Here is a 57671-nt window from a genome sequence, read left to right on the forward strand (position 1 = left end):
TGCACATCAAGAATATGGTTTGCCCACGTTGTGTGTCGGCAGTCCGCAGTCTGCTCGAACAAGCCGGCTACCGGCCCGCCCAGGTAACGCTGGGGGAAGCCGTGCTGGCCAAAGAAACGCCTGCCGATCCAAAGGAAGTTGCCCCTCTGCTCCGGGAAGCCGGTTTTGATGTGCTCATGGACCGGGCTGAACAGCTCACCGAACAAATCAAAGGTGCCTTGGGCGAATACCTCGACCACCTGCGCACGGCTCGGATGCCGCTTACTACCTCGGCCTTTCTCTCGGAGCGGTTTGCCGCGACCTACTCGCACCTGAGCAAGGTGTTTTCGCGCACGGCCAACCTTACCATTGAGAAATACCTGATTCGCATGAAGATTGAGCGCGTGAAAGAGCTGCTCAGCTACGGCGAAATGACGCTCAGTGAAATTGCCGACCTGATGCGCTATAGCAGCGGCCAGCACCTGAGCAACCAGTTCCGCCAGGTAACCGGGCGCTCCGTGAGCGAGTTCCGCCGCGACCTGATGCCCAAGCGCCTGTCGATGGACCAGCTGGTATAGGCACGTTCAAACTAGTCTGCCTAAAAGCGGCGGAGTTGGTAGGTACCCTACCGGCTCCGCCGCTTTTCTGTTTGCTAGTCCTTATCAGACTCCCCACGAGCCTCTGTTTCCATAGCAGCTTCTTCCTAAGCAAATGGAAGAATAGCCAACCGGCTGGGTTGTACCTTTGCGGCACCTTTACCACTTGTCCGTGGTTGTTGCTCCCGTGTCTGTTTCCTCGCCCCGCATTCTGCTCATCACGCCGCCGCTCACGCAGCTGAACACCCCGTACCCGGCCACGGCCTACCTGAAAGGGTTTCTGGGGGGGCACGGCTACCACGTGCGGCAGGCCGACCTGGGCTTGGAGCTGGTGCTGAAGGTTTTTTCGGCGGCGGGGCTGCGCCGGGTTTTCTTGGCTATTGAGCAGGGCCCGTTTGACCTTAGCGACAATGCCCGCCGGATGATGCGCCTCAAGCAAAGCTACCTGAGCACGATTGAGCCGGTCATCCGGTTTCTGCAAAACAAGGACAACACCCTCGCACCCCGCATCTGCCATTCGCGGTTCTTGCCCGAAGCCAGCCGGTTTGATAACGTGGCTGACCTGGAAACGGCTTTCGGTACCATGGGCCTCACCGATCAGGCTCGGCACCTGGCTACGCTTTACCTGGAGGATTTGGGCGACCTGCTCAAGGAAACGGTAGGGCCGCAGTTTGGCTTCTCCCGCTACGCCGAAAAGCTGGGCATGTCGGCCACCTCCTTTGATGCTCTGCACGAGGCCCTGCAAGCCGCGCCCAACCTGCTGGACCAGATGCTGCTGGAACTGGTGGATGAGCTGGTAGCCGATTTCCGGCCGGATATCGTGGGTTTCACGGTGCCTTTCCCCGGCAACCTGTACGGGGCGCTGCGCTTGGCCGGCCGGATCAAAGAAATTAGCCCGCAGACCTACACCTCTATGGGCGGCGGCTACCCCAACACGGAGCTGCGCACCATGCGGGAACCCCGCTTTTTCGATTACATCGATTTTCTGACCTTGGATGACGGGGAAGGTCCCTGGCTGCGCCTGCTGGAATATATCAGCCGCGAAAAGACAGATGAGGTTGTCGCACCTCTGGCGTTCCAGCGTACCCTGCTGCGCAATACTGCTGGCGCGGTGCAGTACATCGACTTTCCGCACGCCGCTATTCCGCATACCGAGGTAGGCACTCCCGATTATTCCGACCTGCCGCTAAGCGAATACCTTTCCGTGATTGAGGTGCTGAACCCTATGCACCGCCTCTGGAGCGACGGACGCTGGAATAAGCTTACTGTGGCGCACGGCTGCTACTGGAAGCGTTGCTCGTTCTGCGACGTTACCCTCGACTATATCTCCCGCTACGAAACAGCCCCCAGTGCCTTGCTGGCCGACCGGATTGAGCAGATTGTAACCCAAACCGGCCAGACGGGCTTCCATTTTGTAGATGAAGCAGCTCCCCCCCTGGCTTTGCGTGATCTGGCTATTGAGCTGCTGAAGCGCCGCACGGCTATTACCTGGTGGGGAAACATCCGCTTTGAAAAGACCTTTACCCCAGACTTGTGCCGCCTGCTGGCCGCCTCGGGCTGCATAGCCGTGAGCGGGGGCCTGGAAGTAGCCTCCGACCGGCTATTGGCGCTGATGGAGAAAGGCGTGACCATAGCCCAGGTAGCCCGCGTAACGGAAGGCTTCACCCAAGCCGGCATTATGGTGCACGCCTACCTGATGTATGGCTTCCCTACCCAAACAGCTCAGGAAACGGTTGACTCACTGGAAGTTGTACGTCAGCTTTTTGCCGCTGGTATCGTGCAAAGTGGGTATTGGCACCGGTTTGCCATGACGGCCCACTCCCCCGTGGGCAAACAACCTGACAAGTATAAAGTAGTCCCCGTTGGTCCGGAGCCCGGCACCTTTGCCTGGAACGACCTGTGGCATGATGACCCCACCGGCGCCAACCACGAGCAGTTTGGCCCTGGCCTGGCCAAAGCCTTATACAACTACCTGCACGGGGTAGCCCTGCAGGAGCCGCTCAGCTTCTGGTTTGACTTTAAAGTCCCTCGCACCACGGTTCCGCGTCAGCTTATTCAGCAGGCCATTCAGGAACCCGCCAAGCCCGATGCTGCGCGCCCCAATGGCCGCCTGTTCTGGCTGGGCAACTGCCCGGAGCTAGCGCTGCGCAAAGGGAAGAAAGGCGAGCAGGCCGTCCTCACCTTCTACGAGCAGGCCGAAGACTTTGAAGTAGCTGTACCCGCTGCTGTGGGCAGCTGGCTGCACGGGCTACTGCGCGGCCTGACCACCGACTACGATACCAAGGTACTGCTGAAGGATGCGGCCCTTACCTACCCCACCGGCATTCAGCCCTGGGAACAGTTCCTGCAGTCGGCGGGGTGGCAGCTGCTGCGCAGCAAAGGGCTGCTGGTGCTGTAGCTAGTTTAGCTGTTTCAGCCACCGCTCCAAGCCCTCCCAAAAACCGGGAGTAGGGCGCGGCCACTGCCACTGCCCATCGGCGGCAGTGTTCCCGGGCACCAGGAAATTGGGTTTGGCCTGGGCAAATACGCGTACCTGCATACCCCGACGGCCGCCAAGGGCCCGCCGAAGCCGCTGGCTGCTTTCACGCACGTTCAGCGCCGTGTCCCGCCCGGCGTATAAGCCGAATACCGGAATGCGCAGCCGAGCAAGCTGCCGGAAGGGGGCCAGCATTGTTTCCTCGGTAAGGGCGGCTTGTTCTACCACCAGAAAGGCCGCCTTCCCCTGGCTGGCTCCCACGGCTGCTTCGGCCGCGGTACTGCCCACGGTCCATACGCCCAGGCGAGTGGTATCCGCTTCGGGCCGGCCCCGGAGCCAGCGCAAGGCCACCACCGTCTGCCGCGCTACCACCGAATCCGTGCCTGCTGCTGCAGGCGCCAGCAAAAGCGTAGCCCACCCAGCCTTGCCTAAGCGCATTACCCGGTCGAGGTTGGGCGAGGTAGTCGGGGCCCAGCTTACCACTACCGGATGAGTGGCTAATGTATCGACGGGCAGATACAGCGTGGCCACACCCAGCCCGGGGAGGCGCACCGCTTGCTCCCGAAAAGGCCGCGGGGCTGCTTCGCCCCGCCGCACCCACACAAATTCGCCCCGGATGCTGTCCAGCTGCAACACCCCGCGCAGAAAGTCGCCTTCCCGGAGGGCACTGATGGATAGCGTACCCGGAAAACCTCCGATCTGGCTGATTTGCAGCTGCGGGGCCTGGTAGCGCACCGTGCCCATAGGTATTGTCGTGACGGGCGTGCCGGGCACCATAAGTTCCGCCTGGAGCTCACCCGCCCTGGTTCGGCGCAGTTCCAGGCCCACACGCACCCCGGTACCGGGTAGGCCTACCGCGCCTTCGTAATGGCCAGTGGGCGGCAACGTCTTTTCCTCAGCCGACTGTCCGGCAGAGCCACAGGCCGTCAGTGCCCCCAGCATCCCCAGTAACAGGGTTTGCTTGAGTTGGCTTCCAGAGTTAGAGGAAAACAAACCGGCGGCAGAAAATAACTTCGACATCGAGGGCAAAGGTAGCGCTGCGCGGGCGGGCACGCTCATAGACCTTTGCGCAGTATCAGGTCCTGCTGCACGTCGGTACCCAACACAAAGGCATGTTGCCCGATGGTCTTAAACCCGAAACGACGGTAAAACTCCAGAGCCCGCAGGTTCTTTTCCCATACGCCCAGCACCACCGCCCGGCAGCCGTTGAGCTTTGCTTCCTCAATGGCGCGGCGCATCAGCGAAGCCCCTAACCCGGTGCCTATCCAGTCTTCCTGCACATAAAGACGCTCGATTTCCAGCTGGCTATGGGTAGTTTTTTCGGGTTGCAGCCCCAGGGTAGCATTGAGCTTGAGCTTGGCGTAGCCTACCGGGGTTTCCTGAAAGTAAGCCACCAGAAAGATGGTCTCCGGCTGTTGTAGCTCGGCCCACTGAATTTTAGGGCTAAAGTTTTCCGCTACGTACTGCGCCATGTCTTCCGCCTTATTGTCGGCGGCAAAAGCCTCTATAAAGGTTTGCTGGCCCAGCGCAGCCAAGTGCGTTGCGGTGGCCATAGTGCGTTTGGCTACCTGAATTCGGAGGGGTGAGGACATGCGAAGTGCTTCAGGAAATAGAATGGTCGCCGGGCTCGTCGGAAATTCGGGCATCCTGGCGCATCCGGCGGCCAAATCGGGTGATTAGGACGAAGGCGGCCAACAACGCCACTGTAGTGACCAGCTTCGTGGTGGGCAGCGCCGCGGGTTGTTGATCGGGCAGCAGGCCTGCCCCCGGGATATAGCCGCTAATATACAGCAGCAGGGCCGCGCGCATCAGCATAAGCCCGATGCCTATCCACCCACTGATCAGCAGTACAAGACCAAAAACTCGACGCCCTGCCGGACTAGCCATAGCGAAAGGATTAGGAAAAACCTGCATGAAAAGCCCGCCGGCCTATTCACGCCAAATATACTCGGCCAAGAATACGCGCAGCCGTTGCAAATTGATTTGCCCTCTGTATTTTTGTCCGACCCGCGGGAGTAGCTCAGTTGGTAGAGCATCAGCTTCCCAAGCTGAGGGTCGCGAGTTCGAGCCTCGTTTCCCGCTCATTTAGAAATCCGCCACTTAGACGCAATTCTGAGTGGCGGATTTGTTTTTAGCCAATACCTCCGATTATACCCCGCTGCTTTCTATCTTACTTACCAAACCTATTTTTCGCTGTTATTAAGGTTTTTATGAGCAAATTCTACGCTTTTATTGCACTCTATATACTCTCCCTAGGAGCCTACGGACAGAAGCCGACCACAGCTTCAACGGGCGAGTGCGGAACCCCAGACCCTACGCCGGCCCAACGCGCCTGGCTGCTGCAGGAAGTCATTCCCTTGGAGCAAAAGCTGGCCGCCCGCAGTCCGCAGGCCGATGCGGTAAGCTACGTTCCGCTCAGCATCCACATTGTGCGAAAAACGGATGGTACCGGGGGCGCCAGTGAGGCCGCCATTTACGCTTCCATTGCTGGCACCAACCAGCTGTTTGCCGGTGCCAACATTCAGTTTTTTGTCTGCGGCAGCATTCAGTACGTCGACAACTCGGCCCTGTATGCCGTAAACTCCTACGCCGTAGAAAGTGAGCTGTGCCTGCTCAACGACGAGCCTAAGGCCATCAACGTGTACTACGCAGGCTCCGTCAGCTCGGGTGGCAGCCCCGTTTGCGGCTATGCGTATCTGTCGGGCAACCGGGTACTGATGGGCTGCAACAATGCGCACGTGTTGGCGCACGAGCTGGGCCACTCTTTTGGCTTGCCGCACCCGCACCAGAACAGCACGAGCGACGTGCTGGCAGACCGGGAGCTGGTGCGTCGTACCAACTGCACTACGAAGGGCGACCAGATCTGCGATACGCCCGCCGACCCTTTCGGCCGGGAGGGTGCTACCAAGCAGGACTGCCTGTACACGGGCACCATCACCGATGCCAATAATGACCTGTTTACGCCCTTACTAGTGAATACCATGAGCTACTGGAGCTGCGGTGATGCTTTTACGCCCGGCCAGTATGCCCGCATTCAAGCCGTTCGGCAACTAAGCCACGCGGGCCGAAACTGCAGCTTGCCGGCCCCCGCCGCGCCTACCCAGCTGGCGGCCAGCCTAGTGCCCTATGGGGGCGGTATTTCGCTGCGCTGGACCGATAAAGCCTCCGACGAGCTAGGCTATTTTATTGAGCGCGCCGTTGGGACGGGAGCCGCTTTTACCACCGTTGGGGCCGTTACGGCCAACACCACCAGCTACACTGATGCCTCCCCACCGGCCGCCACGACCATCCGCTACCGGGTAAAGCCCATCAACGCCGCCGGCGCCTTTAGCAATGAGGTGAGCATTCTGCCTGATATTACTTATTGTGCCGCGAACTTTACGGTGTATAACTGCCCACCCGATGGCCTCCCGATTTACCTGGACGATGTGCAGGTGCTCAAGGGCAGCAGCCCCATACTCAGCAACCTGTCTTCCGGCTGCGGCACCTATTCCTCCTTTATTTCTCAGACGGGCCAAGTGCAGCCGGGTGCCACATACACGCTCAAAACGCGCCTGCCTACTTTGGCCAACGGCTCCATCTACCCCCAGCTCGTGTATGCCTGGGTTGACTACAACCATAACGGCAGCTTTGCGGACGCCGGGGAGCAGCTGTATCAGGGAGCAGCCCAGTACAACCAGGCCACGGCCAGCTTCACTGTGCCGGCCTCAGCCCACCTGGGCTGGACGCGCCTGCGCGTCCGCTCACAGAGCAATTTTTATCCGGCATTGGCCGATGCCTGCGCCACGGGCGTGTATGGAGAAACCGAGGAATACACCCTGCTCATTGGCAGCGGCATAACGGCAACCCAACCGGCAAGCTTACCGCAGTTCACCCTTTTCCCCAATCCGGCTTCCGCTGATCTGCCTCCCCTGCTTACGCTGCCCACCGGCAGCGCCGTGGCGGAGCTGGGAATCTTTAACCTGCTTGGCCAAGCCGTCGTACCGAGCCGCCCGGTGCGGGCCAATGCCCCCACCGAGTTGCCCACCCGGGGGCTACCCGCCGGGCTGTACGTGGTGCGCGTGCATACTGCAGCAGGCGACTACCAGCAGCGGCTGGTCCTGTATTAGTCCTGCATAGCGGCGGCCGCGCCCTGCCAGGTATTACCTCCTGGCCGTACTGGCTCGTCAAAAAGCGGCTTTATCCCGGGCACTCAACATAGCCCCAGGCTGCAAAGCCAAGCCAGACCTATACCGCATCCAGCGCCTGCTGGAAAGCCGAGAAAAACAAGCCTACGTGGTAGCCATCGGCCAGGCCGTGGTGTACGTTCACAGCCACGGGCATAAGCAAGGCCTCGCCCGCGCGGCGGTAGCGGCCCACCGATATCTTGGGTACGCTGTCGGGGTGGGCGAAGGCGCGGGCGTGAGTAAGGCCGGTGAAGCGCAGCCAGGGAATGGCCGAAAAATGAATGACATCGAGGCGGCTGGCATTGGCGTTCAGCCGCAGGCCAGTACTCTGCTCCACGGCGTCTATTTCTGCCTGTAAGCTCAGCCCGAACTCGGTGAGGGGCTGCGCAAACGGCACGAAGGCAAAGCTAAAGGTATGGTCGGGGCGCGCCAGCGTCGGGGAGGCGTGGATCTGGTCGTAGCAATACACCTCCCCGTCCTCAATGCGGTAGCGAAGGGCTTCTACGGAGTTTACGGCCTGCAGCGCGGCGTGCAGATACACCTGGAAGAAGGGAACCCCTAACTCCTTGGCCCGGGCAAAGGCGTGGGCTACGTTCACATCGGCCACTAAGCCGAAAAACGGTTCTTCGAAGGCCGAGAAAAACGCGAAATGCTCCCGGCGGTTCCACGTAGTGAGGTCTACTAGCTGTTTCATGCGGCGGCAAGTTCGGTAACTTTGCCCGCTCTCTTTCTGCTTCTCCGATGGCCAGACCCCAGCTCATTGCCTTTGATGCCGACGATACCCTGTGGCCCAACCAGCCGCACTTCGATTACGTGGAGGCCCGCCTGTATGCCCTGCTCACCCACTACGGCGGCCCCGACGAGCTTAGCAGCCGCTTCTTTGAAGTGCAGCGCCAGAACATGGAGCTGTTTGGCTACGGGGCCAAGTCGTTTATGCTGTCCATGATCGAGACGGTTATTCAGCTGACCAATGGCGCCGTGACTGGCACCGAAATCCAGCAGGTGCTGGACTACGGCAAGCGCCTCCTCGACTTTCCCATTGAGCTGCTGCCGGACGTGATGGAAACGCTGCTGGCCGTAAAGCAGCAGGGGTTGCCGCTGCTGCTACTCACCAAAGGCGACCTGTTCGACCAGGAAAGCAAGCTGGCCCGCTCAGGCCTCGGCGACCTGTTCGACCACGTAGAAATTGTGAGCGAGAAAAACGAAGCTACCTACCAGCGCATCATGCGGCGCTACCAAGTGCCACCCGAGGCGTTTGTCATGATTGGCAACTCTCTGAAGTCGGACGTGCTGCCGGTGGCGCGCCTGGGTGCCCGCGCCGTATATGTCCCCTACCATACCACTTGGGTGATGGAGCGCGTAACGGAGGCCGAGCTGGCCGGGGTATCGTTTCACGAGGTGGCCTCGCTGGCGGAGGTGCCCACGTGGCTGCGGGAGTTGCGCTAAGGCCGCTGGGCCTGACTTAAGGGCGGCCCCTGCCAGTAGCGCAACGCTTCGGGCAGGCGCTGCCGGGCCTGCCGGACGCGGCGGCCGTGGGTTGGGTGCGAGTTTTCGAGGGCGAAAGAATAGCCTGGCTCCAGCCGCCCGATCCGCTCCCACAGTTCGGCCTGCGCCGCGGGCGGGTAAGCCGCCAGCGCCATCAGAATCATACCAATACGGTCGGCTTCTCCCTCCTGCTTGCGGCTGTGGGCAAACGAGCCCAGCTGCTGCAAGCCGTTGTAGCTATCCAGCAGTCGGGTGGTGTCGCCGGGGGCACGGGTGCTGCTCTGGGCCACATCCACGGCCGCCACGGCCACCATTCCTACCATATTCACCATCAGCTTGCTGTAACTTTCCGCCGTATGGCCGGCCAGCACGTGGCCCATTTCGTGCCCTAGCACCGAAGCCAACAGGGTATCGGAGGGGCACACCCTGAGCATGCCCGTGGTGACAAAGATTTTCCCGCCCGGAAAAGCACTGGCGTTGATGGAAGAGTCTTCTACTACCAGAAACACCCAGTTAACTCCCTGCAGACTGTTGCTTTGGCCCTTCTGCCGCAGGTAGCCCTCGGTGGCAACTGCCAGCCGCCGCCCCACCCGTTGCACCCGCCCCGCCTGGCTGGTATCAGCGGGCTGGGCCAGGGAGTCTTTGATGGCTTGGTATGCTTCTTCGACGGACTGGTTGAGGGCTACGCGGTTTACCAGGTTCCACTGAGTACGCCCCGTGAAGGGCACCGTGACACAACCCGTTAACAGCAGAAGACAGGCCACGCGCAGCATGACCACGATAAAGTTGCGCGGCATATACTAAACGGTTTTGCTAAACAATAGGATAGTAGCCCGCAAAATACAGCGCTTTGAGGAAAGGCTATCCGTAGCTTCCCGAGAGAAAGCCAATGCGCAGACACCCGCTTTTACAAAACATTACGGTCCCCAGGTAAGCTACTCTATCCGCGCCCAGGATGCTCGGCACTGAAAGCGGGAAGAAACCAAGGAGATATTGCCCCCGCTCAGTCTCGGGCCTCAGCTGAACTGCGGGCGAGCAATGTGAATGCCAAGCTGCTGCCCTAGCTCCAGTAAGCGGGGCGTATCCTTACGAAATACCAGTAGCACCTGTAGCTCGTCGCTGTACGAATCTCCAAATTCCAGCAGCTCGTAGCCCCCGGGCTGCGGGCCGCGTTGCGGCAGCTCAGCATCCAGCAGCTGCAGGTACTCACGCAGGTACCGGTAATGTGGGGGTGCTGCGGGCAGGGGCTCCCGGAATTGCTCACTTATCTGCTCATACAGCTCATCGGCCTTGTCGGAGCGGCACAGCTCCTGCTCGAGCACTTCTGACAGGGCTACTTCCGTCATCGACGCGCCACAGTCGAGCAGCCAGCTATGTTCTTCCTCGTTCAGGTATTGTTCGAAGTAGGCATCGGGGTCCTGAGCCGCCAGCACTACAGCTTCCGTTGCTGCCACCAGTTCCTCCGGGGTCAGCGTACCGGTGGTTAACAGCGTCAGTAACTCGGCAGCATCAGCGGCAAGCGTAGTCATCGTCATAGGGGTCTGCTTTTACCTTATCAGGAGTTTTTGGCAAAGTAACGCAAAGCTCAACAGCAAAAAACCGCCTGGCTTCCGTGTGCTACGGAAGCCAGGCGGCTACGTCCTTCCGGTGAAAACAATCTGCTTAGTCGCGCTTGGTTTTGAGCACCTGCTTCAGGGCAGCCAGCTCATCGCGGAGCTTGGCGGCAGTGAGGAAGTCGAGGTCCTTTGCGGCGGCTTCCATCTGCTTTTCAGTTTGCTTGATAAGCTTTTCCAGATCGGGGCGCGCCATTACGGATATCACCGGCTCGGCGGCTATGGCCAGAGCCACATCGGCGTCGGGTCCGGCGTAGCCTTGGGCTTCCACAATGCGGTAATCCGACAGAGACGTTTGCTCCATAATAGCTTCGCGCGACTTGCGCACCGTGCGCGGCGTGATGCCGTGCTCCTCGTTGTAAGCCAGCTGAGTGGCGCGACGACGGTTGGTTTCATCAATGGCGCGCTGCATGGAGCCCGTAATGCGGTCGGCGTACATAATCACCTTGCCCCGGTCGTTGCGGGCGGCGCGGCCCATGGTCTGAATCAGGCTGCGCTGGTCACGCAGGAAGCCTTCTTTGTCGGCATCCAGAATGGCCACGAGACTTACTTCCGGTAGGTCGAGACCTTCGCGCAACAGGTTTACGCCGATGAGCACGTCTATTTCGCCCAGCCGCAGCTGGCGCAGGATTTCTACCCGGTCCAGGGTTTTCACGTCGGAATGCACGTAGCTGCTCTTGATGCCCAGGCGCTCCATGTACTTCTGCAGTTCCTCGGCCATGCGCTTGGTGAGCGTGGTCACCAGCACCCGGTCGCCCATCTTCACGCGGTTATCTACCTCGTCCAGCAGGTCATCAATCTGGTTGCCGCTGGGACGCAGGTCAATTTCGGGGTCGAGCAGGCCGGTGGGCCGGATGATTTGCTCCACTACCACCCCATTGGCCTGAGTGAGCTCATAATCGGCGGGCGTAGCCGACACATACACGGCCTGGCGCACCATGCCCTCAAACTCGTTGAAGGTGAGCGGACGGTTGTCCATGGCGCTGGGCAGGCGGAAGCCGTACTCCACCAGGGCCGTTTTGCGGCTCCGGTCGCCGCCCCACATGGCCCGGATCTGGGGCATCGTGGCGTGGCTTTCGTCTACCACCAGCAAGTAGTCATCGGGGAAGTAGTCGAGCAGGCAGAAGGGGCGGCTGCCAGGCTGGCGGCCGTCGAAGTAGCGCGAGTAGTTCTCGATGCCCGAGCAGTAGCCCAACTCCCGAATCATTTCCAGGTCGAACTCGGTGCGCTCCATGATGCGCTTGGCTTCCTGGTCGCGGCCCTCCTTTTCGAAGTAGGCGTGCTGCTGCACCATGTCGAACTGAATTTCCTTGATGGCCTGGTTGAGGCTGTCCTTGCCCGTTACGAACAACTGGGCCGGGTACAAAGTCATCGATTTCTCGTCGCTGAGCTTCTTGCCGCTGGTGGGGTCAATCTTATGGATAGCCTCAATTTCGTCGCCGTAGAAGAAGATGCGGTAGGCGTGGTCGGCATAGGCGGGGAACACGTCCACCGTGTCGCCCTTCACCCGGAAGGTCCCGCGCGTAAATTCCACTTCGGTGCGCGAGTACAGAATCTGCACGAAGGAATAAAGCAGGTTGTTGCGCGAGTAGCGCAGGCCAGGCGCCAGGTAAATCACGTTTTTGCCGAACTCCTCGGGGTTGCCGATGCCGTAGATGCACGACACCGAGGCCACCACAATCACGTCGCGGCGGCCGCTCAGCAGCGTGGACGTGGTGTGCAGCCGCAGCTTCTCGATTTCCTGGTTGATGGCCAGATCCTTCTCGATGAAGACATCAGTGCTGGCAATGTAGGCCTCGGGCTGGTAATAGTCGTAGTAACTGATGTAGTACTCGACGGCGTTGTTGGGGAAGAACTGCTTGAACTCGCCGTAGAGCTGGGCCGCCAGGGTTTTGTTGTGGCAGAGCACCAGGGCCGGCTTGCCGGTTTGGGCAATGACGTTGGCCATGGTGAACGTCTTGCCCGTGCCCGTGGCCCCCAGCAACACCTGCGCCGGCTCGCCGTTGTTCACGCCCTCCACAAGTTGGGCAATGGCGCGGGGCTGGTCGCCGGTGGGCTTGAATTCCGAAGTCAGTTGGTATTGCATAGAATGAGGGAGAAGCTTGCCAAACTGGGTTTAGCCATCGTTGTATTCTTCAAGGCAGGTGAGCCAGCCTTTGATAACTACGTTAGCTAAATAGAGGTTTCCTTCGGAAATAAAAAACCCTGGCCACTTGCGCAGCCAGGGCGAGGTCTCACGGGACTTGTAGAGCCGGGAGAGAATACTACAGAGAAACTTGGTTTAGTGCGCTGCCAGCACCGGGGCCGACTTGCTGCCGAATTCCACGCTGGCTTCCAGGCCCAGGGAGTAGGGCCGCGACTGCTGCCAATACGATTGGGCAGGATCGACGTTCAGCGTGTTCAGCCCAGCTTCAGCCGCGGGGCCAAAAGCCACGGCCCAGGAAGCTCCCGCCGGGCGGTAGTTCAGCCCCGCGCCGCTGCGCAAAGACGTTAGCACTTTGCGGTAGGGCGAGTCACCTGACTGCAGGCTGTAGGCCTTCTGCGCCACCAGCATATTGTCATCGGCGGAGAAGCGCGTACCGAAGAGCACGTTGACGGCAGCTCCCATTCGCGCATAGAACGACCAGCCGTTTTTAACATTATTGCCGTACTGTACCAGCACGGGTATGCCAGCGCTGCGGTAGCGGTAGCGCGTTTTCTGCGGCTCATTCAGTACCGTCAGGTCCGTCGCCATTTGAGTACGTACGCGGTCAGTAGAAGCAAAGCCCCCGGTGAAAGTCGTAGGCACGGAAGGTTCCAGTGCGGCGTAGGACGTCTGGGAGCTTGCCCGGTACTCCGCCGCTTCGGCCCCGGCCGAGATACTGAAGCGGTTGGAGATACGGCGCCGGGCGAGCAGCATAATGCGCTGCCCCAGGCCAGCCTGCAGGTTTTCGCGGTATTCCCGCGCGCCGGCTTCGTACATCTGGGCATTTACCATGGCGGTAGAAGCAATCCGAACGGTACCAGTGGGCAGGCTGCCGCGGGAGAAGTTCATGTTCGGATTGAAGGCCGATACCGCGTGGCCGCCGCCAAACATCCAGCCTCTGGTTGCCACCTGCTTTTTCTCGTCTTCCTGGGCCAATGCATCAGCCCAAGCCAACGAGTTAGCCAGGTACATAGGCTGCAGCGAAGCTGGTAAAGCTGCTTGCGTAGTGGACAGCGTGGTTTCCCGGGGAGCTAACGCGATAATGGTAGCAAACTGCTCGGCAGCAGCAGTAGCCTGCTGGCTGCCCGGGGCAACGGCCTGCATTGCCTTGGTCACCTCAACCTGTCCGGCAGCAGTAGCACCCATTTCGGCAGAGGCTACCGTCTGGCCCTGACTTGCCACGACTGCTGACGCTAGGGTAGCAGTTGGGAGTTGGGCGCTTTGCGTAGTGCTGGTCTGGTCGCCGGCCAAGGCCCGGCCAGTAGCCAGCGTGGTTTCGCGTTCTGGAGTAGTGGCAGCCACAGGTAGGGCACTAGCGCCTAGGCCTGCTGGCACGGGTGAGCCAACAGGCTCAGCTATACCACCGCGGAAAGCTTGATTTCGGTTGGATACTTCGCCTTTGCTGGCTATCGTCGCGGCGCCCGAAACGGGGGTGGGAGCCGTAAATGCGGCATTGAGTGCCGGCTTGCTTACCGTTGCGGCACGCGCGGCCTTTTGCCCGCCACGAGTAGGTTGAGCAATACTGGTCGCCACGTCGGCGCCTGGGCTTACCGCAGCAGGTGCAACAGCCGCCGCTTCCGAAGTTGCTTTGCTTGTCAGGCGCGGTGAGCTGCCGGAAGCGCCAGCCGTGGCAGCGGCTACGTCAGCCTCGTGGGTGCCGGTAAGATGAATGGTAAACCAAGCACCCATGGCCAGGGCAAACAGCAGGCAGGCCGCCGCTGCCCAACGGTGCAGTTGCAGGCGCTGGCGGTAGGTTTCGTTTTGCTGAACCAGCAGGTCGTGGTCAATCTGCTCCCACAGGCTGGCCCGGGGCGCTATTTCGGCTTCCTCGAACTTCTGTCGAAACAACTGCTCCAGGTTGCCGGTCTGAGTATTCTGTGGCTTATCGGCTGAAGGTTCCATTGTGACGATGGGCGTCGAGGCGTTCCAGTTTGTTTTTGAGAATCACCCGGGCACGGGCATATTGTGATTTGCTGGTTCCTTCGGATATCTGCATCAGCTCCCCAATTTCTTTGTGGCTGTAACCCTCGATGGCAAACAAGTTGAATACCATCCGGTAGCGGGGCGCCAGGTCCTGAATCATGGTGAGGAGTTCTTCGTAACCGTAGTTAGCGAGGGTGAATTCCTCATCCGCCAGATTCTCAGGGTATTCTCCTTCGCTCACGGCTACCAGCGGGGCATTGCGCCGGTGTTGCCGCAGGGCGGCATTCACCATAATACGGCGAATCCAGAATTCCAGTGGACATTCGCGCCGAAAACTGGGCAAGTTTCGGAACACCGTTACGAATCCTTCCTGTAATACGTCTTCGGCCTCGAAAGTGGTTTGGGCATAGCGCATGCACACGGCCATCATCCGGCCAGAGAAACGCTCGTACAATTGTTTCTGCGCCAGCCGGCTGCCCGCCAAGCAGGCATCGAGCAGGGCCGATTCGTCTAACGTAGCAGGAGTAGCAATAGGGCGCACGGGAGCGGTACGGGTAACCGTTTCACGGGAATAACTAGAATCAGCAAGCAGACCGCGCAGGCCCGCCGCTCCGAAGTTGGCTGACAGAGCACTCATACGGCACCCCGACCACCCCGATCGGCTCCCAAAGTTACGGCGGAAACCCTGGTTGGCTGCTCCGCGAAAGTAGATAGATGAGGCATAAACGCTGCTGGCTTCGAAGAACCCTATTTGCCCGGCTGGCGGCCGGCATATAAGGTAGAGGCAGAAGCATCGACGGAGGTTGCATCCGGACGCTTACCGCCGTCAAACAACCACTTATTTACTTAATTAACAATAATTTATAAACCCACCCTATTTACTAATTGCAATAAAGCTGATTAGCAGCAGCCAGTAGTCGAATTCTAGCTTAAAGCATATTACTGGCGCGCAGCATGGCCGTCACGGTGTCGCGGTAGGTGTCGCCGATGGGCAGCAGGCGGCCGGCAATCTGCACCTTACCCCGCTCGATGTGCTCAATCCGGTTCAGGGCCACCAGAAACGACTTGTGGATGCGGGCAAACCGCTCGGGCGGCAGCACCTCCTCCACCCGCCGAAACGACTGCAGCGTCAGGACCTTGCCCGTGGTGGTGTAAATCATCAGGTACTCCTTCATGCCCTCGATGTAGAGGATGTCGTCGAAGGCCACGCGCTGCAGGCGGTGGTCGTTTTTCACGAACATGGCATCGGGGGCAGCCGCAGCCGCCTCGGCCAGGGCGGGAGCGGCCGGCACCGAGGTAGCCAGCTGCTGGCGCACCTTCTGCACGGCCTGCACAAACCGCTCAAAGGCAATGGGCTTGAGCAGGTAATCGGCCGCGTTCAGGTCGTAGCTGCGCACCGCGTATTGGTCGTAAGCGGTAGTAAACACGATGCGGGGTCCGGGCTGGGGCAGCAACTGGGCCAGCTGCAGCCCCGTGAGGCGGGGCATGTGGATGTCCAGAAAAACCACATCCACGGGGTTGTCCTGCAAAAACGCCAGGCCTGCCAGGGCATCATCAAACTGCCCTTTCAGCTCCAGGCCCGGCACCTGCGCGCAGTAGTCAGCCAGCAGCTCAAGGGCCAGAGGTTCATCGTCCAGAATAGCGCAGGTCATGGGAGTAAGTGATGAGGTGACAAGTGAAACGTGCCAGGGCTTGACCAGCGGCAATATGGCGGACAATAACGCGAAAACAAGCTATTTGCTTTGGTGGCGCGGGCCTACATAGCCGCTGGGGGGGGCAACAGCCGGGAGGCTGGCTTGTATTCGTTAGCGGGCAGACGCACCCGCTGCACGGGCTTTGGCGGCCACACGGCGCGGCCTTAAGGCAGCAGCACCATGGTGACGAGATGCTGGCCGGGCGTGGTTTGCACATCCAGGGCGTAGCGGCTGGGGTAGAGCAGCTCCAGGCGCCGGCGCAGGTTTACCAGTCCCACGCCCCCGGGCTGCCGCGGCAACTCTCTTTCGGCATCGGCAGGGGCTACGTGGTTGAGCACTGAAAAGCGCAACAACCCATCGGGGGCCAGGTGCAGGGTGATGTGCACGGCCACGGGGCGGGCGGCCAGGTCGCCGTGCTTGAAGGCGTTTTCGACCAGGGGCAACAGCAGCAGCGGGGCAATGGGATGGGCGCAGTCGGGTCCGGCACCTTCCACCTCGAAGCGGATAGCCTCGGGCGCCGACGCTGGCAGGCGCAGGCGCTGCAAGTCCAGAAAGCTGTGCAGGTGAGCCAGCTCCAGGCTCAGGGGCACGGTATCGGTACTGCTTTCGTAGAGCAGGTAACGCATGATTTCGGCCAAGCGCAGCACTGCCTCGGGGGCTTTATCAGACTTCCGGCTGGTGAGGGAATAGATGTTGTTGAGGGTATTGAAAAGAAAGTGCGGGTTGATCTGGGTTTTGAGCATGGCCAGCTCCGTGAGCAGCTGCTGGCGCTCCAGCTCCCGGCGGTTGCGCAGCCCGCTGAGGTAGTCGCCCGTAATCCGCAGGCCGGAGCTGAAGAAGATGGTGCTCAGCCCCATAAGAGTATACGGAATAATCATCGTCAGCTTTTGCGCGCTGGTTTGGGCGTCCTGGGCGCCGCCGCCCACCAGGCTGGAAGCGCCAAAGCGCAGGGGCACGTAGGCGGCCAGCAGCAAAAGCACCCCACCCAGATAAGGCCAGAGTCGGCCCCGCCCCACGGTACCCGGCACCAGCACCATCCAGTTGAAGTAAAATATACTCGCCGATAGCACATTGGTGAGCAGGGCCCGCAGCACCAGCTGGTTTTGGGGCATGCGGTATTTGGCCGCAGCGTTGAGGTTGTTGTAGATAGCCAGTCCATCGAGTAGCAACAGGGCACCCCAAAACAGGAAGTGCACCCATTTGGGCACGGCAGCTTCCTCGGAGCGGGGCCACCACTCCAGGCGGGAAAAGGCGCGCAGCCGGGCGCGGCGGCTTGGCGAAGCGGGGGCCGAGGGCGACCCCAGAAGAGAAGAAGCAACGGTTTGCACTCCGGAAGATAGGAAGGCGCCTGGTTTTGCCGGGACCATCTTCAACCAACGCCCCGCCCGGCCTCAACCAACGGCGCACTTTCCGCCCTCAACCTGCTTGGCCAGCTGCAAAGGTCCCTTGGCGGGCCGTTTTCCGGGTTCAGGCCACAAAAAACGCCATTGCCGGGAAAGGTAGGGGGCTTGGTTGAATACCCGGAGCAGGGCCGCCCGCAGCTGCTACGTTTGCTGCCATCTACTCTGCTTTTCTGCGCTATGAACTCAACTGCTCCGCTCCTGGTCGAAACCCGCGACCTGTCTTTCCACTTCGGCAAGCGTCCTATCCTGCACAACCTGCCGCTGCAGGTGCCGGCCGGCGGCATCTACGGCTTTCTGGGGCCCAACGGGGCCGGCAAAAGCACCACTATGCGGCTGCTGCTGGGGCTACTGCAACCCACCGCCGGCTCGGTTTACCTGTTTGGGTATGAGCTCCGCCGGAACCGGGTGGCCCTGCTCAGCCGCGTGGGGGCCCTCATCGAAAACCCTTCGCTCTACGACCACCTCACGGGCTTCGAAAACGTGGAAGCCACCCGCCGCCTGCGCGGGGTGCCGGCCCCCCGCACGGCCGAGGTGCTGGAAATCGTAGGCCTGACGGATGCGGCCCGCCGCCCGGCCCGCGAGTATTCCCTGGGCATGCGCCAGCGCCTGGGTCTGGCCACTGCCCTGCTCTCCGACCCTGCCCTGCTGCTGCTGGATGAGCCCACCAACGGCCTCGACCCCAATGGCATCATCGACATGCGGGAGCTGCTGCGGCGCCTGCGCGACGACCACGGCAAAACCATTATTGTATCGAGCCACCTCATCAGTGAGATAGAGAAAGTAGCTACCCACGTGGGCGTGATTCAGCAGGGGCGCATGGTATTTCAGGGCAGCCTGCCCGACCTGCAGCGCCTCCAAACCGGCCGAGCCCGCCTGGTGCTCGAAACTGACAGCGCCGACACTTGCCGCAACCTGCTGCCCCGCTTGCTGGGCGCGGCCCAGATAGTAGGCCAGGGTACGCTGTGGCTGCCCATGCTCACTCCCGCCCAAACGGCCGAGGTAGCCGCCGCCGTGGTAGGCGCCGGGCAGCCGCTTTACGGGCTGCGCCTGGAGCAGCCCTCTCTCGAAGAAACCTTCCTACACCTCACCGAAACCGCTCTTTCCTAATGGCTACGCTCTCTGCTCCCGTCTCTTTGCTGGCATTGCCCACGGCCCCTTCGCCCCTCACCCAGCTGCGCCGCAGCCTGCAGGCCGACGTGCTGAAGCTGCGGCGCACGGCGGCCCTGCGGCTCACCTTGTTCAGTGGGGCGCTGCCCGTACTGCTGGTGTTTTCTATCTACTTTTTCAAGGGGCACGCCATCATCAAGCCGGGCACCGACCCATGGCCGAGCTTTTTGATGCGCTCCTGGCAAACGGCCGGCACCCTGCTCTTGCCCCTGTTTGTGGTGCTACTCACCAGCCTACTCGTGCACGTCGAAACCAAAGCCACAGCCTGGAAACACCTGTATGCGCAGCCAGTAGGCCGCGGGGCGGTATTTGTTTCCAAGCTGCTGGTACTGCTGGCGTTGAACGCAGTGGCGCTGCTGCTCTTTGCCGGCTTGCTGCTGGGGGCCGGCGCGCTCCTGATGCTGGTACGGCACAAGCTAGGCTTCCAGAGCCACGCTATTCCGCTGGAAACCATTGGCTGGATGCTGATGCGCACGTACGTGGCTACGCTGGGGCTGCTGGCCGTGCAGTACATCGTGAGCCTGTTCTGGCGCTCTTTTGTGGTGCCGGTGGGCATTGGCATGGGCGCTGTGGTATCCACTATTGCCTTGCTGCAGTGGGAGCATGCTGACAAGATTCCGTACGCAGCCCCACTAGGCACGGCGGTGGCCCTACGCCTCGATAAAGTAAAGGGCATTGTGGTGGCTCACGAGCTGGCCCCCCACGAGTGGTATAGCCTGGCCTGGTTTGCCGGGGCGCTGGTGCTGGGCTACATCCTGCTGCTGCGCCGCCCCATCACGGCCTAGCTCCGGCGCATACGTTCGGTCTGCGGGCCCGTTCACGCTGCCTTCCGGCCGGTTGGTTGGATTACCCATACGCTCTGGCAACCCCTCCGGTACTTTTGCGGTCCTTGGATCTACCTGGATATCTACTTATAGCAATTCTTCCAGCTTACACCCCACGTTAACCTGTTGCGCGCATTGCTGCCGCACCTGTTTCTCTTCCGCCCTGTTTGCGCACTTCTTTTCTGACAGCTATGAAACACACGTATCTTCCCCTGTTGCTGACATCCCTGCTGGCAACCCCCGCCCTGGCGCAGGCGCCAACCGGTGTGCCCGCTGGCGCCCCCGGTGCCACCCGCTCCACCCCACCTAGCCTCGTACCCGTGGCGCCCAAAGGCACTGGCCGCCTGGAAGGCACCGTGCTCGACGCCACCACCAAGAAGCCCGTAGAGTATGCCACCGTGGCTTTGCTGCCCGCTACCGGCGAAACGCCCGTCGATGGGACGGTAGCCGATGACCGGGGCCGCTTCCAGCTAAAGGGGCTGGCCCCTGGCTCCTACCGCCTGCAGATTACCTTCATTGGTTACGCGGCCCAAACGGTAGCCGTAACGGTCACGGATGGTTCAACCACGGTTCCGGCCGTAGCCCTGGCCTCCAGCACCCAGAAGCTGGGCGAGGTAACCGTGACCGGGGAGCGGCCCGTGGTGGAAAGCAAGCCCGACCGACTGGTGTACAACGCGGCCCAGGATGCTACCAACCGCGGGGGTACCGCCGCCGATGTGCTCCGCAAGGCGCCCATGCTGAGTGTGGACCCCGACGGCAACCTGCAGCTGAACGGCTCGGCCAACGTGCGGGTGCTCATCAACGGCAAGCCCTCGGCCGTGGTGTCCGGCGACCTGGCCCAGGCCCTCAAGCAGCTGCCCGCCGACCAGATCAAGAACGTGGAGGTGATTACCTCGCCCTCGGCCAAGTACGACGGCGAAGGCTCAGGCGGCATCGTGAACATCGTGCTCAAGGAAAACAACCTGCAGGGCATCAACGGCAACGTGGGCCTGGCCGTGGGCACGCGCAACTCCAACGGCAACCTGGGTTTGAACGCCCGCAAGGGCAAGCTCAGCCTCTCATCGGCGCTGAATGGCTGGTCGTTTTACGCGCCCGGCGACCAGGAAGTGGACCGCACCGACCTCAATGTGCGCAATAAGAGCGGCATGCTGACGACTGGCTTCCTGCGCCAGCGCAACGACGGGTTTGGCATGGGCGGGGGCGGCAACGGCCGCATTGGGCTGGACTATGAGCCGGCCCCGAACCACGCCCTCAGCCTGGCCCTGAACGGCAGCTTGTTCCGTAACCGCTTCGACGTGGATATCGACAATACCTACCGCCTGGCGGAGGGGGACCAAGTGGCGGGCACCGCCCGGCTGGGCAACTACGAGCGCGAAACCATGCAGAAGTTTCGCACCCAGAGCTACGACCTGACGGGCACGTACACCCGCACCTTTGGGCAGGGAAACCGCCGCGAGTGGACGGTGCTGGCCCAGCACTCCCGCAACCGCAACTACCGCTTCTACGACGTGGATCAGTTCTCCCTAGTAGATGCCAACGCCGACGGCACGCCGGACTTTCAGGAGTTCAGTCCCAACACAGCCCGCAACCTGGAAACCACCATCCAGACCGATTACGTGCTGCCCATCAAGGAAAAGCAAACCCTGGAGTTTGGCGGCAAGCTGATTAAGCGCACGGTGGAAAGTGACTACCGCGTGAGCCGGGCGGAGGCAGATGGCATCTTCGCGGAAGAAAGCACGCTGACCAACGTCTACAACTACAACCAGGACGTGCAGGCCGGCTACGCCACCTACGCCACGCCCCTGGGCAAAAGCTACAATGTGCGGCTGGGCGCCCGCGTGGAGCGCACGGAATTGCAGGGGAACTTCCAGAACCAGGACAAGCCGTTCGGTCTTGAATTTACCAACCTGCTGCCCAACGTGGCCCTCACGCGCAACCTCAAGCAGCCTGGCTCTACGGTGCGCCTCAGCTACTCGCGCCGGATTCAGCGGCCCAGCATTTTTTACCTGAACCCCTACCGCAACGAATCCGACCCGCGCAATATCTCCGTGGGAAACCAGGAGCTGCGGGCCGAGTTTACCGATAACCTGGAGCTGAACTGGAATACCTTCGTGAAGAGCTCCGTGCTGAACGTGACCCTCTACACCCGGCAAACCAACAACGCCATTGAGCGCATCAACAAGACCGAGGACGATGGTCGGGTAGTAGCCACTTACGGCAATGTGGCCCGCAACCAGACCTACGGCCTCAACCTGTTTGGGTCCTTCAAGCCCCTACCCAAGTGGGATATCAGCGGCAACGTGAGCACCTACTACGTGTATCTGTTCAGCCAGGCGCTGACGGATCTGGGCCAGCGCGGCAAAAATTCCGGCGTAGTGTACTCGGCCAACATCAACTCGGGCTATAAGTTCGACAAAGGCCTGAGCTTGCAGTTCTTCGGCATGCTCAACTCGCCCCGCATTCAGCTCCAGGGCAAAAGCTCGGCTTGGCAGATGTACTCCATTGGCCTGCGCAAGGAAATCCTGAAAGGTAAAGGCGACTTCACACTCAACGCCGACAACCCCTTCACGCGCTACGTGAAGCTGGTCAATGACTTCAACAACGGCTTTTCTGACTCGCGCAATACCACCTTCATCTACAACCGCGGCGTGCGGGCGGCCTTCAGCTACCGCTTCGGTAAGCTCGAGAACAAGCCCCAGCGCCCCAAGCGCAGCATCCGCAACGACGACCAGAAAGCCGGGGAAAGCGGCGGCCAGGGTCAGCCGTAACACCCGCGCCCCGAGTTAACGATTTACTAAAGCTGAAAACTGCCCGGCGCAATGCGTTGGGCAGTTTTTTCGTTTGCGGCGTGCAACGTTGCGGGTGCTTCCCGCATCTCCTGTCAGGTTTAAACTACCGGAGGGCTGGCGGCCGTGGCCCATGCCGCCCAGCTACCACAGCTTATTCATTTTGTCGCGCTATTCTTTCCCTATCCGTTTCCTGCATGAAGCATTTTGCCACGCTGGCCCTTTTGGCCGTATTGGTTGCCCCTACCGCCCTGGCACAAACTGCCGCGCAGCCTACCACCCCAGCCGCTACTAAGGGCACGGGCCGCCTCACCGGTCAGGTATTGGACGCGGCCACCCAGAAACCGGTGGAATACGCTACCATCGTGCTGCTGCCAGCCGCGGGTACGGCGCCCCTGGCCTCCACCACCGGGGACGAGCAGGGCCGCTTCGAGCTGAAAAACCTACCAGCCGGCTCCTTTCGTCTGCAGCTCAGCTTTGTGGGGTACGCCACGCGCATCGAGAACGTGACGGTAACCAGCCAAGCCACGGCCTTGAGCCCCTTTACCCTTACGGCCAGCACCCAGAAACTGGGCGAGGTGACCGTGACCGGGGAGCGACCCGTCATCGAAAGCAAGCCCGACCGCCTCGTGTATAACGCCGACCAGGATGCTACCAACGCCGGCGGCACGGCTTCGGACATTCTCCGCAAAACACCCATGGTGAACGTGGATGGGGACGGCAACGTGCAGCTGCGCGGCACCTCCAATGTGCGCATTCTCATCAACAACAAGCCCTCGGCCATGCTCTCGGGCAACCTGGCGGAAGCCCTGAAGCAGATTCCGGCCGACCAGATCAAGGCCATTGAAGTCGTCACGTCGCCCTCGGCCAAGTACGATGCCGAAGGGTCGGGCGGCGTCATTAACATTGTGCTGAAGAAGAACTCCCTGCAAGGCACCAACGGCAGCGTGGGTGCTACCGCCGGCAACCGCAATCAAAGCCTGAATGGCTCCCTCAACGCCAAGCGCGGTAAGTTTGGCGTGAACACCAAGCTTACCGGCTTCCGCAACCTCTACCCCTACCGCTCCAGCACCACCCGCACCGACTTTGTGCCTAGCCCGGGCGGGGAGCGGCAGGTGCTGGGACAGCTGGAGCAGCGCAGCGTATCAGAGAATATTGGCAAGGGCGGCTACGGGCAGGTGGAGTTCACCTACGACCCTTCGCCCCTGCACAGCTTCACGCTGAGCGGCAACGGCAACCAGTACCAGAGCAGCTCGCCCCAGGAGCTGTTCAACCAGTACCGGCAAACCACGCCGTCGGCACCCGGGCAGTTCTCGCTCGATACGCTGTACTCCCGCGACATTGTGCAGCAATTCCAGTTCCGCAACTACGATTTGAACGCGGGCTACACGCGCACCTTTGGCGAAGCCCAGCCCCGCCGCGAGTGGAGCGTGCTGGCCCAGCACACCCAAAACCGTAACACCCAGGAATACAGCCTCGATCAGTACCACGCCGCCGATGTGCAGAAGGGGCCGTTGGAATACCAGGAGCGCAGCCACAACTTGGCCCGCAACACCGAAACCACCCTCCAAACCGACTACACGCACCCGTTCAGCCCGACCAGCACCCTGGAGGCCGGGGCCAAGACCATCCGCCGCACCGTTAGCAGCGACTATAGTTTGGATACGCTGCTCACGCGCGTGCAGCCCGACTTCGTACGCAGTGTGCGCCGTTCCAATGCGTTTGATTACAACCAAAACGTGCTGGCGGCCTACGCTACCTACGGCTTCACGCTCGACTCGGTGTACAACTTCAGCCTGGGTGCCCGCCTGGAGCGCACCGACATTCGGGGGGAGTTTCAGGGAGAAAACGGCCGGTTCTCGAATGACTACCTAAACGTGCTGCCCAACCTGAGCGTGTCACGTACTCTGGGGAAGCCGGGCCAGACATTGCGTTTCAGCTACTCCCGCCGCATTCAGCGCCCGCAGATTTACTACCTGAACCCGTACGTGAATCAGAGTACGCCCAGCAGCATCAGCTACGGCAACCCCAACCTCTCGCCCGAAATCACGGACTCCTACGAGCTGAGCTACGGCACATTTGGGGAGAAAACGTCCTTGAACGTATCGACTTACACGCGGCGCACCGGCAACTCCATTGAGGAGTTCAACCGCTATAACGAAGAGCTGGCCCGCACCGAAACCACCTTCGGCAACCTCGCCACCAACACCACCTTTGGCCTGGGCCTGTACGGCTCCTGGAAGCCCGTGCAGGGCTGGGATATCAGCAGCAACCTCAACACTGACTACACCCGCATCTACAGCGCCGCACTCAGCCGCACGAGCAGCCGCCTGAATGGCTCCATGAACCTGAATACGTCCCTGAAGCTGGGCAAAGTGTACTCCCTGCAGGGCTTCGGCGGCGGCTGGACCGGCGGCGTGCAGCTGCAGTCGCGCTACGCTGGTGGCATTTGGTACGGCGTGGGCGTCAAGCGTACCCTGCTCAAGGAAAAGGCTGACCTCACCTTAAACGCCAGCAACTTTCTGCAGAATGGGCGGGCTTTCCGCAACACCACCGAAACCGACCAGTTCCGCAGCACGGGCACTTGGTTTCAGTACAACCGGGGCGTGCGCCTGTCCTTCAACTACCGTTTTGGTAAGCTGGATAGCGGCTCCCAGCGCCAGCGCCGCACCATCCAGAACGACGACTCCAAGCAAGGTGGCAGCAAAGGCGGGCAGTAGCTTATGAAGGCAGGATTTCCTTGCCAGCAGACACAATAAGCCGCACTGTAGAAAACGTCCACCTGTTTTAACGCTAAAACCCAGAAAGCCCCTGACATCTTCGCAGAAGTCAGCGGCTTTCTGGGTTTTAGGCCCAACTAGTCTTCAGGACAAGTGGCTCCGGCCTGGCCTCGCAATGATAGCGCAGTCCTTGTTGCCTGCCACCTCATTACCTTTTCCAGATGTCCCAGGCGGCTTCGGCTTGCAGGCAGAGCATTTCAAACCCGTTTTTGATGCTGGCCCCCCGGGCCTGACCGCGCCGCATAAACTCGGTTTCGCGCGGGTTATATACCAAGTCGTAGAGGTAGTGCTGGTCGGTTAGGGCCTCATACGGGAGCTTGGGGCATTCCTCTACGAAAGGGTACGTGCCGAGAGGCGTAGTATTGATAATCAACGTATGGCCTTGTACCAAGTCGGGCGTAAGCTCCTCGTAGGTGAGACCCGCACCAAGTGGGTGCCGGGAAACCACCCAATACCCGATTTCCAGGTCGCGCAGGGCTACTTCCACGGCTTTCGATGCGCCACCGTTGCCCAGCACCAAAGCACGCCCCGCAAAACCCCGAGGCAGAAAGTCGCGCAACGACTCCCGGAAGCCAATCATGTCCGTATTGTGCCCAATCAGTTGACCATCGGCGCGGAACTCGATGACGTTGACCGCACCCACGCGGGCGGCGGAAGCGGCCGTATCGTGTAGGTAAGGCCACACCTGCTCCTTGTAGGGAATGGTGACGTTCAGGCCCCGTAGCTCCGGATGACGTTGTAGCAGAGCCGGCAGTTCTTCAATAAATGCCAGCTCAAACAGCTCATAGGCATGGTCCGTCAGCTCCAGGTTGTGGAACTTCTGGGTGAAGAAGGTCTGGGAAAATGAGTGCGTCAGGGTACGACCTAACAATCCGTATGTGGGCATAGCTACCGGAAAAGCGGGCTGTAATCAACAAAAAAACCACTCCAGCCCCAAACGCTACAGTGGTTTTTCTGCCGGAAAATCGAAGGAACTCCTTACTGCGGCCGGGGCGAAATACGCCCTTTCACGAATTCCCACACAGCCGGCAGCACCGATACCACGATGATGCCAATGGTGAACAAGCCAAAGTTCTGCTGAATCCAGGGCAGGCTCCCCAGGAAGTAGCCCGCGCCGGTCAATAGCGTCACCCACAGTACGGCACCAACTACGTTGTAGCTCAGAAACTTCCCGTAGCTCATGGTGCCCACGCCCGCAATAAAGGGTGCAAACGTGCGGATGATGGGAATAAACCGCGCAATGATGATGGTTTTGGCCCCGTGTTTTTCGTAAAACGCCTGGGTGCGCTCCAGGTGTTCCCGCTTCAGAAACCGGGAGTTTTCGCGGAACACGCGCGGCCCCAGGTAGTCGCCGATGTGGTAGTTGAGCGTGTCGCCGAGCACGGCGGCCAGAATCAGCAGGCCGATCATCACCCACACATTCAGTGGGGTATCGGGCAGGGCGGCCAGGGAGCCGGCGGCAAACAGCAGCGAGTCGCCGGGCAGAAAAGGCAGGATAACTACCCCGGTTTCCACGAAAATAATCAGGAACAGAATAGCGTAGGTCCACGCCCCGTATTGCTGGATTATCTCGGCCAGGTGCTTATCGAGGTGCAGAATGAAATCAAGAATCTGTTTGAGAAAGTCCATCAACGTAGAGAAAGGCGCGAACAACCGCGCTACAAAGAAAGCAGGCCGGCTGCATATATCGTGCGGGCCCGTGCTCAGGCTTTGCGGGCCACCAGCAGTTGGTTGATTTTTTCGACCGCCTGGTGCACGTGCAAGTCCAGGCCTAACTGGGCAGCCTGTGGCCGTAAGGCTTCGATAAGGGCGGCGTGGGAAGTGGCTTCAATGGCATTGAGCAATATATAGCCTCCGGGGCTAAGCAGCCCGTGCAGTGCCTGCCAGAACGCGGAACTGAATACTTCCTCGGGTATTTTACTGTCGATGGAAATATCCACGATAATCAGCCCGAAGGCTCCGCGGGCCTGCTCTACCCAGGCAAAGGCATCGGCTTGGATTATCTGTAGCGTGGGGCTGGATACAATGCCAAACTCCTCGGCTGCCACCTGAATAACGACCGGGTCGAGCTCCACGGCGGTAACGGCCCGTGTGTAGTGCAGTTCCTCCCGCAGCGTTTGAATAACGGAGCCGCCGCCGAGTCCCAGCAGCAGCACGTGCTCCACTCCCGCGAGCGGAATTTGTTGCAGCCCAAAGCGCAATACCCGCTGCAGAGCCCCGTATGAGTAGTTGGCGGTGCGGGAGTCGAGTACCTTGCGGCCTTGGTAAAGGGTTACTTCCAGTTCCCCACTCACAGCCGAGGGCACGCGGCGCGTAAACGGAAACAGGTAGCTCAGGAGCTTTTTCATAGGCAACAGTTACGACAAGCCGGGAAGCCTTCGAATTTCATCTTACTGAGCGTCCTGGTAATACCGTTTTGTTTCGGGGACTACCCGCCAGCGGGCCAGCACCCGCACCTGGGTTTCAGAACTGTTGGGATCAGGAATAGGGTACCATGTAAGCAGGCTGCAGTCCCGGGGCAATTTTACCAGATCGGTTGGGGTCTGCTGCAACGTACGCAGGGCCGCCCGCTCGCAGGTATTGTCGTCCTTGATGGGTCGGTCGGAATTGGTATACACAAACACAAACAGGGCCAGCAGCCCACCGTAGGCGGCCCGGAAACGTGCGGGCAATTCCCAAAGCAAGTAAAGGGCCGAAGCTGAGAAGAAAAAAGTTAGTCCAAGTGTAATGGGTATCAGGGTATCGCGCCGGATTATGGAGGGGCGGTAGGTTCGGTAGCCACCCAGCGGGAGTAGGGCGAGGTACAAGAAGGCCAAAACGAATACCCAGCTTCCCAGCGTGAGCAAGCGGCGTCTTTCTACTGATATTGGCAGTGCGCGTAACAGATAGTGATTCAGGACGGCTACCAGGAAGAGGGCCGGCACACCTAGCCCCCCGGCCAATATGGAGTATAGTCCCATCCACATCTTTTCGTAGCGTTCTTTCAGAGGCACCTCCACAGCCTGGCCCTCAATGTTGAACTGCCCAACGTATAGAGAATACAGACATAAGAGCACTAGTATTCCCAACAGCAGCCACATCTGCCGTGGTATAGCTTGCACAGCCTGACGCGCGTGGTTGGACCAGGAATTAGCATCCGCAGTGGGCCAGTACCGCCAAACCTGCCGTAGAATCAATATAGGGGCGACCAATAGTACTATGGGAGCAACTAGCGGACCACTCAGTGCCAACACTACGGCTAGTATCAGCCATAGGCCCACCTGCCAAGCCGGCATAGCCAATGGGCGGTCAAACCAAGTGGCAAGGTGAAAAGGCAGTAAGTAGATCAATAGGCCCACCAACGGAGTGGCATAAAACGCCGTGTACGTAATAGATCGATCAATAACGGCCATTTCGTCGTGGTAGCCTTTGGCTTGAAATACAGGCGTAATGAGCGCCATAGCCAGCCATAGGCGGTAGTTGCTCAACCGGTAGGTACCCGTCACATAGATCCCCAGCAGGTAAACGAGAGCCGCGTGGGTTAGCACTTTCAGCAAAGCACTAGCGGCATAGATACTATCGATGGGCGCCAGAAATGTCTGCAACCACAGTGGCACGTACCGAAAGTAAACCAGCATCCCGGCGTGCGCAAAAAAACGGTTTGGCCCGATATAAAACTCTTTGTCTAGGATGGCGTGCAGCCCTAATGGATTTTCAAGCACAGTCGTGCAGGAAGGCGTAGGCAAAATAATGGCGGCGATGTCACCATCGAGCGGCAGTTGATAATATTGCCAAAAGGAATAGAGCAGGTCCAGCAGCACGAAGGCGGCCATTAGCCAGCCCACCATTGATAATCGTTTCATAAGTATTATATGCCCGGGTACGGTTTGTGTTTAGCGGCCAAAGCTACTAAGTTCCTTCCCTCTGTCGGCAGACTTTAGGTAGTAGTATGCTAGGCGGAAAATTTATCTTAGTAGCTGCTTCCCTCCGCCGGTGGGATACCCAAAAGGCAGCCTCCTTGCAGAAGCTGCCTTTTACTCTCAATCACTACAGAAACCCCAGCGCTAGAAAGCTAGCTGTAAGCCTGCCGCCGACACTTATCCGCGTGGCATGGAAGTACCCGGCTTGCCTTGCACTTTAGGCTCGGGCCGGAACATTTCGTCTACATTTTCCAGGTCCAGGAAATCCAGAAACGTGTCGCCGCGCAGGCCCAGCCGGATGGTTTCGAGGCTGATGATTTCGTTGGGGGCAATGTTGCCCAGGTTCACGTTGGCTCCCAGCAGCTTGATAAACCACACCTGCTGGGCTTTCTGGGGGGCTTCCCAGATAATCTTCTCGAAAGGAATCTGGGTGAGAATTTCTTCTACCAGACCGGAGCGCACTTCGCCGGTGCTACGGAACAGGCCTACGTTACCGGCTTCCCGGGCTTCGCCGATGACCTTCACGGCCCCGGCTTCCAGCTCCGTTTTCATCTGCGAAATCCACTTGTAGGGCGGAATAATCTTCTCCGCATCCTTGGAGCCTACTTCCGACAGGACCTTCACCTGACCGGAAAGCTGACGAATGAAGTCTAGCTTTTTGTCGTGGTTCAGGTCCAGGGACCCGTCTGATACTTCGGCATACTCCATGCCCATCTTGTCAAGCAGGCGGCGGTAGTCGTCAAACTGATTGCGAATGATGAAGGCTTCGAACAGCGTACCACCGAAATACACGGGAATGCCGGCTTCGCGGTACACGGCCAGCTTGCGCTCCAAGTTGGGGGCCACGTAGGAAGTGGCCCAGCCCAGCTTCACAATATCCGTGTACGCCGCCCCTACTTCCAGGAAGTCTTCTACTTCCCGCACGCTGGAGCCTTTGTCCATTACCATGGTAAAGCCCTGCTCACGGGGTTTTTGGGTGCGCTCAGGAAGTTGGGTCAGTTCGTAATTCATGTACTAGGGTCTTGGGGTCTTGGGGTCTTGGGTCTTAAAGGCTTGAGTTGAAACCAAGCCTTGCGCGCCCGGAACAACAACGCGGGCAAAAGTACACCTGAAATTCGGGTCTTGGGGGCTTGGTAGCTCAAGGGCTTGGCTGATGTACTCACCAGCAACAACTTGCCGCCGCGGTAGCCATCAGCCAAGCTCCTGGCTTTCTACTTGCGGTACTGCTCGATCAGCCGCGCCAAGGCCTTCTGTGACTCCAACTCGGGGAAGTAGTCAAACAGCAGGCGGTGTTTGTCGAAGTCCAGGACCAAGGCATTTTCCAGCGTCTCGTAGGCTTCACGGTAGCGGCCCGCAGCCAGCAGGTAGGCGCACAGCCGGTAGTGCAGTTCGGCCTCGGCGGGCTGGATTTCCACGGCATTGCGCATCAGGTCGATGGCGCCGTCGAAGTTGCCTTGCTCGTAGAGAATGATGCTCCAGTTCAGCCAGCCATCCTTGTTATCGGGCGCTACCTGCGTGGCCTTGTCATAGGCCTCAATAGCTGACACAATGTTGCCGACCTGATACTCGGCGGCGGCCAAGGCCATCCAGTACTCCAAGCCTTCATCGTAGAGCGCCACGGCTTTGCGAAAGAAGTGAATGGCCTCAAACGCGCGGTTCTGGGCAATGAGCACAATGCCGATACCAAACCAGGCTTCGTCCATGGTTGCGTCCAAGTCAATGGCCTTCTGGTAGAAGCGGCGGGCTTTGTCCCACTCGGCCAGCTTTTCGTGGCACTCGCCAATGTTGCACAAAGCCTCGGGCGTGGGGTTGCCGGGCTCGTAGCTCAGCTCAAACTCCTCAATGGCTTTGCGGTAGCGCTCCAGGCTCACGTAGGTGCTGGCCAGGTAGCCGTGGGCCTCGTAAAACTTAGAGTCGATGAGCAGGGCGTAGTCGAAGGCGCTAATGGCATCGTCGAACTTGCCGGCCCGGAAGTAGGCCTGCCCCAGGTTGTACCACGCAATGGCCGAATAGGGGTCGTCGTCGGTGAAGCGGCGGAAGAACTCCAGATTTTTTTCCAGCCGGTCGCTCACTTCCAGGCAGTAGAGCAGCTCTTGCACCGCCACGTCGTTGTCGGAGTTCAGGCGCAGGCTTTGCTTGTAGTGCTTGGCGGCACTCTTGTACTTCTGCCAGCTCTGGTAGGCCAGCCCCAGGTTGAAGTGAATGTCGTCGCGCTCCGGAAACCGCTCCACGGCGCTGAGAAAATACGCTACGGCTTCCGAGAAAAGCCCTTTCTGAGTGGCAATAATCCCGCGCGTAACGGCCACATCGGGGTTGTCGGGGTCCAGCAGCGCCACGTTCTCAATCTGGTCGGCGGCGGCGGTGTACTCCCCTTTCATGGCCAGCACCTGGGAACGGTCGATAAGCAGCTCGGTGCTGAATGGGTACAAGGCTATAGCGGCCTCACACGCCTGCAGGGCCTTATCGTACTGGGTATTGGAAGTGTAATGGTCGATAATATTCTCAAAGTCGGCCAAATCAAAAAACACCGGCTCGTTGCTGGACAGCATCTGCTCAAAACGGCGCACGATGTCCAGCACTTCGTCCCGGTCCTCAAAATTCTCGTTCATTCTCATGTTCCTACAATCGGCAGAGCAAACCGTCAAAAAGGCAGCTTCTCCTGGAAAATATACCTGCTCCTGTCTACAGATAGGCTAGCAGCCTAAGATACAACAACCGCACCGGAGGTTGCTACGTTCCGCTGCAATTCCTGGCAGCACCACGCAATGGTATCGGCTACGGAGCGGAAAGGCAACCCGGTTGTACGCTGCACTTTTGCGGCGTTGTAGACGAGCTGCTGGCGGCCAGCACGGGCCGTGTCTTTGGTGATGAGGGGCCGGCTGCCCGTGAGCATTCCGCGTACATGCTCAGCGCGCCAGATAACTTCGGCGGCCCAATCGGGCACGGCCGCAGTGGGGGGCTTTTTGCCAAAGCAGCGCGCGGCTTGGCTTAGTACCTCCTGCAAAGGTACGGCAGCCGCACTAAGCACATACCGCTCGTTCTGCACCGGCAACTCCAGCGTGAGCCGCAGCATGTGGTCTACCACGTCGCGCACATCCACCACGTTTATAGTGCCGGGCGTGTAGAAGCGGTGTTCTTGGTGGGCGTAGCGCAGAAGGCGGGTGCTGCTGCGGGTCCAGTCGGCCGGGCCTAGCACCACGGATGGGTTGACGATAACTGCGGCAAGCCCCTCGGAAATGCCGCGCCAGACTTCCAGCTCGCCCAGGTACTTGGAGGTAGCATACGCCGAATGGGCTGCGCCCAGGTCCCACTTTGCCGCCTCGTCCAGCACCTGAGGCCCCACCAGGGAGCCGCCTTCGGGGGTGGCCGCCCCACCCAGGGCCGCTACCGACGACACGTGGCACAACCGAATACCGCCTTGCTCCAGGCAGGCATCTACCACATTAGCGGTGCCCTCCACGTTTATCTGGAGTAGGGCATCCTCGTCCTGGGGGGCGTAGGATACCAGGCCCGCGCAGTGAAACACGTGCGTCACGCCCGCTAGCGTCTGACGCATCAGCAAGGGGTCCAGCAGGTCGCCCTGCACCCAGTCTACCCCCAGCGCAGCCAGTGTCTGAGGAATGTGCTGCCGGTAAAGTGCGCGTACCTTTTCGCCCCGCGCCACCAGGGCCGGAATCAGGAAAGAGCCAATTAAGCCGCTGCCCCCGGTAACAAATATCATAGGTGTAAAGGTACGAGGGTCCTGGGCTTGCCCGGCAGTGAAGCGACAATGTCAGGCTCCACCTGAGCAGAATGGGGAAGCAATTTGCTTTACAGGCTGCTGTTGAGCAAAGGCAACGCCAGGGCTTTGGCTAAGTAGTCCGTAGGCAGCACTTTATGCTGCAGCGTATCAAGGTGCTTGAGGTGATGGGCGTCGGTACCGAGCATGTCTACCAGGCCGGCATCTATCAGCTTTTCGGCTACGCGCTTGGCTCCGGCGGAGTAATACCCGCTCAGGGAGTTCAGGTTTACCTGCAGCAGCACCCCCGATTCCCGCAGCCGGGGCAGTTCCTCGAACTTGCTGTAGAGGTACGTATACCGCTCGGGATGAGCCAGCACCGGCTGGTAGCCAGCCGACTTCAGCTCAAATATTACCTGCGCCAGGTTGAAAGGCTCGTTCAGGTAAGAGGTTTCGATGAGCAGGTACTTCCGAGCTCCGCCAAAGCTGAGCAGCTCGTCACCGTTTTCGAGGCGGCGCAGAAACCACTCGTCCAGGTAGTACTCGGCGCCGCACTCCAGCTGCACATCCGTGATACCCGCGGCCTGGGCGGCTTGCTGCAGCTGGCTCAGCGCCCCCCGGATGCCCTCCGGCGTGTTGCGGTAGAAGTCGCCCATCACGTGCGGCGTCATGATGAGCTTGCGGTAGCCCAGCGCCCGTAACCGCCGCAGCAGCTCTACCGAATGCTCTACCGTTTCAGCCCCATCATCAAGACCCGGGAGCAGGTGGGAATGCATATCTGTGCCCAGCGCAGCGAAAGAAGCCGCCGCTGCCGCAGGCTGTGCACCCAGTAGTTTGCGGAGCCAGGATGCCATAGCGGGTTACGCAAAGAGTTTGCGGAACCGCTTCCACCAGGAAAGCTTCTCCTGGGTGTCTTCGTAGTAACCCTGGCCATACCCGTAGCCATACCCGTAGCCATACCCGTAACCATACCCGTAACCATAGACGCCGCTCGAACGGGCATCGTTGAGAATGGTAGCTAAGCGGGTAAAGCCGTTGGCCCGAATCAGCTTATTGATATTCTTCAGAAAGACTTTCTTCGAGTAATGGGCCCGCACGATGTAAATCGGAATATCTGCTTTCCGCATAATCAGAATGCCGTCCGTTACGAGGCCTACCGGCGGCGTATCAATCATGATGACGTCGTAGTGCTGGTGTAACTCCGCCAGAACCTCATCAAACTTTGGGCTCAGAATCAGCTCCGAAGGGTTGGGCGGGGTTGGGCCGGCCGAAATGAAGTCCAGCGTGGGAATCGACGTGTGCTGTACGCACTCCTGCCAGGTATGGCGCTCGATGAGAATGGTGCTGATGCCCTTCACGTTTTCCGCCCCAAAAGCCAGGTTCACCTTGGGCTTGCGCATATCCAGATCCAGAATCACGACGCGCTGCTCGGAGGAAGCAATAATGCCCCCCAGGTTCACGGCCACGAAGGTTTTGCCTTCCCCGCTGATGGTCGAGGTGATGGAGATAAGGCGCTTCTTTTTCGAGGAAGCCATAAACTCCAGGTTCGTCCGGATAGAGCGGATGGACTCGGATATGGCCGATTTCGGATTCTTGTCTACAATCAGCTTCGAGACCAGCAGCTTTTCCTTGTCGTAGGTCGGGATAACCCCAAGTACGGGGGCCACGGTATTGCGCTCCAGCTCCCGGATGTTGGTAACGCTGTTGTGCATAAAGTAGCGCACGGCCACCAGCGCCAGCCCCATAAAAATGCCCCCGGCCAAACCAATGGCATAAATCATCAGCCGCACCGGCGAGATGGGCGCCATGGGCATGGACGCAGGCGAGAGAATCTGGAAATCGGGGGTGGTACCGGCTTTGGCAATGCTGTACTCCACCCGTTTGTCCATGAGCATCAGGTAGGATTTCTCGTACAAATCGAAGGGGCGCTGCAGGCGGGCCCGCTCGGTTTCGCGCTGTGGCAGCACCTGCAGTTCGCTGTTCAGCTTGTCGCGCTGCTGATTGAGGGTAGCCAGCTGCTCGCGCACCATCTGCAGGCTTTGCTGTAAAGACTCCTGCACGTTGCGCTTGGCATACGCCACATTGGCGCGACGCAGCTGTACGGCTTCGGTGGCTTCGGTGTTGGAGCGCAGCACCCGGCGCAGGTCCTGCTGGGCGGCGTTCAGCTCCGTTATCTGCTGGGTGAGCACGGGGTCTTCCAGCTGGGACAAGCCCGGTACACTCTGGTCGATGCTGGCATTCTCATCGCGGGCTATCCGGTCGCGAGACGTGAGTCGGGCCACGCTGGTGAGCAGCTCCAGGCGGCGCTGCAGCGCCTGCCGCTCCTTTTCCTGCTCGTCGAGTTGGTCGGTAATCGTTTGTACTCCACTGCGTACGTCGTACATCTTGGCACGCTTGGCGAAGGACTGAAGGGCAATTTCAGCGCGCTGCAAACTGTCGCGGGTAAGCTCCAGCTGCTTGTCCAGGTACTGCATGATCTGCTGCTGGCTCTGGGTGTTCTTCGTCAGCTTCGCCACCAGGTACACCGTGTCGATGCGGTTGACGATGTCGCGGGCCTTACGGGGGTTGTGGTCGGTAAAGGAAATACCGATGGTGTTGGCCTCGGGGTTGACAATCTCAACCGTGAGGTTCTCGTCGAAGTAGCGGTTGATGGAGGCGTCGTCGTGGATGACAAACTGAAAACTGCGGTTCAGCGCATCCTCGGTGAAGTTCTTGGTCTTAGCGAGGCGCAGCGTGACGCCCGGCAGCTCAATGGGGGTATCAATGGTGTACTCAGCGGCGGTTTCGTGTCCTTCGTGAGAAAGCTGAAACTTCGTTGCGCTGGTGAAGAGCACGCTAAACCGGGTATTGTATAAGGCCGGGTCGGTGATGGTGTAATCCACGTGGAAGGGCGAGGTGCCATACAGCTCGTTTTCCAGTACTGTGCCCTGCGAATAGTAATTCACATCCAGATCCAGGGAGTCTTTGAGCTGGCGGTAAATCAGGTTGGACTTGATCAGCTCTACTTCCCCCGACAAGCTATTCAGCTTCTGACGGGTTTCCACGGCGGCGCCCAGCGTCTGGCCCAGGCCAAGGGCCCCGGCATCTTCCTTTTCGTCAATCTTGAGGGTGGAGGACGATTTGTACAGCGGCTTGGTATAGCGCAGGAACGTCCAGGCGGCCGTAATTCCCAGCAAAATCAGCAGCACCATCCAGGGCAGGCTCCGGCGAGCCACCATGAGCAGGGTGGTCGTATCAATACCCGTATTTTCTTCCTCCGACTCTACTTCTACGGGGGCCGTTCCGCCGGAATTGCGGATCAGTTCTTCTAACTCAGCGTTTTCGTTTATTGCCATTCCAGCTTTAGCGGTAAGATCAGCCTAAATCCAGAAACTTTTGCCGTTTCTGGTACGACGTTCCTGGTTAGAGTTTGATAATCAGCAACGCGGTGGTTACCACGGTAGTAACCGCCTGCAGAATAGGTAATACGTCCGTCAGGGCTTCCCGGAATGGGCGGCGCACGGGCTCGATGTACACGACATCATTGGGCTGCATGCGCAGATCGGCACGCCGCATGCCCTCGATGGTAGAAAGGTCTATTACCTGAACCATAGGATTTTTTAGGTCTCCCCGAATTAGACGGATGTTGTAGGCTTTGCCATAGCGGACGCCGCCGCCGGCCGCCGCGCCGGTACCGTCAATACCACCGACGGAGGCCAGTACTTCCAAAAGGTTCATGTTGTCGTTGTAAAGCGGCACAACCCGGCCACCCGGCGAGCCTAACACGAATATCCGGCTGTTCGTTACCCGCGTAGCTACAAAAGCATCCTTATAATAGGTGTTGTACTGCAGCTGCAAAAGGCTGTCGGCCTGCAGCAAGGTGTAGCCGCTCAGGCGCACAGTACCCACCAAGGGCAGCTTGGCCTGTCCGTCGCTCTGCACCAGAAACTCAGAGTCGCCGGCGGGGCGGCTGCCCAAGTCGCCCCCGCGCAGGGTAGCCGCGGCGCCCCCACCCCCACTCTGGCTGGAGCCCGTGGCCACGCTCTGGTTGCCCGGCACCCCGAAGCGCAGCTCCCCGTTGGGGTCTACCAGCCGCTCGCCTTTGTTGGTGTACACCCGCACTTGGATGTAGTCGTTGGGCCGGATAACATAGTTGCTGGTAATTTGGCTCAGGGCCTTCCGCAGACGAACTGTATCGACGGAAGTGGAGTTTTCAGTCCGGAGCATGATGTTCTGCGTGTACGTCTTGGACGTGGCGCAGGAGGAAGCCAGCAAGGCCAGCGGAGCCAGCCAAAGCCAGCAGAGCAGTCGGGGAAGTGAAGTGCGCATGTAGGCTGAGAAAGCCAAGGAGGAAAACAAATCCGACCTCTGAGGAAGCCGGACGACAGTAAATTTTTTCTTAAAAACCTTCAAAGTAACCGAATACGGTTGCGGATTCAAAATTAGCGGGTTCTGCGGACTTCGGCCCGGCCTCATTGGTTGCGGCAAAACTGGTAGCTTCGCAAACCCAAACCCGGCCTTTGCCGGTTATGCTCTTACATACTTCCCACCCAAACTTTTACGTACATGGAACTGGTAGAAACCGAAAACCAGACAATGATTGCGCAGATGGTGCGCGATTTTGGCGCCACCCACATCAAACCGCACATGATGCGCTGGGACGAAACCCAGGAATTCCCGGCCGAGGTCTTGCACAAGCTTGGCGAATTAGGATTAATGGGCGTATTAGTACCCCAGGAATATGGAGGATCCGGCTTCGGGTATACCGAGTACGTAACGGCCATTGCGGAGTTGGCAAAAATTGACGGTAGCATTGGTTTGAGCATGGCGGCGCACAACTCCCTGTGTACCGGCCACATCCTGCAGCACGCCTCCGAGGAGCAAAAGCACAAGTACCTGCCCAAGCTGGCCTCCGGCGAGTGGATTGGGGCTTGGGGCCTTACGGAGCCCAACACCGGCTCCGACGCCGGCAACATGCGCACGGTAGCCGTGGAAGACGGCGACTTTTTCGTGCTGAACGGGGCCAAGAACTTTATTACGCACGGCAAAACCGGCAACGTAGCCGTTGTTATTGCCCGCACCGGCGAGGTAGGCGACTCCCACGCCATGACGGCCTTTATTGTGGAGCGCGGCACCCCCGGCTTCGCGGCCGGGCGCAAGGAAGACAAGCTAGGCATGCGCGCCTCCGAAACCACCGAGCTTATTTTCACGGACTGCCGCGTACCCAAGGAAAACGTGATTGGCAAAGTAGGGGACGGCTTCGTGCAGGCCCTGAAAGTGCTGGACGGCGGGCGCATCAGCATTGCAGCCCTCAGCCTGGGCATTGCCCAGGGCGCCTACGAGGCCGCCTTACAGTACTCCAAGGAGCGGTACCAATTCAACCAGCCCATCAGCAACTTCCAGGGCATTAGCTTTAAGCTGGCCGATATGGCCACGGAAATTGAAGCGGCGTCGCTGCTCACCTACCGCGCGGCCGATATGAAAGACCGCGGCCTGAACGTCAACCGGGAGTCGGCCATGGCGAAGCTCTATGCTTCCGAGGTGGCCGTGCGGGTAGCCAACGAAGGCGTGCAGATTTTTGGAGGCTACGGCTACACCAAAGATTATCCGGCCGAGAAGTACTACCGCGACGCCAAGCTATGCACCATCGGGGAGGGCACCAGCGAGATTCAAAAGCTTGTTATTGCCCGCACCATTCTCAAGTAGGACCGCGGATTGAACGAATATAAAATGAATGAAACGGATAAGGGCCCTAGCTCTCAGCAGAAAATCTGCGTAATTCGTTTTTAATCTGTGAAATCTGTGATTATCTTTGCGGCCCTTCCCAGAAGATTTTCAACCTCATTGACCATATGATCATCGTCCAAATCAAAGAAAACGAGTCGGTTGACCGCGCCCTCAAGCGTTTCAAGAAGAAGTTTGAGCGCACCGGCGTATTGAAAGAACTGCGTCGCCGCACGTTCTTCCAGAAGCCGTCTATCACGAACCGCAAGCAGAAGCAAAAGGCTATCTACAAGCAGGTAACGTATGGCAACGACGCCAACTAACTGACGCGACACGTGGTCACGGTTTAAACCGTCTGAAGGGCTATTCCAGCTTTTCAGACGGTTTTTTCGCGTTCGTACTTTCCGAATTTATTCCATACATTGGGTATCCCGACCTGAACAGTCGGCACCTGGCGTATGGAGTTATTTTTTTCGTATCTGCGGTCGGAGCGGCGCTATAGCCCGCACACGCTCCTCTCCTACCAGACCGACCTGCGGCAGTTTGGAGAGTACCTGGCTGCCACGTACGAGTTGGGTGAGCCCGCCCAGGCCGATCATACCCTCATCCGCTCCTGGATTGTGGAATTGATGCAGCAAAACCTGGACCCACGGACGGTGAACCGCAAAATTGCCTGCCTGCGCTCCTACTACAAGTTTCTGCTGCGCACCGGCATCATCGCCAAAAACCCCATGCTGCGCATTACGGCCCCGAAGATGGCCAAGAAGCTCCCCGACTTTGTGCCGGAAGACTCGCTGAATGGGCTGCTGAACTCCTTTGAATTTCCGGAGACCTTTGAGGGCACGCGCGACCAGCTGGTGCTGGAACTGCTCTACGGCACCGGCATCCGGCTTTCCGAGCTGATTGGAATCCGCCACGACGACCTGAGTTTGCCGGGCCGTACCGTACGCGTGACGGGCAAAGGCAACAAGCAGCGCATCGTGCCCCTCAACCCTTCCCTGGTTTTAGTGCTGGAACGCTATATAGCGCAGAAGCAGCGGGAATTCCCCGCCGTGGGCAACGCCGCGGGAGCCCTGCTCGTTACAAACAAGCAGGAACCGCTCTACGAAAAGTTTGTGTATCGCACCGTGAAGCACTATTTAAGCCAGATTACGACGGCTGCCTCCCAGCAGCACCCGCACGTGCTGCGCCACTCTTTTGCTACGCACCTGCTCAGCAAAGGCGCTGATTTGAATGCTATTAAAGAGCTGCTGGGCCACGCCAACTTGGCCGCCACGCAGGTGTACACTCACTTATCGATTGATAAGCTCAAGGCGGTTTTTGAAAAGGCCCATCCCAAGGCCTAGTTGTTTCTCTTTTTTCCTACTCCCTAACCCCACTACCGATGAAAGTACAGATGCAATCGGTGCATTTCGACGCCGACCAGAAACTGCTCGACTTCATCCAGAAGCGCCTAGATAAGCTGGAAACCTTCTACGACCGTGTCACGGAAGGAGAAGTAATTATGCGCCTCAATAACAAGGATGGCATAGCCAACAAAACGGTAGAAATAAAAGTACTGGTGCCCGGCACCATGCTGTTTGCGCAGGAAGACGCCGGCACGTTTGAAGCCGCCACCGACGCCGCCGCCGACAGCCTCAAGCGCCAGATTACCAAATACAAGGAAAAGCTGCTCAGCCACTGATGCAACGGCCCGACCCGGGCCATTTATGCAGTCACAGAAAAGCCCCGCCTGACTAGATCAGGCGGGGCTTTTCTGTGGCAGAAGCGCGGGACTTAGGCTTGCAGGTAATACAGCAGCTCGCCCACGCACTTACCCGCCTGGAAAATGCTATAAGCAGCCAGTGCCCCTAAGGCCAACCGAACGGGCCGGGCAGCGGGCAGAAAGGCTTGTAGGTACATAGCCAAGCGTTGCACAGCGCTTCGGATTAGAGGGCAAAAGCCGCCTTGATCTGATCTACGTAGTCGAGCTTTTCCCAGGTGAAGGTTTCCACCGTGCGGGTGCTGCCATCGGCGCCTTGTACCTGCTTGGTACCGGGCTGGCGGCCCATGTGCCCATAGGCTGCCGACTCCGCGAAAATCGGGTTTTGCAGGCCGAGGCGCTGCACAATGGCGTAAGGGCGCAGGTCGAACAGCTGCTGTACTTTGTCGGCAATCTGCCCGTCGGTGAGCTTCTGCCCATCGGCGCCCGTGGCATGGGTAGTGCCGTAGGTGGTCACAAATACGCCTACTGGCTTAGCTACGCCAATGGCGTAGGCTACCTGCACCAGCACCTGATCGGCTACACCGGCCGCTACCAGGTTTTTGGCAATGTGCCGGGCTGCATACGCGGCAGATCGGTCAACTTTCGAGGAATCTTTGCCTGAGAAGGCTCCGCCCCCGTGGGCGCCTTTGCCGCCGTACGTATCGACAATAATTTTCCGACCGGTGAGGCCAGAGTCGCCGTGAGGACCACCGATGACGAACTTGCCGGTGGGGTTGATGTGGTGCTGAATATCGGCCGTGAACAGCTGCTGCACGGCCGGGCTCAGCTGGGCTTTCACCCGCGGAATCAGAATATTAATGATGTCCTCCTTGATGCGGGCCAGCATGGCCTCCTCGCTGGCATCGAAATCATCGTGCTGAGTGCTCACCACAATGGTTTCAATGGCTTCCGGCGTGTTGTCGTCGGCGTAGCGGATGGTCACTTGGCTTTTGGCATCAGGGCGTAGGTACGTCATTTCCTGGCCAGCCTTGCGAATGGCCGACAGCTCGCGCAGCAAACGGTGCGAGAGGTCCAGGGCCAGGGGCATGTAGTTTTCGGTTTCCTTGGTAGCGTACCCGAACATCATGCCCTGGTCGCCGGCGCCCTGCTCTTCCGCCACGGCACGCTCCACGCCCTGGTTGATGTCGGCCGACTGCTCGTGCAGGCGGTTCATCACCTCGCACGTGTCGGCGTTGAACAGGTACTCGGGCTTGTTGTAGCCAATCCGGCGAATCACCTCCCGTATAATGGGCTCGGCATCTACGTGGGCCGTGGATTTGATTTCGCCGGCTACCAGGGCGAAATCGGTGGTTACCAGCGTTTCGCAGGCCACTTTGGCCGTGGGGTCCTGACGCAAATATTCATCGAGGATGGCGTCGGAAATCTGGTCGGCTACTTTATCAGGGTGACCTTCCGAAACAGATTCGGAGGTGAACAGGTACGGCATCAGCTTGTAAGGTAGAAGTACGCGAGGGGCCGGCAGCCCCACCCTGCCTCTTGAGAATCGGGCAGGCCGCAAAGCTACAAGTTTTCTACATGGAGACGAGGGCCGCCCGCGAATTCCGCACGGCGCCCGCGCAATTTAGGCCAAAGCGCAAGCGGTGCGCGAAAAGTGGGTCCGAACTTGTCAGCGGCAACGGTACGGGCGGCCGGAAGCGCTAAGCCGGTACGGCACCAAAACGGGTGGACAGTTCTTGGCAAACGCGGGGCGGCACGCGCAGGTACTCCAGCACGTCGGTGGTTTTTTCCGATGCCTTGCCTTTGTTATCGGTTTCGATGGCTACGTTTTCCAGCGACAGAAAGCAGCAGTCGGGGTCGGACGGGGCGCGGAAGAAGTGCAGACGCCCAAAATGGGCTGTTCCATCCGGCTCCGTGTGCAGCTGCAAGTGGTTCCAGTCGGCAGCTTCGAGTGCGAGCTTGGTCGCGGCGGCATCGGCAAATGGCGTGGCGGGCTGAGGCAGCGTAATTTTTTCTGCCCATTCGTCGGCCAGTTCCGAGAAAGGCACCTCGGCCTGACTGCGGGGCATATTCCACGTCAGCAAGACTAGAATCAGCAGTTCAGCCAGCCAGACTAGGTAGAGGAAAATGCCGCTGATGGTTACCCCGAAAATGCTCCAAGTGCCTTCATCAGCCAGGCGGGGCAGCATGCCCAATACCAGGGACGGGTTAAGCAGCGTGCCCAGAAACACGTCGGCTTCGAAGGTGGTATGCGTGAAGGATGCCCGGCTACCCAGGCTTTCGGTTTCGCCGGCGCCAAAAAGCAGCGTCAGATACACGCACCACTGCAGGTACCACGCCCACAAAGCTATGGCAAAGCTCAGCCAGCCCACCAGCGCCGGATTCCGCAGCTTACCGGATTTGGTGAGGGTTTTCAGCGCATAGCCCAGCAGCAACCCGAAGCCCAGCGTAACAAATAAGTTGATGTAGATGAAAGGAATGTACCAGATGGCATACACATACACAAAGGCCAACGGCACCGCCGCTATTGCTCCCAGAATGACCAGTAATAAGACGCCGCTCACGGTGAAGCGGCCGGAAGGTTGATAGTAAGCAGGTGCAGACATAAAATGGATAGGTGGTTAAAAACGGTCCAACCTACTTATTTTTTTAACCCTTCCCCTATTTAATTAGCTTTTGGCTGCTTTAATTTTTTCTTGATTTACCTGCTCCTCGGGCCGCGCAAGCATTGCTTTGTGTTGGCCCGTAGACGACTCTATCTTTAAGACGTTTTATCTGCTTTCTACCTACTCTGGCTTTCATGATCCCAGTTTACTTTCTCCGCTTAGGCTTTTTTCTGCTTTTACTACTGCTAGGGGCACTCAGCCAGAGCGTGCAGGCACAGCGCTTTGAACCCGGTTATGTGCTGTCCCGGACTGGCGACACCTTGCGCGTGGAGCTGGAAAACCGCTTCTGGAAGGCCGGACCCGACCGGCTGCGCTACCGCACCACGGCCACAGCCCCCATCCTCGACGTACCAACCCGTCGGCTGCGGGGGTTCGGACTCCTGAGTGGGCGGCAGTGGCGGGTGCTGCCGCTGCAGTACGACGCGGCCGCCGAAGGGCGGGAGGCCAATGTAATGCCCGGCAACGCCATGACGCGGCTCCAAACCGACACGCTGGTGACGGAGGTGCTGGTGCTGGGTCCCGTCACCTTGCTATCGGCTTTCGAGGATACCACCCCGCACTATTTTGTGCTGAAAGCCAATGCTCAGCCCCTGGAGCTGGTAAGCCGGGTAATTTCCCGCACCGCCGCCAATGGCAGCCAGACGCTCGTCACCATCAACAACTACCGGGAGCAGCTGCGCCTGTTTCTGCAGCCGGACTGCCCGGCCGTAGCGTCGGGTTGGGGCTCCCTGGCTTACACGCCCGCAGCCCTCACCCGCCTGCTCTCCACCTACAACCAAGCCTGCCTGGGCGCACCGGTTGTCCGGCCTGCAAAGTCGGCGCGGCGGCCAGCCGTGCGCCTAGATGGAGGTGTGGTACTGGGGGGCGGCCCAGGCACGGGCTCCTTTGCCAATGCCCAGTCCACGGGCCTTGTGGGCCTCGTCACCGGGGACTTCCAGCAGGCTACGCTGGAGCAAGCTCATTTAGCGGCCGTAAAGCGGCGGCAACTGACTCCTGCCGCTGGCCTGTACCTGGATGTGCTGATGCCAGGCCGCACCCTGGCGGTGCACGGCGAAGCCCAACTGGCGCTCGGCAACTCTTCCAGCCACACGGTAAACACAGGATTTGCCTCCTTCCCTACCAAGACCTACGCCTTCAAGCAAGGCACGCAGCTTAGTTTGCTGGCGGGACTGCGGGTATTTGGAGCAGCGGGCAAAGGCAGCCTGCTGGCGGGCGGCGGCGTGCTCCTCACGCGCACCGGTTTCCAGGATGCCGCCGTCACCTACCCCCAGGGCATTCAGCGCACGTACAAAGGCACGGGGTTGCCCGACCGCCGGGATTTTACGATGCCGGCCGGGCTAGATGGATTTTACCTGGAGGCCGGCTACCGGCGCGGACGCCTGCAGGGCAGCCTGGCGTGGCGGCGGCAAACGAGTACCACCTCCGTTACCGATGTATCTACCATCAGTTCCGTGATTTTCAATAAAAACACCAACCAGGTAATCAGCAGCAGCAACTACGCCTACGTGTACCGGCTTAGCCAGCTGCAGCTCACGGTAGGCTACCGCCTCAGCCCCGACACCGACCAGGAATAGGGCTAGGATAACTAACGACTGACGGGAACAGCCGGCTTCAGGTTGGTATCAAACAGCTTAAGGATGCGCTTGTACTCGTCGGTCCAGGAACTGGGCTCCACAAAGCCGTGGTCTTCCACAGGGTATACGGCCAACTCCCAGTTTTCCTTTTTCAGCTCAATGAGCCGCTGCGACAGGCGCACGATGTCCTGGAAGTGCACGTTGGTATCGACCATGCCGTGGCACATGAGCAGGGCGCCTTTCAGCCCCTCGGCGTAGTTGATGGGCGAAGAGCGGGCGTAGGCCAGGGAGTCGTTGTAAGGCTCGTTGAGGATGTTGTCGGTGTAGCCGTGGTTGTAGTGGGCCCAGTCGGTGACGGAGCGGAGCGCGGCCCCGGCCTTGAACACGTCGGGCTGGGTGAACATGGCCATGAGGGTGATAAAGCCGCCGTAGGAGCCGCCGTAGATGCCGATGCGCTGGGGGCTCACGCCATATTTCTCCACCAGCAGCTTGGCCCCATCGACCTGGTCGTTGAGGTCCTTGCCGCCCATGTAGCGGTAGATGCCCGTGCGCACGTCGCGGCCGTAGCCGCTGGAGCCGCGGTAGTCAATGTCCAGCACGGTATAGCCCTGATCCACCAGCAGGTTATGAAACATATACTCGCGGAAGTACTGGCTCCACCACTTGTGCGCGTTCTGGAGGTAGCCGGCCCCGTGCACAAAAATGACGGCCGGCCCTTGCGCAGTGGCCGTAGCCGGGCGGTAGAGGCGGGCGTATACGTCGGCCCCGTCGCGGGCTTTGATGGTAATGATTTCCGGGTCGCGCCAGGGGTAGCTTTCAAATTCCGGCGTGGTGCTGTGCGTGAGCTGGCGCATGGCAGCGCCGGGCTTGTTGGGCATCACAAACAGCTCCCAGGGCTTGTTGGCGTAGCTGTAACGCACCACCAGCGTTTTCTCATCGGGCGAAAGGGTTACTTCGTTGGCGCCGGGGCGCGTGGTTAGCTGGGTGAGCGGGCCACCCTCCACGGGCATGCGGTAGAAGTGCTGCTCGCCGGGGTGGGTTTTGTTGGCCGTGAGGTACCAGCTTTTTTTGTCGAGGCTTAGCCGGGCATCCTGTACTTCAAACTTGCCGCTGGTCAGCGCCTTTTTCTGCCCCGTGGTTACGTCCACGGTGTACAAGTGCGAGTAGCCGGTTTCCTCGCTCTGAAACCAGATACGCCGGCCGTCAGGGAGCCAGCCCACATTGCCGGCCTCATAGCCGATACCTGGACCGTTTATCCAAGCTTCGTCGCGCTGTCGATCGAGCAGGCTGATTTTCTGCGTGGTGGGGTCGAGGGCTACAATCCAGCGGTCCTTGTTATCGGCGGAGCGCACTACCAGAAAAGCGCGCTGCCCCGTATTGGACCAGAACGGGCCGTAGGGCACCACCCGGCGAACCTCCATAGCCGGCTTGGCGGCCTTTTTGGTTTTGGCCGTATCGGTGGGAGCTGAGGCGGAAAGCTGGTACTCTTTGCGGTAGGCGGGCAGTTCGTCGAGACCTTTCAGGTCCTTATAGCCCAGCACAAACGTGGTGTCACGGCCGATGTCGTAGATACCCAGCTCGTAGGCCGTTTGCGGAGCTCCTACTTTTGAGCGGGTCGAAATATCCTCCGTAAAGCCGGACAGCGTCACGAAGTTGGGCACCAAAGCCAGCTTATCGGCGGCCGGCTCCTGTACCAAGGTATAGGTTACGTAGCGACCATCGGGGCTGAGCTGGAGGTTTTCCACCGTTTTAGAGCCCAGCCAGATACCCTTGGGGCGCAGCCGGTTCAGGGCCCGTTGGGCCCGCTCCCGCGCCTTTGCATCCTGGTCGCGCTGCCGGATTACCTGAAACAAGGCCAACTGCTGCGCCCGCAGGAACTTCGCCGACTTATCCATTTCGCCGGGGCCGGGCTTGCTGCCGCGCCGGAAGTCGGTGCGCTGCACGGTTTCGCCGGTGGCGGGGTCCCAGGTGTAGAGGTTGCCGCCGCGCACGTAGCTCACGGCCTTGTCCTGCAGGGCAAAATCAGCCTCCGTTTCGCGCTCGGCTGTGTTGGTTACGCGCCGCACTTGCTGGCTTTTCAGGTCCAGTAGGTAAATGTCGCCGTCCTTTTCGTACACCTTGCGCAGGTGGCGCTGGTCGTAGCGGCCACGATTAGCGGGCAGGCTGCGCTGCTCCGCCAACGACACTTTGCGCGGGGTGCCGCCGCCCGCGTTTACCACGTACAGCGAGTCGCGGCGAGCTTTGGTGGGGTTCCACTGGAAGTAGATCTGCTTGCCATTCTCGCTCCAGTAAGGAGCCGAGGGCAGGCCGCCCAGCCACTGGGCCGGCTCCCGCATAATTTTATCTACCGTGAGTGGCCCCAACTGGGGAGCAGTTGGTTGCTGGGCAGCTGCGGGGAGGACGGAAAAGCAAAAAGCTGAAACGGTGAGTATACCTAGGCGCATAGTGGGCGGGGAAGGACGAAACCACCCGCAACTTACGCAGCCGAAAGCAAGGCGCATAGCTCCTTGCAGCGGTTCTACTCCGGCCCGAAAAAACTTAGAGCCCGCCCTGCTCCCAGGCCAGCAACTCGGCCCGTAAGTTGCGCCGGGCGGGCTCTTCCAGCCGCTCCCGAAACGCTGCCGTGCGGTAAAGCGGGGCCGAAGCCAACAGCTTTTCCAGCACCTTGCTGCGGCCACTCCGGTACATAAAATCGGGTACCAGGCGGTATTCCTGGCGTATTTGCCGGGCATAGTGCCAGTACTCGGCTTCGGGCCGGCCCAGTACCTGCAGATCGGCATCCAAGAAGAAATGCAGGTCGGTATCCGCGGCGGGCTGGGGCAGGGTGTGGTCTTTGGTGCGCTCAATCAGGTAAGCCACCCGCTCCTGCCGAAGGGCGGGCCAGGTGCTGTGTCGCAAAAATTCCCGGGCCAGCACGGCACTACGCGCCTCATTGTCCTGCCGCATAGAGGAATACACGGCATCATGAAACCAGGCGGCCAGCCGCACTACGTCGGCGTCGTGCAGGCGGGCAGCGTGTTGGTCAATAGTCTGCAGCAGGTCCTGAATGTGAACCAGAGAGTGGTAGTGCCGTTCGGGTGCGGTGTAGCACTTGGTGAGCTTCGCCAGCGTAGCCTGACGAAGGGACGCATCCGGCACGATGGCGCCCGTCAGGCGGTGCCACTGGGCTTCGAGGGTTATGGCCATGAGTGCGCGGGGCGATAGTGCAGGTTGGGTGAGCAACGACGGAAGCGCCCGGTTAGTTGGCCGTGGGGGCACCGTAGGGGTTCTGCCGCTTGATTTCGAGGTACCGCTCGGGGCTGGCCAGGGGCTGAAACCCAAACTGGTGGTACAGGCCGTGGGCATCGAGCGTGGCCAGCATGGAGCGGCGCACTCCCTGAATTTCGGGCGCCGCCCACACCACTTCCATTAGCCACTTAGACAAGCCCTGTCCCCGGAACTCGGGCAGCACGAATACGTCGCAGAGCCAGGCAAACGTAGCATGGTCGGTAATCAGGCGGGCAAAGCCAGCCTGGCGACCATCGGGGGCAAACAGGCCAAAGTTGAGCGAGTGGGCCAGGGCTCTTTCCAGAGTTTCCCGCGGCATCTGCTGCGCCCAGTAAGAGTCTTCGGCCAGGTAGCGGTGAATGGCGTCGACGTCAAGCCGCGCGAGGTCGGTGCTGATGGTGAAGCCGTTGCTGGGGTGCTGGTAGGTTGGCATAAGGCGGAAAGCAGACAATGGAAAACAAAGCTAGCAGCCGCTACCACCTACGCAATTTTCCGTAGGTTGACTATTCGCCGGGTTTTCGGCTACTCCCACTATTAGTTACCGCTTTATGAAACGTTTGTACACGGCGTTGTTGCTGTTTTTTTTCGGGCAGAGCATTGCCCAGGCTCAGCCTTCCACCATTCAGGTAGGCGCCACTACCGTGAGCGTCCGCACGGTGGCAACCGGTCTTGATACGCCCTGGGAAATGCTCTGGGGCCCCGATAACCACCTGTGGCTGACGGAGCGCCCGGGCCATATCAGCCGTATCAATCCCGAAACCGGCCAGCGCACCCTCCTGCTCACCCTGCCCGACGTGACGGAAAACGGGGAAAGTGGCTTGCTCGGCATGGTGCTTCACCCAGATTTTGCCACCTCGCCCTACGTGTACGTGGTGTATAACTACACCGACGGGAATTTGCGCGAGAAGCTCGTGCGCTACACCTACAATGGCACCACGCTCACCGAGCCGCAGGTGCTGCTAGGCAATCTTCCGGCCGTGAGTACCCACAGCGGCTCCCGCCTGCTCATCCTGCCCGACCACACCCTGCTCATGACCACCGGCGACGCCCAAAATCAACCGGCAGCCCAGAGCCCGGCCAGCCTGAACGGCAAAATCCTGCGCCTGAACCTGGATGGCACCATCCCCGCCGACAATCCTACCCCCGGCAGCTACGTGTATACTCTGGGCCACCGCAACCCCCAAGGGCTGGTCCAAGCGCCATCGGGGCAGGTATACAGCTCGGAACATGGCCCCGACAATGACGACGAAGTAAACCTGATTGAGGCAGGCCGCAACTATGGCTGGCCCACCGTGCAGGGCTTCTGCAACCTGGCGGCCGAGGCTACCTTCTGCACCGCCAACAATGTGCACGAGCCCCTGGTGGCCTGGACGCCTACCCTAGCGGTAGCCGGCCTCACCTACTACGACCACCCCGCCATTCCCGAATGGCAAAACTCCCTGCTGCTGGTAAGCCTGAAAGCCGGTCAGTTCCTGCAGCTCCCGCTCAACCCCGCTGGCAATGCCCTGCGCAGCGACCCGGTGGTTTTGTGGAATAAGCCGGTGGGGCGGATGCGCGCCATCTGCGTGTCGCCGCAGGGCCGGGTGTATCTGAGCACCAGCAACCAGGATGGCCGCACCGCCCCAGCCCCTACCGATGACCGTATTTTCGTGCTGGAAAATCTGGCATATCAGCCCACAGCCGCTCGACAGCCCTCTGCACTGCCCTTGACCATCTGGCCAAACCCCGCACAGGATCAGCTCAACCTGGAGTTTCCCCTGCCGCTCGGCCCCGATGCCCGGCTTTTGGTGCAGGACGCGCTGGGGCGTACGGTGGCCTCAACTCCACTGAAAGCAGGCAGCCGCACGTACCGCATTTCACTGCCGCAGGTAAGAGCCGGCGTGTATCAGGCGGTGGTAGCAACGCCGGCCCAAACATTTCGGCAGCGGCTGATGATACAGTAGAGCTACAAATTGGTGGCGCGTCGTTAGGATAGTAGGGGCCGCCGCCCGATGTTTGCCGGGACAGAGTCAGCTTGCTGCTTGTATGCCCCGACGTATCGCTCAAAAGCTTCAACTACACCTAGCAGTATTGCTGTTGTTGCTGACTGTTTTCAGCGGGCTCCCGCGCCGTGCCCGAGCCTCCCATGCCCAGGGCGGACAGCTCACCTACCAGGCTCTGGGCAACAACCAGTACCGCGTAAGCTGCCAGTTTTTCCGGGACTGCTCCGGCGAGCCGCTCAACAAGGACCTCCGCCTCTACTACCGCGCCAGCGGCACCGGCTGCGCCGACCCCGACCCGCGCAGCGGAGACATCTTGCTAACGCGCGTGGGAGACGTGACGACGGGTAACCCCTACTGCTCGGCTGTGGGCACGCCCTGCGGCAGCCGGCTTCTGACCAACTTCCAAACAGCCCGCTACGAGGCCACGCTCACCCTGGCTCCCGATGCCGAGTGGCTGCTTTACGTGACCATTCCCCAGCGGCCCGCCGTGGCCAATGTGGATGACGCCGAAAGCCGCCCCCTGCATTTTGAGGCCCGGCTTCGGACCTTGGTAAACGGCGAGACGGTGGAGAATACCTCCCCGCAGTTTCTCACCCAGGATACGCCCGTCCCTTTCGTTTGCTGGCGCCAGCTTACGACCCTCACTTTTTCGGCTACGGAGCCCGATGGCGACTCCTTGGTGTATACCCTCGCTGACCCGCTGGCGGTATGTGACGGCCCGGCTCCCTGGACGCGCTACCCCGGCAGCGTCGACAATACCAACCCGCAGTGCCAGGTAATTGACCCCGGCGGAGCGTATTCGGCCACCTTCCCCATTCCGTCGTTCGCGCGAGGCACCTGCACCAGCGGCAGTGCCCTGGCTGCTCCCGATTTTCGCATCAACGACTTTGGGCGCAGCGTCACGTTCCGACCCGCCTTGTACACGCCAGGGCTGGACATCGGGCAGCAGGCTCAGAACAAGTATGTACTGGTAGCCCAGGTAAGCGAATACCGCCAGCTACGCGGGAAGTGGGAGTTTATCGGCTCCGTGCGGCGCGACATGCTCGTGGTGGTGCTGGACTGTGAGGCTAATCAGGTACCAAACGTGCCACTCGTGACGGCGCCCGGTTTCCCCGCCGCTCGCATCTTCAACACCGACTCTACGCTGATTGAAGTGCCAGTTGGGCAGCTCACGGAGGCCCAGGTAGCCTTCACCGACCCCAACTCCGCTGACCTGCTCACCGTTGCCTACCCCGAGTTGGATCCAGCTCAGCCCACCGTGGAGAACCCCGAGCTGCTGCCCGCTCAGGTTGGTAATTTTGCCTTAGCAGGCAACCAGACAGCCCAGCCCTTAGGGAAACTGCGGTTGCAGCCCCCGGCCGCTTACCTAGGCAAGTCGTTCCGGATTCCCTTGCGCATCGAAGACAATGCCTGTCCGGCCAAGGCCGTGCAAAACCGGGTGCTAGTGGTGAAGGTAGTGCCCTACGTTGCGCCCCGCCCCTTGCAGACCTACAACGTTTTTTCCCCGAACGGCGACAACATCAACGATGCCTTTGTGATTGATGCGTTGCCGCCCGGCAGCGGGCTGCGGGTGTACAACCGCTGGGGGCGGCTGGTGCAGGAGTTTGCCGATTACCGCAACAACTGGAAGGGTGAAAAGAACCCGGCTGGCCTGTACTACTTTATTCTGACGCCCGCCGTGGGCGCGCCGGTGAAAGGCTGGGTCGAACTGGTGCGGTAAGCCCGTACTATTTCCCTGCTTTGTGCTATGGCTGATTAGTTATCAAGCGGCAGCTGGTGCCGCTCGTTTTTCACCACGTTATCCAGCGTCCAGGTTATTTCCTCCGCGAAGGCGTGTTGCCGCACTGGGCAGTCGGGCATGTGGCAGTGCGAGCAGGCCGCAAACGTACAGGGGTCGGCGTGCACAAACATTTCCACGGGCACGGCAAATTCCTGGTTTACCAGCTGCTCGATGCGGTGCACTTGCGCGTGAGTCTGCTCCAAACTAAAGTAGTAGGGCATGGTCACGTGGCAGTCGATGTGCAGATCGGCCCCGTAGCGCACTACGCGCAGGTTGTGCACATCTATCCAGGCTGGCTCCCGGTGCTCCTGCAGCTCGGCTACCACGTTCTGCACCGTGGCCTCGTCGGCTTCATCCATCAGCCCGGAAACCGACCGGCGCACCATGCGGTAGCCATTCACCACAATGAACACCCCGAGCAGTAAGGCTGCGGCGGAGTCATACACCACGTTGTCGGTGAAAACGACCAGCCCCAGCGCCGCGCAGGATACCAGCGTGCTTACCGCATCTAGGTACAAATGCTGCCCGTCGCCTACCAGCGTGGGCGAATGGTGCGTGCGCCCGGCACGGATTAGTAGAAAACCCACCCCCAGGTTCACTAGGGCCGTAAAGGCCAGCAACACCACGCCCCAGTCGGGCCGGGCAATGGCGTGGGGGTGCAGCAGGGCCTGCAGGGCCGTGTAGAAGATATACACACCCGCCATTAGAATGAGCCCGCCCTCGAACCCTACCGAGAGGTATTCGATTTTGCCGTGCCCGTAGGGGTGATTTTCGTCCCGGGGCAGGCTTGCCAGGTAGATGCTGTAGAGCGCAAATCCGCTGGCTACCACGTTGATGATGGACTCCAGCGCATCCGTCAGCACAGCCTGGGAGCGGGTTAGCAGCCAGGCGTAGAACTTGATGGCAACCAGCAGAATACTGACAACGAGGGACAGTAAGGCATAGCGCGTTTTAAGGGGCAACGAAAACATAGGCAGCGCTACGTGAAAAGCCAGCCGCTCGTTTTTTACCACGAACTGACCCCGGCTCAAAGAGCAAAATTCCGACAAAATCCCGGCATCCTGGGCTATACGTAACTTTTTAAAACAAATACAGTAAGTAGACTGTCTTAAAAATAAATTTAGGCAAGCCTAAAAATTGCTTCCTTTGTGACTGCAAATACCTCTATTCCTGTACCTGATGTCAATTCTGCTCCTATGCCGGTAACGCTACCTACGCCAAACCCTGTGCCTGCCGAGGAAGCCTTGCCGGTTTCTGCCCCACCCGCCGAAGCCGGTTGGAAGCGTCCCCGCACGGCCCCGTCGCTGCGGGAAGTGTATGCCAGCATCAAGGTGCCCGCCCAGAGTGCTTCTTTCTGGCGTAAGCTGATGGCTTTTTGGGGGCCGGGCCTGATGGTAGCCGTGGGGTACATGGACCCCGGCAACTGGGCTACCGACATTGCCGGCGGTTCCCGCTTCGGCTATACGCTGCTGTCGGTGATTCTGATTTCCAACCTGTTTGCCATGCTGCTGCAGCACTTGGCGGCTAAGCTGGGTATCGTCACGGGGCGCGACCTGGCCCAGGCGTGCCGGGACCATTTCTCCAAGCCGGTTTCCATGGTGCTGTGGCTGTTCTGTGAAATAGCCATTGCCGCCTGCGACCTGGCCGAAGTCATTGGGTCAGCCATAGCCTTGAACCTGCTGTTTGGCCTGCCCCTGCCCTGGGGGGTGGTGCTTACTATCCTGGATGTGCTGGTTGTGCTGTTTTTCCAGAACAAAGGCTTCCGGGTTATCGAGAGCATCGTGGCCGGCCTGATTGTGCTGATTTTCGGGTGCTTCCTCTACGAAATCATTGTCTCCAACCCCGATTACTTCGGCATCTTGGCGGGCTTGGTGCCTCGGCCGGAGGTAGTCACCACTCCGGGCATGCTTTACGTGGCCATCGGGATTCTGGGTGCCACGGTGATGCCTCACAACCTCTACCTGCATTCGAGCATTGTGCAAACCCGAGCCTTTGTACAGGACGAGCCCGGCCGCCGCATGGCTATCAAATTTGCTACCATCGACAGCACGGTGGCTTTGTTTCTGGCCTTCTTCGTAAATGCCGCCATTCTGATTACGGCGGCCGCGGCGTTTCACCACAACGGCCGCCACGATGTAGCCGATATCAACCAGGCCTATGAGCTGCTGACGCCGGTGCTGGGCGCCGGAGCCGCCTCGGTAGTATTTGCCGTGGCGCTGCTAGCCTCGGGCCAGAACTCTACGCTAACGGGAACCTTGGCCGGGCAGATTGTGATGGAAGGCTTTCTAAACCTGCAGCTCAGGCCCTGGCTTCGCCGCCTGATTACCCGCGCCATTGCCGTAGTACCGGCCTTGGTGGTTACGCTTATCTACGGGGAAAAAGGTACGGGCGAGCTGCTGGTGCTGAGCCAGGTGATTCTGAGCCTGCAGCTGAGCTTTGCCGTGGTGCCGCTGGTCATGTTCACGGGCAGCAAGGCCAAAATGGGCGTGTTCGTCAATCGTCCCTGGGTGCAGGGGCTGGCGTGGTTGGTGTCGGCCATCATCATCGCCCTGAACCTGTATCTGTTGTACGAGACGTTCTTCGGCTGATAATGGAAAGTGCGGCTCGTTCAAAGTCGCGCTTTCTTTTTGCCTGACTTTTTAGACTCATCTAAATAAAATAATAGACACTACTAAAATGAAACACCTGTTACTACTTATCGGAGGACTATGCGCAGCTATCCTTGCGCAGGCACAAAGCATCGGCAAGCTGCAGGGCGTGGTGCGCGCGGATGGCAAAGAAGTACCTTTTGCCAGCATCGGCCTGAAAGGGACAACCCTGGGCACTACGGCCGATGAGCACGGCCACTTCCAGCTATTGGCGCTGCCGGTTGGTACCTACACAGTAGTAACCAGCGCCGTGGGCTATCTGACGGCGGAGCGCAACGTAACCATCAGCGCCGGGCAAACTGCTACGCTTAACTTGACCATCAACCCCAATTCCAATGCACTGGGCGAGGTAGTGGTGAGCGGAACGCTGAATGAGGTGGTACGGGGGGAGTCGCCGGTGGCGGTGGAGTTGTACTCGCCGAAGCTGTTCCGCAAAAACCCGGCAGTCTGCCTGTTCGAAAACCTGGCCATGATTAATGGAGTACGGCCGCAGCTTAACTGCAACGTGTGCGGCACCGGCGACATTCACATCAACGGGCTGGAAGGGCCTTACACCATGGTGCTGATTGACGGAATGCCCCTGGTTAGCTCCCTGAGCACGGTGTATGGCCTAAGCGGCATTCCGAGTAGCCTGATTGAGCGCGTGGAGGTGGTGAAAGGGCCGGCCTCTACGCTGTACGGCTCCGAAGCTGTGGGCGGGCTCATCAACGTCATCACCAAAAATCCGGCAAAAGCCCCGCGCCTTTCCGTGGACGTGTTGGCCACCTCCCACCGCGACGCCAACCTGGACCTCGGCATTGCCCGCAAAATAGGCTCGGCCTCCACCCTGCTTAGCACCAGCCTGTACCACTACACCCAGCGCCGCGACGTGAACGAGGACGGCTTCACGGACGTGCCTACCCAGCAACGCGTATCCGTGTTCAACAAATGGAGCTGGACGCGGCCCGAGCAGCGCGTGGCCAATGTGGCCGGCCGCTACTACTACGAGGACCGGTTTGGCGGGCAGCTGGGCTGGAATCCTACTTACCGCGGGGGCGACAGTATTTACGGGGAAAGCGTGTACACCAGCCGCTACGAGCTGCTGGGCCAATACCAGCTACCGGTGCGTGGCCAGCGCATTATCGTCAGCGGCACCTTCAACCAGCATCAGCAGAACTCGGCTTATGGCACCACGCTTTACCGGGCCACGCAACGCGTAGGCTTTGGGCAGCTCACCTGGGCGCGGGAGCTGAGCATTCGGCACAACCTGCTGGCGGGCGCCACCTACCGCACCACCTGGTACGATGACAATACCCCGGCTACAGCCAGCGGCACCGAGCCCGCCCAAAACCAGCCTGACCTCATTCAGTTGCCCGGAGCCTTTGTGCAGGATGAATGGCGCCTTACCCCCGATGCTACGCTGCTGGCTGGCTTGCGCTATGATTACAACTCGCGGCATGGCAGCATCCTGAGTCCCCGTCTGAACTACAAGTGGGGCCGCCCCGATGGCAGCCGCGTGTGGCGCGTGGGGCTGGGCAACGGCTACCGGGTGGTAAACCTGTTCACCGAAGACCACGCGGCGCTAACCGGGGCCCGCGAAGTGGTAGTGCCCGAAGCCCTGAAGCCCGAGCGCAGCTGGAACGTGAACGTGAACTACAACCGGTTTCTGCCCACGGCATCGGGCGGCACCATTACCCTCGATGCCAGCGCGTTCTACACCTATTTCACCAACAAAATCAGCCCCGATTACGACACCAACCCCAACCAGATAGTATACCGCAACCTGGCAGGGTATGCCGTCAGTCGCGGGCTCACGCTGAACACGGAGTTTGCCTTTGCCCGCCCCCTGAAGGTAATGCTGGGCGTAACCCTGCTGGATGTCTTCCGGCAGGAGCGCGCCACGGCCGAGGAACCCAGCCGGCGGGTGGCCCAGGTACATTCTCCGCCTTTCTCCGGCACCTGGGCCATCAGCTACACCCTGCAGAAGCTGGGCCTGGCGCTGGATTATACCGGGCAGGTGAGTAGTCCTATGCCCCTGCCGGTTTTCCCCAATGACTTCCGCCCCAGCCGCTCGCCTTGGTTTGCCCTCCAGAATGTGCAGGCAACGCGCAAGCTGCGGGAAGGCCTGGAGCTGTACGGCGGCATCAAAAACCTTTTCAACTTCCTGCCGCGCCACGTGCTGCTGCGCCCCTTCGACCCCTTCGACAAGCAGGTAGGAACCGATAATCCCCAGGGCTACACCTTCGATACAAGCTACAACTATGCTCCTTTGCAGGGCCGACGCGTGTTTCTGGGAGTGCGCTACGCGCTGTAGCCGCCGTATCCGCATGAGGTAAAAAGGCAGCTCGACACTTGCACCTTCTTCCGACATGAGTACGTATCAGGCGGCACCTCCCTCCTTCCCGCCTCACTCCATGAATACTTTTTACGTGTTGGCCGCAGCTAGCCTGTTGATTTCGGGCGCAGCTCAGGCCCAGGACAAGCCCAAGAGCTGCCCTTACGACTCCGCACACTTCAATCTGTTTAAGCCCGTACCGCGCACCCAGCTGCGCCCCCTGCGGCCCGACCGGCCCGGGGTAACCGAAAGCCCCTTTACGGTGGATGCCGGCCATTTTCAGCTCGAAACCGACGCCTTGCGCCTGATTAACTCGCGCGAGGACGGCAAGCAGCAGCGGACCTGGAAAGCCGCGTATGCCGTAGCCAAGCTGGGCCTGAGCCGCCGCACCGATGTGCAGTTGGAAGTGCCGCTCTATAAAATAGCCAAGGAGCGCCCCGCCCCCGATGCGCCCTGGCAGCGGCAAGCCAGCTTCGGCGATATGGCGTTCCGACTTAAGCATAATTTCCTGGGCGACGACCAACAGGGTCCTGTTGCCCTGGCCGCCATAGCCTACACCCGCCTACCTACCAGCGGGCAGGGGGCGGTGGAAGGCGGCCTCATTGTGCCCATGAACGTGGAGCTCCCACATAAATGGAACTTCGATGTGCAGCTGGAGTCAGATTTGAACTACGACCCGGAAGCGCACAGCCACTATGTGCGGGTAATGCCGTCGGTAGCGCTGGACCACGAGTTCACGGAGATGTTCAGTTTCCTGGTTGAAGGCGTTACGCAATGGGATGCCCACCACGCAGGCTGGCGGTCTTCCCTCAACTTAGCCCCCATCATCTCCATTGGGGAGAACTTCCAGGCCGACCTGGGCACTCACCTGGCGCTTTCCAGAGAAGCAGAGCGGGAGTTTTTCGTGGGCTTCACGTACCGGCACTAGCACGCGTAGGCAGGTTTACAGGTACCATTCATTCCTATCCGCCGCCCACAAGCCAAGGCCTGAGCTGCTATCAGAACCGCGCCCCTACAACCACGGTGCGCTTGTACTCGCGCTTGGTGCCACCATTAGGCCGGAATAGCTCGATGTGCAGCACATAGATGCCTACCCCGGCTTTGCGGCCCTGGTCGGTGAGGCCGTCCCATTGCACAAAGCCTTTGGTAGCCAGGGTTTCGTTGCGCACCAGCTTGCGCACGGGCCGGCCCTGGGCATCGTAGATGGTCACGCTGGCGGCATACCCCGTTTGGTCGAGCGTGTAGTTGAGGGTTGTAAAGTCCTGCTGGCCGTCGGCGTCGGGGGTGAACAGCTCCGGTTCTACGCTGAATAGCTTGGTGCCGGCGGGGTCTTCCTGCAGC

General features: G+C 59.8%; 47 protein-coding genes and 1 tRNA gene (1 of these 48 cut by a window edge). 19 read left to right on the forward strand and 29 right to left on the reverse strand.

Features of this window, described 5'->3' with window-relative positions:
• Positions 1-32 precede the first annotated feature (32 nt).
• Both HER32_RS08045 and HER32_RS08050 read left to right on the forward strand, forming a co-directional pair.
• Positions 33-557: a helix-turn-helix domain-containing protein gene (locus HER32_RS08045; protein WP_168681497.1), complete on the forward strand. Its 525-nt coding sequence runs from the start codon at positions 33-35 to the stop codon at positions 555-557.
• Between the two features lie 166 nt (positions 558-723).
• On the forward strand, positions 724-2973 hold the full coding sequence (locus HER32_RS08050; RefSeq protein WP_232066441.1) for a B12-binding domain-containing radical SAM protein: 2250 nt from the start codon (positions 724-726) through the stop codon (positions 2971-2973).
• On the opposite strand, the gene HER32_RS08055 is transcribed toward HER32_RS08050, so the two are convergent.
• Genes HER32_RS08055 through HER32_RS08065 form a run of 3 tightly spaced genes read right to left on the reverse strand, consistent with a single transcriptional unit; the run spans position 2974 to position 4938 of the window.
• Entirely contained in the window at positions 2974-4071 is a 1098-nt protein-coding gene (locus HER32_RS08055; protein ID WP_168681498.1) for a hypothetical protein, read from the reverse strand.
• Positions 4072-4106: 35 nt separating this feature from the next.
• A complete protein-coding gene (locus HER32_RS08060; protein WP_168681499.1) occupies positions 4107-4643 on the reverse strand; it encodes a GNAT family N-acetyltransferase in 537 nt (178 codons plus the stop codon).
• A gap of 10 nt (positions 4644-4653) precedes the next feature.
• Complete coding sequence (locus HER32_RS08065) at positions 4654-4938, reverse strand: hypothetical protein (protein WP_149069470.1); 285 nt, start codon at positions 4936-4938, stop codon at positions 4654-4656.
• A gap of 122 nt (positions 4939-5060) precedes the next feature.
• On the opposite strand from HER32_RS08065, the gene HER32_RS08070 reads away from it, so the two are divergent.
• Both HER32_RS08070 and HER32_RS08075 read left to right on the forward strand, forming a co-directional pair.
• A tRNA-Gly gene (locus HER32_RS08070) sits at positions 5061-5133 on the forward strand.
• Between the two features lie 128 nt (positions 5134-5261).
• Positions 5262-7160 carry a GEVED domain-containing protein gene (locus HER32_RS08075; protein ID WP_168681500.1) on the forward strand — a complete coding sequence of 633 codons (1899 nt, stop codon included), beginning with the start codon at positions 5262-5264 and terminating at the stop codon, positions 7158-7160.
• A 118-nt stretch (positions 7161-7278) separates the two neighbouring features.
• Here the strand turns inward: HER32_RS08075 and HER32_RS08080 are convergent, their stop codons facing one another.
• A complete protein-coding gene (locus HER32_RS08080) occupies positions 7279-7911 on the reverse strand; it encodes a chloramphenicol acetyltransferase (RefSeq protein ID WP_168681501.1) in 633 nt (210 codons plus the stop codon).
• A 47-nt stretch (positions 7912-7958) separates the two neighbouring features.
• Between HER32_RS08080 and HER32_RS08085 the strand changes: the two genes are divergently transcribed.
• Positions 7959-8663 (forward strand): HAD family hydrolase, encoded by a 705-nt coding sequence (locus tag HER32_RS08085; RefSeq protein ID WP_168681502.1) that lies wholly within the window; start codon positions 7959-7961, stop codon positions 8661-8663.
• Here the strand turns inward: HER32_RS08085 and HER32_RS08090 are convergent.
• The 7 genes from HER32_RS08090 to HER32_RS08120 form a co-directional block, all read right to left on the reverse strand.
• Positions 8660-9499 carry a M48 family metallopeptidase gene (locus HER32_RS08090; protein WP_168681503.1) on the reverse strand — a complete coding sequence of 280 codons (840 nt, stop codon included), beginning with the start codon at positions 9497-9499 and terminating at the stop codon, positions 8660-8662. The two genes, HER32_RS08085 and HER32_RS08090, sit on opposite strands and share 4 nt — an antisense overlap.
• Before the next feature lie 219 nt (positions 9500-9718).
• The gene (locus HER32_RS08095) at positions 9719-10231 is read right to left on the reverse strand and encodes a hypothetical protein (protein WP_168681504.1); all 513 of its coding nucleotides are present in this window, start codon (positions 10229-10231) and stop codon (positions 9719-9721) included.
• Positions 10232-10364: 133 nt separating this feature from the next.
• The gene (gene uvrB, locus HER32_RS08100; protein ID WP_149069476.1) at positions 10365-12401 is read right to left on the reverse strand and encodes an excinuclease ABC subunit UvrB; all 2037 of its coding nucleotides are present in this window, start codon (positions 12399-12401) and stop codon (positions 10365-10367) included.
• A 195-nt stretch (positions 12402-12596) separates the two neighbouring features.
• Positions 12597-14402, reverse strand: a complete 1806-nt coding sequence (locus HER32_RS08105; protein ID WP_168681505.1) for an outer membrane beta-barrel protein — start codon at positions 14400-14402, stop codon at positions 12597-12599.
• Positions 14383-15060 (reverse strand): RNA polymerase sigma factor, encoded by a 678-nt coding sequence (locus HER32_RS08110; RefSeq protein ID WP_149069478.1) that lies wholly within the window; start codon positions 15058-15060, stop codon positions 14383-14385. The genes HER32_RS08105 and HER32_RS08110 overlap by 20 nt, the downstream gene beginning before the upstream one ends.
• A gap of 292 nt (positions 15061-15352) precedes the next feature.
• Positions 15353-16075, reverse strand: coding sequence for a LytR/AlgR family response regulator transcription factor (locus HER32_RS08115; RefSeq protein WP_168681506.1), 723 nt, complete (start codon positions 16073-16075; stop codon positions 15353-15355).
• A 206-nt stretch (positions 16076-16281) separates the two neighbouring features.
• A complete protein-coding gene (locus HER32_RS08120; RefSeq protein ID WP_168681507.1) occupies positions 16282-17445 on the reverse strand; it encodes a sensor histidine kinase in 1164 nt (387 codons plus the stop codon).
• A 252-nt stretch (positions 17446-17697) separates the two neighbouring features.
• On the opposite strand from HER32_RS08120, the gene HER32_RS08125 reads away from it, so the two are divergent.
• The 4 genes from HER32_RS08125 to HER32_RS08140 all read left to right on the forward strand — a co-directional run bounded on the left by HER32_RS08125 (position 17698) and on the right by HER32_RS08140 (position 25017).
• On the forward strand, positions 17698-18627 hold the full coding sequence (locus HER32_RS08125; protein WP_232066442.1) for an ABC transporter ATP-binding protein: 930 nt from the start codon (positions 17698-17700) through the stop codon (positions 18625-18627).
• Positions 18627-19472 carry an ABC transporter permease gene (locus tag HER32_RS08130; RefSeq protein ID WP_168681508.1) on the forward strand — a complete coding sequence of 282 codons (846 nt, stop codon included), beginning with the start codon at positions 18627-18629 and terminating at the stop codon, positions 19470-19472. The genes HER32_RS08125 and HER32_RS08130 overlap by 1 nt, the downstream gene beginning before the upstream one ends.
• 230 nt (positions 19473-19702) lie before the next feature.
• A complete protein-coding gene (locus HER32_RS08135; protein WP_149069482.1) occupies positions 19703-22279 on the forward strand; it encodes a TonB-dependent receptor domain-containing protein in 2577 nt (858 codons plus the stop codon).
• 215 nt (positions 22280-22494) lie between these two features.
• Positions 22495-25017: a TonB-dependent receptor domain-containing protein gene (locus HER32_RS08140; protein WP_168681509.1), complete on the forward strand. Its 2523-nt coding sequence runs from the start codon at positions 22495-22497 to the stop codon at positions 25015-25017.
• A gap of 208 nt (positions 25018-25225) precedes the next feature.
• Here the strand turns inward: HER32_RS08140 and HER32_RS08145 are convergent, their stop codons facing one another.
• The 10 genes from HER32_RS08145 to HER32_RS08190 form a co-directional block, all read right to left on the reverse strand.
• Positions 25226-25963 carry a shikimate dehydrogenase family protein gene (locus HER32_RS08145; protein WP_149069484.1) on the reverse strand — a complete coding sequence of 246 codons (738 nt, stop codon included), beginning with the start codon at positions 25961-25963 and terminating at the stop codon, positions 25226-25228.
• 92 nt (positions 25964-26055) lie between these two features.
• The gene (locus tag HER32_RS08150) at positions 26056-26706 is read right to left on the reverse strand and encodes a DedA family protein (protein WP_168681510.1); all 651 of its coding nucleotides are present in this window, start codon (positions 26704-26706) and stop codon (positions 26056-26058) included.
• A 74-nt stretch (positions 26707-26780) separates the two neighbouring features.
• Positions 26781-27425: a spermidine synthase gene (locus HER32_RS08155; protein WP_168681511.1), complete on the reverse strand. Its 645-nt coding sequence runs from the start codon at positions 27423-27425 to the stop codon at positions 26781-26783.
• A 42-nt stretch (positions 27426-27467) separates the two neighbouring features.
• Positions 27468-28919, reverse strand: coding sequence for a hypothetical protein (locus tag HER32_RS08160; RefSeq protein WP_168681512.1), 1452 nt, complete (start codon positions 28917-28919; stop codon positions 27468-27470).
• A 234-nt stretch (positions 28920-29153) separates the two neighbouring features.
• Positions 29154-29987 carry a phosphosulfolactate synthase gene (locus tag HER32_RS08165; protein WP_168681513.1) on the reverse strand — a complete coding sequence of 278 codons (834 nt, stop codon included), beginning with the start codon at positions 29985-29987 and terminating at the stop codon, positions 29154-29156.
• Positions 29988-30187: 200 nt separating this feature from the next.
• Positions 30188-31585 (reverse strand): tetratricopeptide repeat protein, encoded by a 1398-nt coding sequence (locus HER32_RS08170; protein WP_168681514.1) that lies wholly within the window; start codon positions 31583-31585, stop codon positions 30188-30190.
• 92 nt (positions 31586-31677) lie between these two features.
• Complete coding sequence (locus HER32_RS08175; protein WP_168681515.1) at positions 31678-32697, reverse strand: NAD-dependent epimerase/dehydratase family protein; 1020 nt, start codon at positions 32695-32697, stop codon at positions 31678-31680.
• Positions 32698-32786: 89 nt separating this feature from the next.
• Positions 32787-33548, reverse strand: coding sequence for a tyrosine-protein phosphatase (locus HER32_RS08180; RefSeq protein WP_168681516.1), 762 nt, complete (start codon positions 33546-33548; stop codon positions 32787-32789).
• Positions 33549-33554: 6 nt separating this feature from the next.
• Positions 33555-36029, reverse strand: a complete 2475-nt coding sequence (locus HER32_RS08185) for a GumC family protein (RefSeq protein WP_168681517.1) — start codon at positions 36027-36029, stop codon at positions 33555-33557.
• Between the two features lie 67 nt (positions 36030-36096).
• Positions 36097-37002, reverse strand: coding sequence for a polysaccharide biosynthesis/export family protein (locus tag HER32_RS08190; RefSeq protein WP_168681518.1), 906 nt, complete (start codon positions 37000-37002; stop codon positions 36097-36099).
• Positions 37003-37239: 237 nt separating this feature from the next.
• Between HER32_RS08190 and HER32_RS08195 the strand changes: the two genes are divergently transcribed.
• The 4 genes from HER32_RS08195 to hpf all read left to right on the forward strand — a co-directional run bounded on the left by HER32_RS08195 (position 37240) and on the right by hpf (position 40081).
• Complete coding sequence (locus HER32_RS08195) at positions 37240-38379, forward strand: acyl-CoA dehydrogenase family protein (protein WP_168681519.1); 1140 nt, start codon at positions 37240-37242, stop codon at positions 38377-38379.
• A gap of 146 nt (positions 38380-38525) precedes the next feature.
• On the forward strand, positions 38526-38720 hold the full coding sequence (gene rpsU / locus HER32_RS08200; protein ID WP_149069495.1) for a 30S ribosomal protein S21: 195 nt from the start codon (positions 38526-38528) through the stop codon (positions 38718-38720).
• Positions 38721-38855: 135 nt separating this feature from the next.
• Positions 38856-39743 (forward strand): tyrosine-type recombinase/integrase, encoded by an 888-nt coding sequence (locus HER32_RS08205; protein ID WP_149069496.1) that lies wholly within the window; start codon positions 38856-38858, stop codon positions 39741-39743.
• Between the two features lie 38 nt (positions 39744-39781).
• Entirely contained in the window at positions 39782-40081 is a 300-nt protein-coding gene (gene hpf / locus HER32_RS08210) for a ribosome hibernation-promoting factor, HPF/YfiA family (protein ID WP_149069497.1), read from the forward strand.
• A gap of 92 nt (positions 40082-40173) precedes the next feature.
• On the opposite strand, the gene HER32_RS20310 is transcribed toward hpf, so the two are convergent.
• The 3 genes from HER32_RS20310 to HER32_RS08220 all read right to left on the reverse strand — a co-directional run bounded on the left by HER32_RS20310 (position 40174) and on the right by HER32_RS08220 (position 42705).
• Entirely contained in the window at positions 40174-40299 is a 126-nt protein-coding gene (locus tag HER32_RS20310) for a hypothetical protein (protein ID WP_262383890.1), read from the reverse strand.
• Positions 40300-40325: 26 nt separating this feature from the next.
• Positions 40326-41588 (reverse strand): methionine adenosyltransferase, encoded by a 1263-nt coding sequence (metK, locus tag HER32_RS08215; RefSeq protein ID WP_168681520.1) that lies wholly within the window; start codon positions 41586-41588, stop codon positions 40326-40328.
• 211 nt (positions 41589-41799) lie between these two features.
• On the reverse strand, positions 41800-42705 hold the full coding sequence (locus tag HER32_RS08220) for a hypothetical protein (RefSeq protein ID WP_168681521.1): 906 nt from the start codon (positions 42703-42705) through the stop codon (positions 41800-41802).
• A gap of 296 nt (positions 42706-43001) precedes the next feature.
• Between HER32_RS08220 and HER32_RS08225 the strand changes: the two genes are divergently transcribed.
• On the forward strand, positions 43002-44339 hold the full coding sequence (locus HER32_RS08225; RefSeq protein WP_168681522.1) for a hypothetical protein: 1338 nt from the start codon (positions 43002-43004) through the stop codon (positions 44337-44339).
• A gap of 11 nt (positions 44340-44350) precedes the next feature.
• Here the strand turns inward: HER32_RS08225 and HER32_RS08230 are convergent, their stop codons facing one another.
• From HER32_RS08230 to HER32_RS08240, 3 genes are all read right to left on the reverse strand, one after another.
• Complete coding sequence (locus HER32_RS08230) at positions 44351-46783, reverse strand: prolyl oligopeptidase family serine peptidase (RefSeq protein WP_168681523.1); 2433 nt, start codon at positions 46781-46783, stop codon at positions 44351-44353.
• A 94-nt stretch (positions 46784-46877) separates the two neighbouring features.
• Entirely contained in the window at positions 46878-47525 is a 648-nt protein-coding gene (locus tag HER32_RS08235) for a hypothetical protein (protein WP_149069502.1), read from the reverse strand.
• 52 nt (positions 47526-47577) lie between these two features.
• On the reverse strand, positions 47578-48039 hold the full coding sequence (locus tag HER32_RS08240; protein WP_168681524.1) for a GNAT family N-acetyltransferase: 462 nt from the start codon (positions 48037-48039) through the stop codon (positions 47578-47580).
• Positions 48040-48154: 115 nt separating this feature from the next.
• Between HER32_RS08240 and HER32_RS08245 the strand changes: the two genes are divergently transcribed.
• Together HER32_RS08245 and HER32_RS08250 are read left to right on the forward strand one after the other, a co-directional pair.
• Positions 48155-49549, forward strand: coding sequence for a PQQ-dependent sugar dehydrogenase (locus tag HER32_RS08245; RefSeq protein ID WP_168681525.1), 1395 nt, complete (start codon positions 48155-48157; stop codon positions 49547-49549).
• A gap of 82 nt (positions 49550-49631) precedes the next feature.
• Entirely contained in the window at positions 49632-51308 is a 1677-nt protein-coding gene (locus tag HER32_RS08250; RefSeq protein ID WP_168681526.1) for a gliding motility-associated C-terminal domain-containing protein, read from the forward strand.
• 35 nt (positions 51309-51343) lie between these two features.
• Here HER32_RS08250 and HER32_RS08255 read toward each other — a convergent pair whose 3' ends face one another.
• On the reverse strand, positions 51344-52339 hold the full coding sequence (locus HER32_RS08255) for a cation diffusion facilitator family transporter (protein ID WP_149069505.1): 996 nt from the start codon (positions 52337-52339) through the stop codon (positions 51344-51346).
• A 225-nt stretch (positions 52340-52564) separates the two neighbouring features.
• Here HER32_RS08255 and HER32_RS08260 point away from each other — a divergent pair, with 225 nt between their 5' ends.
• The 3 genes from HER32_RS08260 (at position 52565) to HER32_RS08270 (ending at position 57258) form a co-directional block, all read left to right on the forward strand.
• Entirely contained in the window at positions 52565-53956 is a 1392-nt protein-coding gene (locus tag HER32_RS08260; RefSeq protein WP_168681527.1) for an Nramp family divalent metal transporter, read from the forward strand.
• Positions 53957-54044: 88 nt separating this feature from the next.
• Positions 54045-56309: a TonB-dependent receptor gene (locus HER32_RS08265; protein ID WP_168681528.1), complete on the forward strand. Its 2265-nt coding sequence runs from the start codon at positions 54045-54047 to the stop codon at positions 56307-56309.
• A 100-nt stretch (positions 56310-56409) separates the two neighbouring features.
• Complete coding sequence (locus tag HER32_RS08270) at positions 56410-57258, forward strand: transporter (protein WP_168681529.1); 849 nt, start codon at positions 56410-56412, stop codon at positions 57256-57258.
• Between the two features lie 70 nt (positions 57259-57328).
• Here HER32_RS08270 and HER32_RS08275 read toward each other — a convergent pair whose 3' ends face one another.
• A protein-coding gene (locus HER32_RS08275) for a lamin tail domain-containing protein (protein ID WP_168681530.1) crosses the window boundary here: on the reverse strand, positions 57329-57671 show its final stretch. 2261 nt of this gene lie beyond the right edge of the window; 343 of the gene's 2604 nt are visible here — the last part of the coding sequence; its start codon lies off the right edge, out of view; it ends in the stop codon at positions 57329-57331.

This window comes from Hymenobacter sp. BT18 (genome assembly GCF_012273015.1).
Lineage (GTDB): Bacteria > Bacteroidota > Bacteroidia > Cytophagales > Hymenobacteraceae > Hymenobacter > Hymenobacter lutimineralis.

Excerpts from the sequence above, each read along its gene's own strand:
- HER32_RS08055 (WP_168681498.1), bottom strand. The coding sequence starts at position 4,071 with ATGTCGAAGTTATTTTCTGCCGCCGGTTTGTTTTCCTCTAACTCTGGA.
- HER32_RS08060 (WP_168681499.1), bottom strand. The coding sequence starts at position 4,643 with ATGTCCTCACCCCTCCGAATTCAGGTAGCCAAACGCACTATGGCCACC.
- HER32_RS08065 (WP_149069470.1), bottom strand. The coding sequence starts at position 4,938 with ATGGCTAGTCCGGCAGGGCGTCGAGTTTTTGGTCTTGTACTGCTGATC.
- HER32_RS08075 (WP_168681500.1), top strand. The coding sequence starts at position 5,262 with ATGAGCAAATTCTACGCTTTTATTGCACTCTATATACTCTCCCTAGGA.
- HER32_RS08080 (WP_168681501.1), bottom strand. The coding sequence starts at position 7,911 with ATGAAACAGCTAGTAGACCTCACTACGTGGAACCGCCGGGAGCATTTC.
- HER32_RS08085 (WP_168681502.1), top strand. The coding sequence starts at position 7,959 with ATGGCCAGACCCCAGCTCATTGCCTTTGATGCCGACGATACCCTGTGG.
- HER32_RS08090 (WP_168681503.1), bottom strand. The coding sequence starts at position 9,499 with ATGCCGCGCAACTTTATCGTGGTCATGCTGCGCGTGGCCTGTCTTCTG.
- HER32_RS08095 (WP_168681504.1), bottom strand. The coding sequence starts at position 10,231 with ATGACTACGCTTGCCGCTGATGCTGCCGAGTTACTGACGCTGTTAACC.
- uvrB (WP_149069476.1), bottom strand. The coding sequence starts at position 12,401 with ATGCAATACCAACTGACTTCGGAATTCAAGCCCACCGGCGACCAGCCC.
- HER32_RS08105 (WP_168681505.1), bottom strand. The coding sequence starts at position 14,402 with ATGGAACCTTCAGCCGATAAGCCACAGAATACTCAGACCGGCAACCTG.
- HER32_RS08110 (WP_149069478.1), bottom strand. The coding sequence starts at position 15,060 with ATGAGTGCTCTGTCAGCCAACTTCGGAGCGGCGGGCCTGCGCGGTCTG.
- HER32_RS08115 (WP_168681506.1), bottom strand. The coding sequence starts at position 16,075 with ATGACCTGCGCTATTCTGGACGATGAACCTCTGGCCCTTGAGCTGCTG.
- HER32_RS08125 (WP_232066442.1), top strand. The coding sequence starts at position 17,698 with ATGAACTCAACTGCTCCGCTCCTGGTCGAAACCCGCGACCTGTCTTTC.
- HER32_RS08130 (WP_168681508.1), top strand. The coding sequence starts at position 18,627 with ATGGCTACGCTCTCTGCTCCCGTCTCTTTGCTGGCATTGCCCACGGCC.
- HER32_RS08135 (WP_149069482.1), top strand. The coding sequence starts at position 19,703 with ATGAAACACACGTATCTTCCCCTGTTGCTGACATCCCTGCTGGCAACC.
- HER32_RS08140 (WP_168681509.1), top strand. The coding sequence starts at position 22,495 with ATGAAGCATTTTGCCACGCTGGCCCTTTTGGCCGTATTGGTTGCCCCT.
- HER32_RS08145 (WP_149069484.1), bottom strand. The coding sequence starts at position 25,963 with ATGCCCACATACGGATTGTTAGGTCGTACCCTGACGCACTCATTTTCC.
- HER32_RS08150 (WP_168681510.1), bottom strand. The coding sequence starts at position 26,706 with ATGGACTTTCTCAAACAGATTCTTGATTTCATTCTGCACCTCGATAAG.
- HER32_RS08155 (WP_168681511.1), bottom strand. The coding sequence starts at position 27,425 with ATGAAAAAGCTCCTGAGCTACCTGTTTCCGTTTACGCGCCGCGTGCCC.
- HER32_RS08160 (WP_168681512.1), bottom strand. The coding sequence starts at position 28,919 with ATGAAACGATTATCAATGGTGGGCTGGCTAATGGCCGCCTTCGTGCTG.
- HER32_RS08165 (WP_168681513.1), bottom strand. The coding sequence starts at position 29,987 with ATGAATTACGAACTGACCCAACTTCCTGAGCGCACCCAAAAACCCCGT.
- HER32_RS08170 (WP_168681514.1), bottom strand. The coding sequence starts at position 31,585 with ATGAACGAGAATTTTGAGGACCGGGACGAAGTGCTGGACATCGTGCGC.
- HER32_RS08175 (WP_168681515.1), bottom strand. The coding sequence starts at position 32,697 with ATGATATTTGTTACCGGGGGCAGCGGCTTAATTGGCTCTTTCCTGATT.
- HER32_RS08180 (WP_168681516.1), bottom strand. The coding sequence starts at position 33,548 with ATGGCATCCTGGCTCCGCAAACTACTGGGTGCACAGCCTGCGGCAGCG.
- HER32_RS08185 (WP_168681517.1), bottom strand. The coding sequence starts at position 36,029 with ATGGCAATAAACGAAAACGCTGAGTTAGAAGAACTGATCCGCAATTCC.
- HER32_RS08190 (WP_168681518.1), bottom strand. The coding sequence starts at position 37,002 with ATGCGCACTTCACTTCCCCGACTGCTCTGCTGGCTTTGGCTGGCTCCG.
- HER32_RS08195 (WP_168681519.1), top strand. The coding sequence starts at position 37,240 with ATGGAACTGGTAGAAACCGAAAACCAGACAATGATTGCGCAGATGGTG.
- rpsU (WP_149069495.1), top strand. The coding sequence starts at position 38,526 with ATGATCATCGTCCAAATCAAAGAAAACGAGTCGGTTGACCGCGCCCTC.
- HER32_RS08205 (WP_149069496.1), top strand. The coding sequence starts at position 38,856 with ATGGAGTTATTTTTTTCGTATCTGCGGTCGGAGCGGCGCTATAGCCCG.
- hpf (WP_149069497.1), top strand. The coding sequence starts at position 39,782 with ATGAAAGTACAGATGCAATCGGTGCATTTCGACGCCGACCAGAAACTG.
- HER32_RS20310 (WP_262383890.1), bottom strand. The coding sequence starts at position 40,299 with ATGTACCTACAAGCCTTTCTGCCCGCTGCCCGGCCCGTTCGGTTGGCC.
- metK (WP_168681520.1), bottom strand. The coding sequence starts at position 41,588 with ATGCCGTACCTGTTCACCTCCGAATCTGTTTCGGAAGGTCACCCTGAT.
- HER32_RS08220 (WP_168681521.1), bottom strand. The coding sequence starts at position 42,705 with ATGTCTGCACCTGCTTACTATCAACCTTCCGGCCGCTTCACCGTGAGC.
- HER32_RS08230 (WP_168681523.1), bottom strand. The coding sequence starts at position 46,783 with ATGCGCCTAGGTATACTCACCGTTTCAGCTTTTTGCTTTTCCGTCCTC.
- HER32_RS08235 (WP_149069502.1), bottom strand. The coding sequence starts at position 47,525 with ATGGCCATAACCCTCGAAGCCCAGTGGCACCGCCTGACGGGCGCCATC.
- HER32_RS08240 (WP_168681524.1), bottom strand. The coding sequence starts at position 48,039 with ATGCCAACCTACCAGCACCCCAGCAACGGCTTCACCATCAGCACCGAC.
- HER32_RS08245 (WP_168681525.1), top strand. The coding sequence starts at position 48,155 with ATGAAACGTTTGTACACGGCGTTGTTGCTGTTTTTTTTCGGGCAGAGC.
- HER32_RS08250 (WP_168681526.1), top strand. The coding sequence starts at position 49,632 with ATGCCCCGACGTATCGCTCAAAAGCTTCAACTACACCTAGCAGTATTG.
- HER32_RS08255 (WP_149069505.1), bottom strand. The coding sequence starts at position 52,339 with ATGTTTTCGTTGCCCCTTAAAACGCGCTATGCCTTACTGTCCCTCGTT.
- HER32_RS08260 (WP_168681527.1), top strand. The coding sequence starts at position 52,565 with ATGCCGGTAACGCTACCTACGCCAAACCCTGTGCCTGCCGAGGAAGCC.
- HER32_RS08265 (WP_168681528.1), top strand. The coding sequence starts at position 54,045 with ATGAAACACCTGTTACTACTTATCGGAGGACTATGCGCAGCTATCCTT.
- HER32_RS08270 (WP_168681529.1), top strand. The coding sequence starts at position 56,410 with ATGAATACTTTTTACGTGTTGGCCGCAGCTAGCCTGTTGATTTCGGGC.